General features: G+C 69.8%; 55 protein-coding genes and 1 tRNA gene. 20 read left to right on the top strand and 36 right to left on the bottom strand.

Going from position 1 to position 57109, the window contains the following annotated elements:
• Positions 1-164: 164 nt before the first annotated feature.
• Entirely contained in the window at positions 165-1184 is a 1020-nt protein-coding gene (locus AB0J58_RS26215) for an adenosine deaminase (protein ID WP_364220038.1), read from the top strand.
• On the opposite strand, the gene AB0J58_RS26210 is transcribed toward AB0J58_RS26215, so the two are convergent.
• Genes AB0J58_RS26210 through AB0J58_RS26200 form a run of 3 tightly spaced genes read right to left on the bottom strand, consistent with a single transcriptional unit; the run spans position 1173 to position 4584 of the window.
• Positions 1173-1946, bottom strand: a complete 774-nt coding sequence (locus AB0J58_RS26210) for a hypothetical protein (protein WP_364220035.1) — start codon at positions 1944-1946, stop codon at positions 1173-1175. The two genes, AB0J58_RS26215 and AB0J58_RS26210, sit on opposite strands and share 12 nt — an antisense overlap.
• The gene (locus tag AB0J58_RS26205) at positions 1933-2505 is read right to left on the bottom strand and encodes a sigma-70 family RNA polymerase sigma factor (RefSeq protein WP_343968386.1); all 573 of its coding nucleotides are present in this window, start codon (positions 2503-2505) and stop codon (positions 1933-1935) included. The genes AB0J58_RS26210 and AB0J58_RS26205 overlap by 14 nt, the downstream gene beginning before the upstream one ends.
• Before the next feature lie 42 nt (positions 2506-2547).
• A complete protein-coding gene (locus AB0J58_RS26200) occupies positions 2548-4584 on the bottom strand; it encodes an NB-ARC domain-containing protein (protein ID WP_364220032.1) in 2037 nt (678 codons plus the stop codon).
• 361 nt (positions 4585-4945) lie between these two features.
• On the opposite strand from AB0J58_RS26200, the gene AB0J58_RS26195 reads away from it, so the two are divergent.
• Positions 4946-5677, top strand: coding sequence for a methyltransferase (locus tag AB0J58_RS26195; protein ID WP_364220029.1), 732 nt, complete (start codon positions 4946-4948; stop codon positions 5675-5677).
• 282 nt (positions 5678-5959) lie between these two features.
• On the top strand, positions 5960-6148 hold the full coding sequence (locus tag AB0J58_RS26190; RefSeq protein ID WP_364220026.1) for a hypothetical protein: 189 nt from the start codon (positions 5960-5962) through the stop codon (positions 6146-6148).
• An 82-nt stretch (positions 6149-6230) separates the two neighbouring features.
• Here the strand turns inward: AB0J58_RS26190 and AB0J58_RS26185 are convergent, their stop codons facing one another.
• From AB0J58_RS26185 to AB0J58_RS26175, 3 genes are all read right to left on the bottom strand, one after another.
• Entirely contained in the window at positions 6231-7376 is a 1146-nt protein-coding gene (locus tag AB0J58_RS26185) for an acetyl-CoA C-acetyltransferase (protein ID WP_343968395.1), read from the bottom strand.
• A gap of 160 nt (positions 7377-7536) precedes the next feature.
• Positions 7537-8397 (bottom strand): class F sortase, encoded by an 861-nt coding sequence (locus tag AB0J58_RS26180; RefSeq protein WP_364220023.1) that lies wholly within the window; start codon positions 8395-8397, stop codon positions 7537-7539.
• 13 nt (positions 8398-8410) lie between these two features.
• Positions 8411-9340: a hypothetical protein gene (locus AB0J58_RS26175; RefSeq protein ID WP_364220020.1), complete on the bottom strand. Its 930-nt coding sequence runs from the start codon at positions 9338-9340 to the stop codon at positions 8411-8413.
• Positions 9341-9708: 368 nt separating this feature from the next.
• Here AB0J58_RS26175 and AB0J58_RS26170 point away from each other — a divergent pair, with 368 nt between their 5' ends.
• The 7 genes from AB0J58_RS26170 (at position 9709) to AB0J58_RS26140 (ending at position 18177) form a co-directional block, all read left to right on the top strand.
• A complete protein-coding gene (locus tag AB0J58_RS26170) occupies positions 9709-10377 on the top strand; it encodes a DUF2291 family protein (protein ID WP_364220017.1) in 669 nt (222 codons plus the stop codon).
• The gene (locus AB0J58_RS26165; protein ID WP_364220014.1) at positions 10374-11939 is read left to right on the top strand and encodes a sugar ABC transporter ATP-binding protein; all 1566 of its coding nucleotides are present in this window, start codon (positions 10374-10376) and stop codon (positions 11937-11939) included. The genes AB0J58_RS26170 and AB0J58_RS26165 overlap by 4 nt, the downstream gene beginning before the upstream one ends.
• Positions 11940-11965: 26 nt before the next feature.
• Positions 11966-13048 carry an ABC transporter permease gene (locus AB0J58_RS26160; protein ID WP_364220011.1) on the top strand — a complete coding sequence of 361 codons (1083 nt, stop codon included), beginning with the start codon at positions 11966-11968 and terminating at the stop codon, positions 13046-13048.
• 142 nt (positions 13049-13190) lie between these two features.
• Positions 13191-13751, top strand: coding sequence for a 2Fe-2S iron-sulfur cluster-binding protein (locus tag AB0J58_RS26155; protein WP_364220008.1), 561 nt, complete (start codon positions 13191-13193; stop codon positions 13749-13751).
• Complete coding sequence (locus tag AB0J58_RS26150; protein WP_364220005.1) at positions 13748-14758, top strand: xanthine dehydrogenase family protein subunit M; 1011 nt, start codon at positions 13748-13750, stop codon at positions 14756-14758. The genes AB0J58_RS26155 and AB0J58_RS26150 overlap by 4 nt, the downstream gene beginning before the upstream one ends.
• A complete protein-coding gene (locus AB0J58_RS26145; protein WP_364220002.1) occupies positions 14755-16857 on the top strand; it encodes a xanthine dehydrogenase family protein molybdopterin-binding subunit in 2103 nt (700 codons plus the stop codon). The genes AB0J58_RS26150 and AB0J58_RS26145 overlap by 4 nt, the downstream gene beginning before the upstream one ends.
• A 153-nt stretch (positions 16858-17010) precedes the next feature.
• On the top strand, positions 17011-18177 hold the full coding sequence (locus tag AB0J58_RS26140) for a PQQ-dependent sugar dehydrogenase (protein ID WP_364219999.1): 1167 nt from the start codon (positions 17011-17013) through the stop codon (positions 18175-18177).
• 61 nt (positions 18178-18238) lie between these two features.
• On the opposite strand, the gene AB0J58_RS26135 is transcribed toward AB0J58_RS26140, so the two are convergent.
• The 3 genes from AB0J58_RS26135 to AB0J58_RS26125 all read right to left on the bottom strand — a co-directional run bounded on the left by AB0J58_RS26135 (position 18239) and on the right by AB0J58_RS26125 (position 23222).
• Entirely contained in the window at positions 18239-19462 is a 1224-nt protein-coding gene (locus AB0J58_RS26135) for a glycerophosphodiester phosphodiesterase family protein (RefSeq protein ID WP_364219996.1), read from the bottom strand.
• A gap of 1447 nt (positions 19463-20909) precedes the next feature.
• Positions 20910-21758: a class F sortase gene (locus AB0J58_RS26130; RefSeq protein WP_364219993.1), complete on the bottom strand. Its 849-nt coding sequence runs from the start codon at positions 21756-21758 to the stop codon at positions 20910-20912.
• 12 nt (positions 21759-21770) lie between these two features.
• Positions 21771-23222, bottom strand: coding sequence for a hypothetical protein (locus AB0J58_RS26125; protein WP_364219990.1), 1452 nt, complete (start codon positions 23220-23222; stop codon positions 21771-21773).
• Positions 23223-23463: 241 nt separating this feature from the next.
• Here AB0J58_RS26125 and AB0J58_RS26120 point away from each other — a divergent pair, with 241 nt between their 5' ends.
• On the top strand, positions 23464-24609 hold the full coding sequence (locus AB0J58_RS26120) for an acyl-CoA dehydrogenase family protein (RefSeq protein ID WP_364219987.1): 1146 nt from the start codon (positions 23464-23466) through the stop codon (positions 24607-24609).
• An 83-nt stretch (positions 24610-24692) separates the two neighbouring features.
• Here AB0J58_RS26120 and AB0J58_RS26115 read toward each other — a convergent pair whose 3' ends face one another.
• A complete protein-coding gene (locus AB0J58_RS26115; protein WP_364219984.1) occupies positions 24693-25211 on the bottom strand; it encodes a hypothetical protein in 519 nt (172 codons plus the stop codon).
• Positions 25212-25312: 101 nt separating this feature from the next.
• Here AB0J58_RS26115 and AB0J58_RS26110 point away from each other — a divergent pair, with 101 nt between their 5' ends.
• Positions 25313-25474 carry a hypothetical protein gene (locus AB0J58_RS26110; RefSeq protein ID WP_343968431.1) on the top strand — a complete coding sequence of 54 codons (162 nt, stop codon included), beginning with the start codon at positions 25313-25315 and terminating at the stop codon, positions 25472-25474.
• Here AB0J58_RS26110 and AB0J58_RS26105 read toward each other — a convergent pair.
• The 5 genes from AB0J58_RS26105 to pdxH all read right to left on the bottom strand — a co-directional run bounded on the left by AB0J58_RS26105 (position 25471) and on the right by pdxH (position 31470).
• Positions 25471-26253, bottom strand: a complete 783-nt coding sequence (locus AB0J58_RS26105; protein WP_364219981.1) for an alpha/beta fold hydrolase — start codon at positions 26251-26253, stop codon at positions 25471-25473. The genes AB0J58_RS26110 and AB0J58_RS26105 overlap by 4 nt on opposite strands.
• Positions 26254-26305: 52 nt before the next feature.
• Positions 26306-28531, bottom strand: coding sequence for a SpoIIE family protein phosphatase (locus tag AB0J58_RS26100; protein ID WP_364219978.1), 2226 nt, complete (start codon positions 28529-28531; stop codon positions 26306-26308).
• A gap of 117 nt (positions 28532-28648) precedes the next feature.
• A complete protein-coding gene (locus AB0J58_RS26095) occupies positions 28649-29353 on the bottom strand; it encodes a metal-dependent transcriptional regulator (protein ID WP_343968437.1) in 705 nt (234 codons plus the stop codon).
• A 159-nt stretch (positions 29354-29512) separates the two neighbouring features.
• Positions 29513-30760 carry an MFS transporter gene (locus AB0J58_RS26090; RefSeq protein WP_364219975.1) on the bottom strand — a complete coding sequence of 416 codons (1248 nt, stop codon included), beginning with the start codon at positions 30758-30760 and terminating at the stop codon, positions 29513-29515.
• 56 nt (positions 30761-30816) lie between these two features.
• Complete coding sequence (pdxH, locus tag AB0J58_RS26085; protein WP_364219972.1) at positions 30817-31470, bottom strand: pyridoxamine 5'-phosphate oxidase; 654 nt, start codon at positions 31468-31470, stop codon at positions 30817-30819.
• Positions 31471-31639: 169 nt separating this feature from the next.
• On the opposite strand from pdxH, the gene AB0J58_RS26080 reads away from it, so the two are divergent.
• The gene (locus tag AB0J58_RS26080) at positions 31640-32746 is read left to right on the top strand and encodes a citrate synthase 2 (protein WP_343968445.1); all 1107 of its coding nucleotides are present in this window, start codon (positions 31640-31642) and stop codon (positions 32744-32746) included.
• 222 nt (positions 32747-32968) lie between these two features.
• Positions 32969-34078 (top strand): phosphoserine transaminase, encoded by a 1110-nt coding sequence (serC, locus tag AB0J58_RS26075; RefSeq protein ID WP_343968447.1) that lies wholly within the window; start codon positions 32969-32971, stop codon positions 34076-34078.
• An 80-nt stretch (positions 34079-34158) separates the two neighbouring features.
• Here the strand turns inward: serC and AB0J58_RS26070 are convergent, their stop codons facing one another.
• From AB0J58_RS26070 to AB0J58_RS26015, 12 genes are all read right to left on the bottom strand, one after another.
• Entirely contained in the window at positions 34159-34566 is a 408-nt protein-coding gene (locus tag AB0J58_RS26070; protein ID WP_364219969.1) for a BlaI/MecI/CopY family transcriptional regulator, read from the bottom strand.
• A gap of 393 nt (positions 34567-34959) precedes the next feature.
• Entirely contained in the window at positions 34960-35616 is a 657-nt protein-coding gene (locus AB0J58_RS26065) for a rhomboid family intramembrane serine protease (RefSeq protein ID WP_364219966.1), read from the bottom strand.
• Positions 35617-35771: 155 nt separating this feature from the next.
• The gene (locus AB0J58_RS26060; RefSeq protein WP_343968453.1) at positions 35772-36536 is read right to left on the bottom strand and encodes a crotonase/enoyl-CoA hydratase family protein; all 765 of its coding nucleotides are present in this window, start codon (positions 36534-36536) and stop codon (positions 35772-35774) included.
• A 10-nt stretch (positions 36537-36546) separates the two neighbouring features.
• A complete protein-coding gene (locus AB0J58_RS26055; protein ID WP_364219963.1) occupies positions 36547-37320 on the bottom strand; it encodes an SDR family oxidoreductase in 774 nt (257 codons plus the stop codon).
• A 106-nt stretch (positions 37321-37426) separates the two neighbouring features.
• Positions 37427-37765: an STAS domain-containing protein gene (locus tag AB0J58_RS26050; RefSeq protein ID WP_364219960.1), complete on the bottom strand. Its 339-nt coding sequence runs from the start codon at positions 37763-37765 to the stop codon at positions 37427-37429.
• A gap of 103 nt (positions 37766-37868) precedes the next feature.
• Complete coding sequence (locus tag AB0J58_RS26045) at positions 37869-38606, bottom strand: ABC transporter ATP-binding protein (RefSeq protein WP_364219957.1); 738 nt, start codon at positions 38604-38606, stop codon at positions 37869-37871.
• Entirely contained in the window at positions 38603-39319 is a 717-nt protein-coding gene (gene cbiQ / locus AB0J58_RS26040) for a cobalt ECF transporter T component CbiQ (protein ID WP_343968462.1), read from the bottom strand. Before cbiQ ends, AB0J58_RS26045 begins: the two co-directional genes overlap by 4 nt.
• A gap of 47 nt (positions 39320-39366) precedes the next feature.
• Positions 39367-40416, bottom strand: a complete 1050-nt coding sequence (locus AB0J58_RS26035) for an energy-coupling factor ABC transporter permease (RefSeq protein WP_364219954.1) — start codon at positions 40414-40416, stop codon at positions 39367-39369.
• A gap of 133 nt (positions 40417-40549) precedes the next feature.
• Positions 40550-42457: a glycosyltransferase family 2 protein gene (locus AB0J58_RS26030; protein ID WP_364219951.1), complete on the bottom strand. Its 1908-nt coding sequence runs from the start codon at positions 42455-42457 to the stop codon at positions 40550-40552.
• A gap of 205 nt (positions 42458-42662) precedes the next feature.
• Entirely contained in the window at positions 42663-43616 is a 954-nt protein-coding gene (locus AB0J58_RS26025) for a hypothetical protein (RefSeq protein WP_364219948.1), read from the bottom strand.
• Positions 43617-43737: 121 nt separating this feature from the next.
• The gene (locus AB0J58_RS26020) at positions 43738-44181 is read right to left on the bottom strand and encodes an NUDIX domain-containing protein (protein WP_364220054.1); all 444 of its coding nucleotides are present in this window, start codon (positions 44179-44181) and stop codon (positions 43738-43740) included.
• A 503-nt stretch (positions 44182-44684) separates the two neighbouring features.
• Entirely contained in the window at positions 44685-45185 is a 501-nt protein-coding gene (locus tag AB0J58_RS26015; protein ID WP_364219945.1) for a hypothetical protein, read from the bottom strand.
• A gap of 384 nt (positions 45186-45569) precedes the next feature.
• On the opposite strand from AB0J58_RS26015, the gene AB0J58_RS26010 reads away from it, so the two are divergent.
• Positions 45570-45830: a hypothetical protein gene (locus AB0J58_RS26010; protein ID WP_364219943.1), complete on the top strand. Its 261-nt coding sequence runs from the start codon at positions 45570-45572 to the stop codon at positions 45828-45830.
• 70 nt (positions 45831-45900) lie between these two features.
• On the top strand, positions 45901-46158 hold the full coding sequence (locus AB0J58_RS26005; protein ID WP_364219940.1) for a hypothetical protein: 258 nt from the start codon (positions 45901-45903) through the stop codon (positions 46156-46158).
• Positions 46159-46209: 51 nt separating this feature from the next.
• Here the strand turns inward: AB0J58_RS26005 and AB0J58_RS26000 are convergent.
• From AB0J58_RS26000 to cysS, 3 genes are all read right to left on the bottom strand, one after another.
• Positions 46210-46282, bottom strand: a tRNA-Thr gene (locus AB0J58_RS26000).
• A gap of 72 nt (positions 46283-46354) precedes the next feature.
• Positions 46355-47323, bottom strand: a complete 969-nt coding sequence (gene rlmB / locus AB0J58_RS25995; RefSeq protein WP_343968475.1) for a 23S rRNA (guanosine(2251)-2'-O)-methyltransferase RlmB — start codon at positions 47321-47323, stop codon at positions 46355-46357.
• A 23-nt stretch (positions 47324-47346) separates the two neighbouring features.
• The gene (gene cysS, locus AB0J58_RS25990) at positions 47347-48744 is read right to left on the bottom strand and encodes a cysteine--tRNA ligase (protein WP_343968477.1); all 1398 of its coding nucleotides are present in this window, start codon (positions 48742-48744) and stop codon (positions 47347-47349) included.
• A gap of 193 nt (positions 48745-48937) precedes the next feature.
• Between cysS and AB0J58_RS25985 the strand changes: the two genes are divergently transcribed.
• On the top strand, positions 48938-50239 hold the full coding sequence (locus tag AB0J58_RS25985) for a DUF2637 domain-containing protein (RefSeq protein ID WP_364219937.1): 1302 nt from the start codon (positions 48938-48940) through the stop codon (positions 50237-50239).
• A 61-nt stretch (positions 50240-50300) separates the two neighbouring features.
• Positions 50301-51512, top strand: coding sequence for a fumarylacetoacetate hydrolase family protein (locus AB0J58_RS25980; protein ID WP_364219934.1), 1212 nt, complete (start codon positions 50301-50303; stop codon positions 51510-51512).
• An 11-nt stretch (positions 51513-51523) separates the two neighbouring features.
• On the opposite strand, the gene AB0J58_RS25975 is transcribed toward AB0J58_RS25980, so the two are convergent.
• The 4 genes from AB0J58_RS25975 to AB0J58_RS25960 all read right to left on the bottom strand — a co-directional run bounded on the left by AB0J58_RS25975 (position 51524) and on the right by AB0J58_RS25960 (position 53295).
• Positions 51524-51790 carry a GlsB/YeaQ/YmgE family stress response membrane protein gene (locus AB0J58_RS25975; RefSeq protein ID WP_364219931.1) on the bottom strand — a complete coding sequence of 89 codons (267 nt, stop codon included), beginning with the start codon at positions 51788-51790 and terminating at the stop codon, positions 51524-51526.
• A 92-nt stretch (positions 51791-51882) separates the two neighbouring features.
• Positions 51883-52149, bottom strand: a complete 267-nt coding sequence (locus AB0J58_RS25970) for a GlsB/YeaQ/YmgE family stress response membrane protein (protein WP_364219928.1) — start codon at positions 52147-52149, stop codon at positions 51883-51885.
• A gap of 187 nt (positions 52150-52336) precedes the next feature.
• Entirely contained in the window at positions 52337-52795 is a 459-nt protein-coding gene (gene ispF / locus AB0J58_RS25965; protein WP_364219925.1) for a 2-C-methyl-D-erythritol 2,4-cyclodiphosphate synthase, read from the bottom strand.
• A gap of 17 nt (positions 52796-52812) precedes the next feature.
• The gene (locus AB0J58_RS25960; RefSeq protein ID WP_030924410.1) at positions 52813-53295 is read right to left on the bottom strand and encodes a CarD family transcriptional regulator; all 483 of its coding nucleotides are present in this window, start codon (positions 53293-53295) and stop codon (positions 52813-52815) included.
• A gap of 261 nt (positions 53296-53556) precedes the next feature.
• Here AB0J58_RS25960 and AB0J58_RS25955 point away from each other — a divergent pair, with 261 nt between their 5' ends.
• Positions 53557-54138, top strand: a complete 582-nt coding sequence (locus AB0J58_RS25955) for a copper chaperone PCu(A)C (RefSeq protein ID WP_364219922.1) — start codon at positions 53557-53559, stop codon at positions 54136-54138.
• A gap of 146 nt (positions 54139-54284) precedes the next feature.
• Here AB0J58_RS25955 and AB0J58_RS25950 read toward each other — a convergent pair whose 3' ends face one another.
• Together AB0J58_RS25950 and AB0J58_RS25945 are read right to left on the bottom strand one after the other, a co-directional pair.
• On the bottom strand, positions 54285-54974 hold the full coding sequence (locus AB0J58_RS25950; protein ID WP_343968494.1) for a response regulator transcription factor: 690 nt from the start codon (positions 54972-54974) through the stop codon (positions 54285-54287).
• Positions 54971-56155 (bottom strand): ATP-binding protein, encoded by a 1185-nt coding sequence (locus AB0J58_RS25945; RefSeq protein WP_364220051.1) that lies wholly within the window; start codon positions 56153-56155, stop codon positions 54971-54973. The genes AB0J58_RS25950 and AB0J58_RS25945 overlap by 4 nt, the downstream gene beginning before the upstream one ends.
• Before the next feature lie 158 nt (positions 56156-56313).
• On the opposite strand from AB0J58_RS25945, the gene phoU reads away from it, so the two are divergent.
• Positions 56314-56973: a phosphate signaling complex protein PhoU gene (phoU, locus tag AB0J58_RS25940; protein ID WP_343968496.1), complete on the top strand. Its 660-nt coding sequence runs from the start codon at positions 56314-56316 to the stop codon at positions 56971-56973.
• The last annotated feature ends 136 nt before the right edge of the window (positions 56974-57109 follow it).

Raw genomic sequence — 57109 nt, 5'->3', positions numbered from 1 at the left:
GGCAAGGACGGGCACTTCCGAAAACCGGCCACACCCGCCCCGAAATAACCTCCTCGTCGCCTTCCGCCATACAGGTCCCCTTTCGCCTCCGCAGCGCGCGAGCGGACCGTCAGGTCGGGACCAAAGAACACCGGGGAGCACCGGAGGTACGGCACTCTATTGAAATGCCACGTCCCCTCAGCGAACTGCCCAAGGCGCACCTGCACCTGCACCTCACCGGCTCCATGCGGCACTCGACCCTTGTCGAGCTGGCCCGCGAACACGGCCTGCACCTTCCCGACGCGCTTGAGGAGGACTGGCCACCTCGGCTGCGCGCCACCGACGAGCGGGGCTGGTTCCGGTTCCAGCGGCTGTACGACATCGCGCGCTCCGTCCTGCAGCGGGAGAGCGACGTCTACCGGCTGCTGCGCGAGGCGGCCGAGGACGAGGCGGCCGAGGGATCGGCCTGGCTGGAGATCCAGATCGACCCGTCCGGGTACGCGTCGAGGTTCGGCGGGCTCACCTCGGCCATGGAGCTGATGCTCGACGCGACGCGCAGGGCCGCCGACCACGCGGGAATAGGGATCGCGGTCGTGGTGGCCGCCAACCGCACCCGCCACCCCCTCGACGCCAAGACCCTCGCCCGCCTCGCCACGCACTACATGGACCAGGGCGTGATCGGGTTCGGGCTCTCCAACGACGAGCGGCGCGGCCGGGCCCGTGACTTCGACGGGGCCTTCCGGCTGGCCAAGCGGGCGGGCCTGCTGGCCGTGCCGCACGGCGGGGAGCTGCTGGGCGCCGCCAGCGTGGCCGAGTGCGTCGACGTGCTGGACGCCGACCGGGTCGGGCACGGGGTGAGGGCGGCCGAGTCGCCACAGCTCATGGAACGCCTCGCCGCCCGGGGGATCACCTGTGAGGTCTGCCCGACCTCCAACGTCGGTCTCGGGGTGGCCGAGCGGGCCGAGGACGTACCGCTGCGGCGCCTGTTCGAGGCGGGGGTGCCGATCGCACTGGGCGCCGACGACCCGCTGCTGTTCGGCGCCAGGCTGCTGCCCCAGTACGAGCTCGCCAGGCAGGTGTACGGCTTCTCCGATCCGGAACTGGCCGAGCTGGCCCGCCAGTCGATACGGGCGTCGGCGGCACCGGAGGCGGTGCGCAAGAAGCTCCTCCAGGGGATCGACGACTGGCTGGCCTCAGCGGACTGAGCGGGCGATCTCCAGGGCGCGGCCGATGTCCCCGGGTCCCTCAAGGCGCAGGCCGACCTGCCCTCGCCGCCAGATGAGGGTGGGCCCGGCCGCGCGGGGGCGGGCCTCGGCCGCGCCGCCGCCCCGGGGCAGGTAGGTCAGGCCGTGGTGGGCCGGGATCCACTGGGCCTGCGCGTCACCCACGCGGGTCTCCTGCGGCCAGGGCGGCCCCAGCTCCTTCCGGTAGACGGGCAGGAGGCCACCGTCGTACTCGTCCAGCCTGAGGCCGGGCCAGAGCAGCGAGACCACCCGGCCGCCGTCGCCCACCCTGACCTCGGCGGGCTCGCCGAGCGCGGCGGGGACGGCGATCGGGAACGCCACCTGCCGTCCGGCCTGCTCCAGGGTGACCCGCCGCTCGCCCGGCAGCGGCCGGGGCGCCCAGGACGGCAGGGGCCCGGGGTCGCCGATCCTGAGCTCGACGCCCGCGAAGCGCAGGATCTCCACCACCGCCGCCCTTCCCGCGGGCGTCGCCCCCAGGAACAGCGCGACGAGGATCGCGACGGCGGCGGCCACCGCCCGCCTCCGCGCCCGCCCGCCGGCCCGCGGCGCCCCCCACCCCCGCCGGAGCGCTCCCCGGCCACCCGTGACCGCGGGCGCCTCGGGGACGGGCTCTTCCAGGCGGGCCCGTACGGCCCGCGCGACCTCGGCGGGGGGTGGGGAGGGGACGTCGAGGAACTCGCCGAGGTCGCGGAGCCTGGCCTCGATGTCGTCAGATGAGGTCACGCGCCACCTCCTCGCGCAGACGGGCCAGGCCACGGGAGGTCCGTGACTTGACGGTGCCGACGGGAAGACCGAGCACCTGGGCGGTCTCGGCCTCCGACAGCTGAAGGAGATACCGACAGACGACGGTCTCGCGTTCCCGCTCGGGCAGCGTACGCACCGCGTCGAGGAGCCGCGCCCGCCGGTCGGTGGTGACGGCCGCCTCCTCCGGGGCCTCACCCACCGGCGGGACCGCCTCGGTGAGCCGCGCGGCCAGCCTGTCCCTGCGGCCCCGGGAGCGGGTCAGGTTGTGCGTCTCGTTCGCTACGATCCGCAGCAACCAGGGGCGGAACGGCGCGTCCCGGCGGAAGGACGCCAGGTTGCGGTACGCCTTGACGAACGCCTCCTGGACCACGTCCTCGGCCTCGTCGGCGGCCCCGAGCATGGCCGCGGTGCGGTGCGCGAGCACGCTGTAGCGGGCGACCAGGACCTCGTAGGCGTCCAGGTCGCCTGCCAGCGATCGGGCGATCGCCTCGTCGTCGTCCGTCGGGGGGCTCCTTCGCGGATGTCTGAGAGATTCCACCGCATGCGGGCCGTGTCGCGAAACCCCCTCGGGCGAGTGCGCTCAGTGGAGGGCGTAGGCGACCGCCGCGTCCGGGTCGGTCTCGTACCCCTCGGCGAAGATCGCGTCGTAGGTCTCGTCACCGAGCAGTTGCCTCGCCGTCCGCTCGGCGACGGTTCTCGGCTCGGACATGCCCGCCTGGCCGAGGCCCCGCAACCCGAAGGTGGCCCACAGCCGTACCACCGCCCCCTGGAGCCTGGCCGTGCGGCGGCCGTCGCCCTCGACCGCGGCGATCACCGCGAGCTGGTCGACGGCCAGTGCCACGCCGGTGGCGTCGCGCAGGCGCCACTTGACGTCGAGCGACTGCCGGGCGGCCTCCGCCGCCTCGCTCACCCTGCCGAGCCCCAGCTGGGCGATGGACAGGACGTAGTCGCCGCAGGCGCGGGCCCAGCGCTCGCCGTGCGCGTCACAGAGCCGCTGCACCTCCTTGAGGACCGAGACGGCCCTGTCGAACTCGCCGCGCCAGGTGACCGCCATCGCCATGGTCACCAGGGCGAGGGGTTCGCCGACCGTGTCGGCCTCCGCCCTGCGGAAGTACTCGCGCACGCGCTCGACGCACGGCTCGACCTCGTCGAGGGCGCCGGCGCACAGGGCACGTCTGGCCAGCCGGAGCTGGGCGTGCCCGGCCGCCGCGTAGTCGCCCCAGTCGAGGGCCGCGGACAGCGCCGCCTCGGCCCTGCGGCGCCCCGTCTCCAGCTCACCCCTGGCGATGGCCACGCAGCCGTCGGCCCACAGGAGTCTGGGCAGGTGCGGGTCGGTGACGGAGGCCGATTCGAGTACGCGTGCCATGTGGTGGCGGCCCTCGTTCGATCGGCCCAGGCAGAACCAGAGGATCCAGAGCGTGCCGGCGAGCTCGACGGACACCGGGGAGGCGGGGTCGAGGGCGAGACGCAGGTCGGTCATGGCGAAGGCGAGGCGGGCGGCCCACTCCTCCTGCCCGGGGCCGTACCAGCCGGTCTCGGCCCTGCGCGCCAGGTCGAGGTAGTGGTGGCGGTGCCGCCGCACCAGCCTGGCCTCGTCCCCGAGCAGGGCCAGCCGCTCCCTGCCGTACTCCCTGACCGTGACCGGCTGACGGTACCCGCCGGGAACCCGGACCAGGAGGAACCTCCTCGCCAGGCTTTCCAGCAGGTCCGGTACGTCACCCAGGCGCTCGTCGCCGCACACCCGCTCGGCGTCGGCCGCGTCGAAGTTTCCCGCGAAGACCGAGAGCCTGGCCCAGAGCAGGCGTTCCCCTGGTCCGCAAAGTTCGTGGCTCCACCTGATCGCGGCCCGTACGGTCCGGTGGCGGGGCACCGGTGCCCGGCTGTCGGGCGGGGTCTCGAACCGGCTCTCCAGGTGGTCGGCGAGCCGCTCCACCGGCATGTCCCCCAGCCATCCGGCGGCCAGCTCGACGGCGAGCGGGACGCCGTCCAGCCGTCGGCAGATCCTGGCCGCGGCCGCCAGGCCGGTCTCGGTCGTCTCCAGACCGGGCGCCACGGCGGCGGCCCGGTCGAGGAGGAGGCGGAGCGCGTCGTCCCCCGCCATCCCCTCCTCCTGCGGCCACGGCGCGTCGAAGGGCCCGACGGGCAGCAGCGCCTCCTGCGGCAGCCCGAGCGGCCGGCGGGAGGTCGCGATGATCCGCACCCCCGGCGCCGCCGCCAGGATCCGGGCGACGAGGTCGCGGCAGGCGGGCAGGAGGTGCTCGCAGTTGTCGAGGAGCAGCAGGAGCCTCCTGCCCGCGAGGAACTCGACGAGCGTCTCGTCCTGTGTCCGCGCGGACCGCTCGGTGACGCCGAGGACCGCCGCGACCGTGTGGGCGAGCAGGTCGCCGTCGCGCTCGCCGGACAGCTCCACCAGCCACGTGCCGTCCGGGTGGTGCTCGTGCCGCCGGCGTGCGGCCCTGATCGCGATCCGTGACTTGCCGATGCCGCCGACACCGGTGACCGTGGTCAGCGGTGTGTCGGCCAGCAGCTTCAGCAGCCGCCGCACCTCGCCTTCCCGGCCGATGAAGCCATCCGTCTCCGCGGGCAGGTTCCCCCGCCACCATTGGGCCTGTTCCATCGGTTCGCGCTCCTTCTCCACTTACCGGGAATAGCACTCCTCTCAAATCACGGACCGGCCGACCGGCGATTCCCCAGGGGGGTTTCCTTGTCCCTCGGTGCAAATCTCACCGCCGTATCGAGGTCGAACTTCCCCCGTACGGCGTGAAACGCGGAAATGCAGGTGCTTTATAACTGATTCGGCGGAGCCGGTAATCGGGGGGCGAGCTCACACGGAGGCCGATCCCCTCAGGGGCGGCTCCCGGGGGCACCGCCCGTGGATCGTTTGAGGGGCCGTCCCGAGGGAAGCGCCATTAGACTCTGGCTGTCCCTGGCCGCGGCCTGTCGCCGCGGCCTTTCCTAACCGAGCTGGACGGAACCGCATGTCTGGGTATGACCGCGTAGTGCAACCCGCGGCCGGTGACGAGGCCCTGGAGAACCACCTTGGTGGGGACGAGGCCAGGAATTACCGGCAGTACGAGCTCGACATGGTCGCCCCGCACGTGGGCCGGTCCATGCTGGAGATCGGTTCCGGGCTTGGCCACTTCGCCGAGCAGTTCCTGCCCCGCCTCGACCGGCTGGTGGTCAGCGACTTCGACCCCTACTGCGTGGAGCGGCTCCAGAAGCGCTTCGAGGGCCGCGACGACATCGACGTGCTCCAGTTCGGCCTGCCGACCGAGATCCCCATCGGCGAGAAGGTCGACACCGTCGTGATGATGAACGTCCTGGAGCACATCGAGGAGGACGTCGAGGCCCTGCGGTCGCTCGCCAAGGTCACCCTCCCCGGCGGCCGGATCGTCATCTGGGTCCCGGGCTACATGCAGCTTTACGGAGACTTCGACCGCAAGGTCGGCCACGTCACCCGCTACACCCCGGCCACCCTGCGCAGCACGGTCTCCCGTGCGGGCCTGGACATCGACGTGCTCAAACCGATCAACTTCCTGGGCGGCATCGCCTGGTGGGCCGCGGTCCGCCGCGGCGGTGTCGGCTACCCCGACCCCCGGCTGGTCAAGATCTACGACCGCACCGTGGTGCCCCTCACCCGCCTCATCGAGCGCTTCGTCCGCCCGCCGTTCGGACAGACCGTCTTCTGCGTCGCCCGCGTGCCGAAGTGATCTCCGCCCGCGCCGTCCCCTTCCCCGCGGCCATCGCGATGCCCGGAGCGGCGTGACGGCCGGGGGCGGCCGGATGGCGGCCGGGGCGCGAACAAATCGGTTGCACGCCTCGACAGGGGCGTCGTAGGGTCGTTCACATGTGGATCAACTCCTAAGAGCCGGCGTCGATCAGCCTTCGCTGATCCGCCCGCACTCAGCGTTTCAGCCCCGTTCGTCTGACGCGGCAGCTGAGTCGTCCGACCCGGGATCTCGCCGCGTCGTCACTTTCCTCAAGGAGTCCATATGCGAATTCATGCCGCCCGCAAGCGCACCGGCAAGTCCAAGTCCGCCAAGACCGCCAAGAGCACCGAGACCCACACCCCGCTGCCCGAGCACGTGGTGCCCGCGACGCCCCGGCGGATGCCGATGCCGCCCGCACCGATGAGGCCCACCCGGCAGCCGCGCCGGATTCCCGGCAAGGGCGGTCGCTGACCCACGGAAAAGCCCCGGTCCGCCGACCGGGGCTTTCCCATCTCTCACGGTGCCTCGCGGGTCGAGGCCGCGGGCACCGGCGTCACAGCCGCTCGATGATCGTGACGTTGGCCTGGCCGCCGCCCTCGCACATCGTCTGCAGCCCGTACCGGCCGCCGGTCCGCTCCAGTTCGTGCAGGAGCTTGGTCATCAGGATCGCGCCGGTGCCGCCCAGCGGGTGGCCCAGGGCGATCGCGCCGCCGTTCGGGTTGACCTTGGCCGGGTCGGCGCCGAGGTCGTTGATCCAGGCCAGCGGGACCGGGGCGAACGCCTCGTTGATCTCGGTGACGTCGATGTCCTCGATGGACAGGCCCGCCCTCTTCAGCGCCTTCTGCGTCGCCGGGATCGGTGCGGTCAGCATGTAGACCGGGTCGTCGCCGGTGAGCGCCAGGGTGACGATGCGCGCCCTGGGGGTCAGGTTGTGGTCACGGACCGCCTGCTCGGAGGCGATCAGGATCGCTCCGGAGCCGTCGGAGATCTGCGAGGAGGTGGCCGCCGTGATCTGCCCGCCGTCCCGCAGCGTCTTCAGCGACGCCATCTTCTCCAGCGTGGTGTCCGGGCGCGGGCCCTCGTCGTCCTCGACGCCGTTGAGCGGGGCGATCTGGTCCTTGAAGTAGCCGTTCGCGACGGCCTTGGCCGCCCGCTGGTGGCTCTCGTACGCGAACTGCTCCAGCTGCTCGCGCTTGAGGTTCCACTTCTCGCACATCAGCTCCGCGCCGCGGAACTGGGAGATCTCCTGCTTGCCGTACCGCTCGACCCACTTTTCGCCGAAGGGGAAGGGCATGCCCTTCTCCAGCGCCGCGCTGATACTCGACCCCATGGGCACGATGCTCATGGACTCCACCCCGGCGGCCACGACGAGGTCCTGGGTGCCGGAGAGCACGCCCTGGGCCGCGAAGTGGATCGACTGCTGGGAGGAGCCGCACTGGCGGTCGATGGTCACACCGGCGACGCTCTCCGGGAGACCTGCGGACAGCCACGCGTTGCGTGCGATGTCCATGCTCTGCGGGCCGAACTGCATGACACAGCCCATGATCACGTCTTCGACCGCCGACGGGTCGACACCCGTACGCTCGATGAGCGCTCCGAGGGTGTGCGCGGCCAGATCGGTGGGGTGGACGGTGGACAGACCGCCCTTCTTCTTGCCGACCGGGGTGCGGACCGCCCCGACGATGTACGCCTCTGCCACAGTGCCTCCTGCGTGTGAACCGAGCTGCCTGCGAAACCGAGCATCATTCGGTCAGTAGGAGGTTACAACAGAACTTTCGTCCACGCCCTATCCGGGGTGCCCTCTCCCCCCGGCAGGACACCCCGCCTTTTACGAACCGCGCCGGCCCGGGCGGTGCCGCTCAGGCCATCCTGGTGCTCGTCATGGTCGCGTAGGCGATGACGTTGTCCGTGTAATGACCGGTCGTGCGGTCATAGGTGCCGCCGCAGGTGATCAGGTGCAGCTGCGGGTTCGGCGACTCGCCGTACACCCGCTGCGTCGGGAACACCGACTTGTCCGCCTGCTCCAGCCCGCCGACGGTGTAGACGGCGATGACGCCGTCCTTTCTGTGCACCTCGACGACGTCGCCGTTGCGGATCTCGTCGAGGCGGCTGAAGACCGCGCTTCCCGAACGCGTGTCCTTGTGCCCGAGCATGATCGCGGGACCGGCCTCGCCGGGCGTGGGTCCCGAGCGGTACCAGCCGACCAGGTTCGGGTTGCCGACCGGCGGCACCTCGATCGCGCCCTTGCCGTCGAGCCCGACGGATCTGACCGGCGCGTTGACGCCGAGCCGCGGGATGACCAGGCGGACCGGGCTGGAGGGCTGCATGGCCGGGGCCGCCGGCAGGCTGGGCTGGGGCGGCGGCACGGTCGGGGGCGCCTGGAAGTACGGGTTCACCGGCGCCGCCGCGGCCTGATTTCTGGGTGGCAGCGTGGTGCGCTCGCCCATGCCGTACTCCTCCGGTGCGGCCAGTACGTAGAGCATGCCCACCAGCACCGTGACCACCCCGGCGATCCCGGCCAGGATGAGCACCGACCGCATCACCCGCCCACCGTCGAGATGCTCGCCGGGCTGTCCGCCTCGCGGCCACTCCTCGTACGGCTCCCCGTAGGGCGGGCCGTGCTGCTGCTGGAACGGGTGCGGGTACTGCGGCTGGACCGGGACCGGCCGGTAGTGGGGCACGTGCCCGGGGTGTTGACCGCCCGGCGGAGGGGTGCTCATCCGGCCACCCCGATCAGCCTCGGCCCGCGGTGCGACGTCGCAGCACCATGCCGCCGATCCCGGCGAACGCCACCATCAGCACACCGCTAAGCATGATCATCCGGGCGTCGGGGCCCGCGTCCCCGCCGCCACCCGTGGCGGCCCCTCCGTTGGGGGTCTCGTCGATCTGCCCGTCGGAGGAGGGCTTTTCCGGCTCGGAGGTCTTGGTCCGGGTGACGGTGACCGTCGGCTTGGGAGTGGCGGTCGGACTCGTGGTCGCGCTCGGGCTGGGACTCGTGCTCGTACTCGTACTCGGGCTGGGACTCGTGCTCGTGCTCGTGCTCGGGGAACCCGTCACCACGGTCACCCGCAGCGCGGCGGCGGCGGCCTCGGCCGAGTTGAGCGGAACACCGCAGTCGAGCAGCTCGGCCTCGTTGCCGGTCCCGGTACCGGGGTCCAGGTACAGGGTGAACGGGCCCGGCTGGAAGGCCACCACGCCGGTCGCGCTGGGGGTCACCGTGACGAGCAGGGGAGGTGCGGTGACCGGCTGCCCGGCGGACGGAGGAGCGGCGGTGGCCGCGAGCGAGCGGAGTTCGGAGGGAAGCGCCAGGACCGGCGAGGGGCTGGCGTCGATCTGCACCTCCGCGTCGATGACGACACGCGCGCCCGCCGGGACGGACGCGGTCGGGGTGAGGGTGGGCACCGTGGTGGGCTGGGCGATCTTCCAGGTCGCCACCAGGGGCGCGTTGGTCGCCGCCGCCGTCGGGCCGCTGAGGTCCATCTGGAAGGTGTACGTCGCCGACGGTGACGTCACGCCGCCGAGCGTGCAGGCGTAGCTGACCGGGTTGGGGTCGGCGTACATGGAGGCGACCGCAGGGACCGCGCCGAAAAGAACGCCCGCGCCCACCGCGGCGATCGCGGCTGTCTTGACCGCGACGCGCCGCCGCGTCTTGGACTTCAGCACAGTCTCTCCCCATTCCAGATCCATCGACCGGCTCGCACCGGCTTTGAGGCTTACATGCCTTGGTCAAGGTTCGGCATAGATCCTACGAACAGAGACCAGGGTGCGCGAGCAAGTCGGCGAAACGGACACAAATTCCCATCTATCCCACAGCAAACGACACCGTACATCGGTGAAGTTTCGAACAACAGACGGGATGTGGCATGCGACGCTCACGGTGAGTGGTCGGGCACCGCACGGATCCGGACACCCGCGGGACAGCACACCCGGGGGCTTCCGCAGCTCGGCCGGTTCCCGTTCGGGGCGGGTTCGGTGGAAACCGCGCGAGCGGGTATACGGGTCTTGACATCCTCCCACGCTGGAGGTTTGTGATGAGCACGCCAGCTGCGGTGCACACGCACGGTGGACAGGCACCCCGCCGACGGATCCCGGCGAGATGGGTGGCCGTCGCCCTGGCGGCGGTCCTCCTGGTCGCCATCGGGCTCAGCACCCATTACCGCTCCGCGGGGTCGGTCGCCGCGTCGGACAATCGGTTCGACCCGGCCGCGTTCGGGGCACGGACGTACGAGAGCGAGGTCGTGCCCGCGATCAGGAGGAAGGCCGTCCCGCTGCCCGAGCTGGTGAAGGCCATGACCACCGACCAGGGGGCGGCCAACAGGCGCTACGGCATCCGGCAGGGCAACGGCCCCTACAACTTCGCGGTCAAGGGCACCGGCAGGGCCGGAGTGGCGAAGTCCGGGCTGATGCCCGTGACCGTGCCGGACCTGCCACCGGGCACCCGGGTCTCGTTGCAGGTAGGCCCTGCCGTCAACGGCACGGCGCTGCGGGACGCGGCCGGCATCGGATTCAGGCGGTTCCGCGACCAGGCGGAGTACGCCGCCGCCGCCACCGCGCTGAACAACCAGCTGTGGGGGAGGCTGCTCAAGAACCTGGACCCGGCACGGCTGAACGGCAAGAAGATCTCCTTCGTCGGAGCCTTCGGCTTCCTCACCCCCTCCGTCGTGACCATCACCCCGGTCTCGATCAAGGAGGTTTCGTGAAGACCGCGGCGACCAAGGTGCTGAGTGCCCGCGCCGTCACCAAGGTGTACGGGGGCACGCACGCGCTCAGGGGTGTCGACCTCGACATCGCCGCCGGTCGGGTGACCGCGCTGTTCGGCAAGAACGGGGCCGGCACGTCGACCCTGCTGAAGATCCTCTCCGGGGTCGAGCGGCCCACCACCGGCCATGTCGAGCTCGACGGGAAACCCGTCCGGTTCCTGTCGCCCCGCGACGCCGTCGACCGGGGCATCTCTGTCATCCCCCAGAAGCCCAGCCTCTGTCCCAACCTGAGCATCCAGGACAACCTCTTCCTGGCCCGCGAGATCTGCGGGGGCCCCTGGGTGATCGACCGCTCCGCCCAGCGGGCCACCAGTGCGGCGACCCTCCACAGCCTGGGGGAGGATCTCGATCCCGATCGGCTGGTCGGTGACCTGAGCCCGGCCCGGCAGCAGATCGTCGAGATCGCGCGGGCGCTCGTCCAGGAGGCCCGGGTGCTGCTCATGGACGAGCCCACCTCGATGCTCACCTCCCCGGAGATCGAGGCCCTGTTCCGGGTCATCGGAGCGCTGACCGCGAGCGGGGTCGCCGTCGCCTACGCCTCCCACCGACCGGACAGGGCGCTGAGGATCGCCGATGACGTCGCCGTACTGCGTGACGGGCGGCTGGTCGCCGCGTCGAACGCCAAGGCCCTCGACATCCGGCGGATCACGGAGCAGATGGCCGGCCGCGCCCCGGACTCCCTGTCCCCGCACCACATTCCGCCCGCCGAGAAAGAGCCGCCGCCGCGCGAGGAACTGCTGACCCTGCGCGGCCTCTCGGTGGCCGACCCGGCCGACCCCGGCCACCTCGCGATCGACGACCTCTCCCTGACCGTCGGGAAGGGCGAGATCGTGGGGATCTACGGCCTGATGGACTCGGGCCTGACCGAACTACTGGAGGCACTCGCCGGCCGGATCCCCTCGCAGTCGGGTGACGTCCTGCTCTCGGGCATCCCGTTGGAGAACGCGAGCATCCGCGACCGCGTCGGCCGGGGCCTGGTCCTGGTCCCCCGGGACCGCCGGCGCGACGGCCTCGTCCAGACGATGTCGCTCGGGGAGAACCTCTCCCTGGCCGGACTGGACAGGTTCGTCCGGCGGCTGTTCGTCTCCCGGAAGCGCGAACTGGACGCCGTCGATCGGATGATCTCCGGCATCACTCTCAGCACGGACGACGCCGGAACGCCCGTCGAATCGTTGAGCGGCGGCGACCAGCAGAAGGTGGTCATCGGCCGGGCGCTGCTGACCGATCCCCTGGTACTGCTGGCGGACGAGCCCTCGCGCGGCGTCGACATCGACGCCAAGGGCGACATCTTCCAGCTGCTGGCGGCACGAGCACGACGCGGCCTGGCCGTCCTCTTCACCACGTCGGACGTCGAGGAGGCCCTGCGCGTCCCCGACCGGCTGCTGGTGCTCACCCGCGGGGTCGTCACCGGTGACTTCCGGCGTGGTGCGACAACCCGGGAGGAACTGATGAGCGTGCTGGACGGCGCCGCCATCGGCCATGCCGAGGGCGGTGCGAATTGACGCCTCAGGAGACGACCCCGGTACCGGTGCCGCCTGACCGCCCTCCGCCGGAGAGGATCGCGGCCCGGGCGCGCCGCCTGTCCCTGCTGAACGGCCTGTTCGAGTTCCGGGCGCTCATCGCGCTGGCGGTCCTGATCGTGCTCTTCGGCATGCTGACGGATTCGTTCCTCACGGTGCCGAACCTCATCAGGGCGGCCGAGCAGATCGCGGTCAACGGGGTGGTCGCGCTCGGCATGCTGCTGGTCATCCTCAGGGGCGGCATCGACCTGTCCGTCGGCTCGGTCATCGGGCTCTCCGGGGTCGTCGCCGGCGAGTTGCTCGCAGGTCTCGATCTCAGGTTCGTCGACATGATCGCCTACCCGCCCGTGTGGGGCGTGGTCGTGCTCTGCGTCGCGGTCGGCATGCTCGTCGGCCTGGTGAACGGCGTCCTTGTCACCCGGTTCGAGGTGGCGCCGTTCATCGCGACATTCGGCATGCTGTACGTGGCGCGGGGACTCGCGATGCTGATCTCCGGCGGCTCGACCTACACCGACCTGGACGGCAGCCCCCAACTCGGCAACACCGGCTTCGGCCTCCTCGGCGACGCACGCCCACTCGGCATCCCGATCTCGATCTGGATCATGGTCGCCCTGGCCGTCGCCGTCATGCTGGCGCTCACCAGGACACCGTTCGGCCGGTGGTTGTACGCCGCGGGCGGCAACGAGCGGGCCGCGGAGCTCTCGGGGGTCCCGGTCGACCGCGTCAAGACGGTCGTCTACGTGATCTCCGGCGCCTGTGCCGCGCTCGCGGGTCTCCTCATCGCCTCGGAGCTGACCGTGGCGACACCTCAGGCCGGTGAGACGTTCGAGCTCAACGCGATCGCCGCGGTCATCCTCGGCGGCGCCACGCTGAACGGGGGCCGCGGCACCGTACGGGGCACCCTCGTCGGAGTCCTCGTCGTCGCTCTCCTCGTCAACGGCCTGCTGATCCTGGACGTGTCGCTGTTCTGGCAGATCCTCATCAAGGGAGCCTTGATCATCTTTGTGGTGATGCTGGACCAGGGGTGGCGGCGGCTCCAGCGACACAGGTCCGCGCTCTCGGCGCTGGTCGCCGACGGGCGACCGGACTGACGGGCCGCCTCCCGACACCCGCCCATCCCGGCGTCTCCCCGATCCGCCGGTGATGTTCACGACGATACGGTTGCCGCTTCTTTTGGATTTTCAGATTAATAGGTGATCCAACTCTCATTGGGCAATTGGCAGGATAAACGGCATGGCAGTCGAAGCGTTCAGCAGCGATGTCACGCTGCGCATCAACGGTGCCGACCACTCCGTCTCCCTGGACAACCGGGTGACCCTGCTGGACGCGTTGCGGGAGCATCTCGGCCTGACCGGGGCGAAGAAAGGGTGCGACCACGGGCAGTGCGGGACGTGCACGGTCCTGCTGGACGGCCGGCGGGTGAACAGCTGCCTGACGCTCGCGGTCACCGCCACCGAACAGGAGATCGTCACCATCGAGGGGGTCGCCGGCCTGGCTCGCGCGAACGACCTGCACACCGTTCAGCAGGCGTTCCTCGACCACGAGGGCTTCCAGTGCGGCTATTGCACGCCGGGCCAGATCTGCTCGGCGATCGGCGCGCTCGCCGAGGCGGACGCGGGCTGGCCCAGCCATGTCACCGAGGACGTCGCGGCCGGTGTCGCCTCCCGCGCCGCGCTGGACGCCGAAGAGGTCCGCGAACGGATGAGCGGCAACCTCTGCCGCTGCGGGGCGTACGCCGGGGTCGTCGAGGCGGTCCTCGAAGTCGCCGGGGCGGGGCCCGGAGGCGGACGGTGAGACCTTTCGCCTACGAGCGCGCCGCCGACCCCGGCGCCGCCGCCACCGCCGTGGTGGACGGCACCGACGCGATGTTCCTGGCCGGCGGAACCAATCTGGTGGACCTGATGAAACTCGGCGTGGCCCGGCCGGCGAAGCTGGTGGACGTCACCCGGCTGCCGTACGACCGGATCGAACACCGGGCCGACGGAAGCGTGCTCATCGGCGCGACGGTGCGTAACAGCGACCTGGCCGGCGACCGGGGCATCAGGGAACGCTTCCCGATGCTCACCCGGGCCGTGCTGTCCGGAGCCTCCGGACAGCTCAGGTCGATGGCCACCACCGGCGGAAACCTGCTGCAGCGCACGCGCTGCCCGTACTTCCAGGACGTCACCAAGCCGTGCAACAAGCGTGACCCGGGCGCGGGCTGTTCCGCGATCGGCGGCGGTCACCGCGACCTGGGTGTGATCGGCACCTCCGGCAGCTGCGTGGCCACCCACCCGTCCGACATGGCGGTGGCGATGGCCGCTCTCGACGCCGTGGTACACCTCAGGCTCGCGGGCGGAGAAGAGCGGGCGGTGCCCCTCCACGACCTCTACCTGCTGCCCGGCGACACCCCCGATCGCGAGACGGTACTGGAGCCAGGCGACCTGATCACCGGTGTCGAGCTGCCACCGCCGCCGGACGGCGCGGCCATGCGGTACCGCAAGGTCCGCGACCGCTGGTCCTACGCGTTCGCGGTGGTCTCGGTCGCGGCCCTGGTCACGACGGAGGGCGGCGGGTCGCTGCGGGAGATCCGGCTGGCGCTGGGCGGCGTGGCCCCGCAGCCGTGGCGGGCACACCAGGCCGAGCGGATGCTGGCCGGTCACCGGCCGAACAGGGAACTGCTGCTGGCGGCGGCGGAGGCGGAGTTCGCGTCGGCACGCCCCCTGCCGGAGAACGAGTTCAAGATCGGGCTCGCCGCCGATCTGATCGCGGCGAGCGTACGCGATCTCATGGGGGACCTCGTGGCGGAGGAACGGCGATGACCACGCTGGACAAGGTGGTGGGCGGGGCACCGACCAGGATCGACGGGCGCGAGAAGGTCACCGGCGCGGCCCGCTACGCCTACGAGTACCCGGTGCCGAACGCCGTCTATGTCTGGCCCGTGCAGGCCACCGTCGCCCGCGGCCGGGTGCGCGCCGTCCACGACGGCGCCGCGCTGGCCCTGCCGGGGGTGATCGCCGTACTGAACAGCGGCAACGTCTCCCGGCTGCGCCCCGCCGAGGACGCCGAGCTGGCCGTCCTGCAGTCGGCCGACGTCGCCTACCGCGGGCAGATCGTCGCGGCCGTGGTCGCGAGCACCCTGGAAGGCGCCCGCGAGGCGGCGTCGGCGGTACGGGTGGACTACGACGAGCAGGAACACGACGTCGTGCTGAGCCCGGACAACCCGCGGATCTTCTCACCCCGGAAGGCCAACGCGGGTTTTCCCGGGACCGTCCACTGGGGCGACGCCGAGAGCGCCCTGGCCGCGGCACCGGCCGGCGTCGACGCCACCTACACGACCCCGGCCGAACATGCCAGCCCGCTGGAACCGCACGCCACGATCGCGTTCTGGGAGGGCGAGACCCTGACCCTCTACAACGCCGACCAGGCGCCCTGGATGTCGGCGACCGCGATCGCCGCGCTGTTCGGCCTCGCCGACGGCGCGGTGAGCATCGTCGCCGACCACACCGGCGGCGGTTTCGGGTCGAAGGCGGTACCGCGCCCGCCGACCGTGCTGGCGGCGCTGGCCGCCCGCGCCGTCGGGCGGCCGGTCAAGGTGGCGATGACCAGGCAGCAGATGTTCCCGCTCGTCAGCTACCGGACGCCCACCGTGCAACGGGTGCGTCTGGGGGCCGAGCTGGACGGCCGGCTGACCGCGGTGTGGCACGACGCGCTCCAGCAGAGCTCGAAGCGCGTCGAGTACACCGAGCAGACGGTCGCGGCCAGCCGCATGATGTACGCGACGCCCAACAGCCACACCGCCCACCGGTTGCTACAGCTGGACGTACCGACCCCGTCGTGGATGCGCGCGCCCGGCGAGGCTCCGGGGATGTTCGCGCTCGAATCGGCGATGGACGAGCTGGCGTACGCCCTCGGGATGGACCCCGTCGAGCTGCGAGTCGTCAACGAGCCCGCGCTGGACCCCGAATCGGGCCTCCCGTTCAGCAGCCGCAACCTGGTCGCCTGCCTGCGGGAGGGGGCGGCGCGCTTCGGCTGGGCCGGACGCGACCCCGCGCCGGGCGTCCGCGGACAGGGCCGGTGGCTCGTCGGCACCGGCGTCGCGTCCTCGACCTACCCGGTTCTCACCATGGCTTCCACCGCGACCGTCCGCGCCGAGCCGACGGGCAGGTTCGTGGTCGAGATCGCCGCGGCCGACATCGGGACCGGGGCTCGCACCGCGCTGGCCCAGGTCGCGGCCGACGAACTCGGGGTGCCGATGGACCAGATCACCGCCCTGGTGGGCCGCAGCGTCTTCGGACCCGCGCCGTTCGCCGGCGGGTCCATGGGCACCGCCTCGTGGAGCTGGGCGGTGAGCAAGGCGTGCCGGACACTGGTCAGGGAGCTCGACGAACGGTCCGGAGTGATCCCCCCCGAAGGACTGCTGGCGCGGGCGGACACCACCGAGGACCTCGCCGCCCAGGAGCGGTTCTCCCGCCACTCGTTCGGAGCGCAGTTCGCCGAGGTCAAGGTCGACGTCGACAGCGGGCAGGTCCGTATCGAGCGGCTGCTCGGGGTCTTCGCGGCCGGCCGGATCGTCAACGCCGGGACGGCGCGCTCGCAGTTCCTCGGCGGCATGACGATGGGGATCTCCATGGCCCTGCACGAGTCCCTGCAACTGGACCCCCGCTTCGGTGACTTCACCAACCACGACCTGGCCACCTACCACATCGCGTCGAACGCCGACGTCCGCGGGATCGAGGCGCACTGGATCGACGAGCACGACGACCAGCTCAATCCCGTCGGCGTCAAGGGCATCGGCGAGGTGGGGATCGTCGGCACCGCCGCCGCGATCGCCAATGCCGTCTTCCACGCCACCGGCTCCCGGCAGCGCGACCTGCCGATCACCCTCGATCGGGTGCGGGCCGCCATGCGCACCGGCTGACGGGATCTTCCCCGCCGAATCCGGGAAGATCACCGCGACAGGTGGGGTCGGGCGGGATCTACCGCGAGCATGGGGCAGAGTGGTCGAGTAGACCGGGACTGACCGGCCCAGGACCACCCGTCGCCGGCGCGCTCGGCCGCAGAAGGGGTGACCATGAGGAAGACCGCGAGCCGGATCGTGCCGACCGCCGGCCTGGTGGCCATGCTGATGGCGATGTCGGCAGGCTGCGCCGATGACCCGGCCGCCAAGGGGGTGGCTCCCCCGAGCGCGGCGCCGGCGACCTCGGGGAGCATGAGCGGCACCTCCGGCCCGGCTCCGAGCAGGGTGCCGGACGGGGTGCCGGACCTCCAGGCAGGGAAGGAGGTGGCCCGCGACATCCAGGTGCCCTGGGGTCTGGCGTTCCTGCCGGACGGCGACGCGCTCGTCTCCGAGCGCGACAGCGGCCGGGTGCTCCAGGTCCCGGGGCGCGGCGGGCGGCCACGCGAGGTCTACCGGGTGCCCGGCGTGGTCGCGAGCGGTGAGGGCGGCCTGCTCGGGCTGGCCGTGTCACCCGGCTATGCCAGGGACCGTTACGTGTACGCCTACCTCACCACCTCCTCCGACAACCGGATCGTGCGTTTCCGCCTTGGCGACGCCACCCCCGAGGTGCTGTTCGACGGCATCGCCAAGGCCTCCTTCCACAACGGCGGCCGCATCGCGTTCGGGCCGGACGGCATGCTGTACGCCGGCACCGGAGACGCGGGTCAGCGGGACTCGTCGCAGGATCCACGCCTGCCGAACGGGAAGATCCTCCGGCTGACGCCGGAGGGCAGGCCCGCCCCCGGCAACCCGACGCCGGGCTCGCCGGTCTACAGCCTCGGCCATCGCAACGTCCAGGGGCTGGCCTGGGACGAGCGGGGACGCCTTTTCGCCACCGAGTTCGGGCAGAACACGCTGGACGAGGTCAACCTGATCGAGCCCGGCCGCAACTACGGCTGGCCGGAGGTGGAGGGCAAGGGCGACACGCGCGGCGGTGAGTTCACCAACCCGCTGGTGACGTGGTCCACGAGCGAGGCGTCCCCCTCCGGTGCCGCCATCGCCGGGAACACGTTGTACGTGGCGGCGCTACGCGGGGAGCGGTTGTGGACGGTGCCCCTGCGCGACGGGAGAACCGGCGAACCCCGGGCCGAACTGGTCGGCCGGTACGGCCGCCTGCGCACGGTCGCCGTGGCACCGGACGGGGCGCTCTGGCTGACCACGTCCAACACCGACGGGCGCGGTGAGGTGCGCGAGGGCGACGACCGGATCCTGCGCTACCCGGCCAGGGCCGGGACGGGGTGACGTGCCCCCTCGGCCGCGGCCGGCGCGGCACCGACAGGGCCGACAGGGCCGACGGACGCGGTCAGCCCTCGGTGCGGAACCGGTCCCGTACGGCACGCGCCATGCCGGGGTCGTCGGCGATCACCCCGTCCAGGTTGAGCCGGTACAGGCGCCTCAGCCACTTCCGTACCTCCTCGTCGGCGCGCCCGCCCGAACTGTCGCCCCTGAGGTCCGCCCGGAGCCGCACGGCGAGCTTGCGAACCGTCGTGGCGTGCACCAGGAGCCCTTCTCGCTGGGCGTTCCTGACGAGCGCGGCGGGTGACACCGATCTGCTCTCGAAACCGCCGGGATCCCGGGGGCCGATCCGCTTCGTGACCACGCCGATGCCGTCGGCGTACTTGGCGATCTCCCGTAGGCCCTCCGGAGTGACCATGTCGTCGTAGGTGGTCGGATCGCCGGCCCGCACATGGTCGTACGGGGCGCCGTTCGCTCCGATGAACTGGATGAGCCGGAGCCGGGTGAGGGGGTGCAACCGCTTGAGGTTCCCGGTCTCGAAGGACTGGATGAAGACCGGGTCCCGCTCGTCGTCCCAGCCGTACTTCCGGAAGGTCTCCAGCAGCGGTTCCTCCAGCGGCAGCCCGATCGAGGCGAAGTAGGTGGGGAACTTGGTCTCGGCGTAGACGCCCACGCCGTGATTCTGCGCGAGCTGGACTATCTCATCGAGTGTCGGGATTCGCTCCATCCCGTCGTAGGCGGTGTTGCCTCGACGCTGCGTGGGGAAGCGTTCCCTGGCACGGAGGGTGCGCAGCTCCGCGAGGGTGAAGTCCTCGGTGAACCAGCCCGTGTGCCGGATGCCGTTTATGGTCTTGGAAGTCCTGCGGTCGGCGAACTCCGGATGCCTCGCGACGTCGGTGGTCGCCGAGAGCTCGTTCTCGTGCCGGGCGACCAGCACGTGGTCCTTGGTCGAGACGAGATCTGGCTCGATGTAGTCGGCGCCCATCGAGATGGCGACCGTGTAGGCGAGAAGCGTGTGCTCGGGCCGGAAGGCACTGGCCCCGCGGTGCGCGATGATGATCGGCTCGCCCCCACGGCGTCCGAGTCGCCTGACCTCCGGGCTCGTTCGGTGCTCGGCCGTGAAGTGCGCGGACCGTTCGACCGTGGAACCCGTGAGCCGTTTGGACGCCGAGTCACCGGACCGCTCGGTGAGACTCGCGGATCGCGTACCCGTCGATTCCTCGTGATGGAGGGCGCCGATCGCGGCCATTCCTATGAGTACGGCCAGCACACCGGCCCGCGCCTTGCTCACCTGCGTACACCCCTCACTCTGGGTCAGAGGGGGGACACATTCGCATAAACGCCTATACCCGGACCGGACAGGTGATTAACGATCAGAAGCGATCCACTCGGGAGCATGTTGCACGGCCATCTCCGGAAATAATCTGAAATGTCCCCCGGCGGCCGCGCCGATATCGCGGCAGCCGACATCATCGCCACAACCGGGCTACGACGGCCTCCGCTGGACGTGCGCGAGTGGCGGTGCCCGCTGTGACGCGACCCCGCAGATCCGTTGTTCGACGGAGAAAGAAGAAGTGGCCGACTACCCGGTCCGCGCCTCGACGCCTCCTGGGACGTCACCGCCGGCGTGTCGATTCAGCGCGCGACCGCCCACCGCCTCGGCCTCGGACCCCGTACCGGCTCAGGCCCCTTGCCGATCCCGGGCGGCGGGCCGGCCGCGCACCACAGGCGGTCGCCGCCCCGGTTTCAAACGGCAGGCCAGGCCGCTACCAACCCGCCCGGCCCGGCCGCTGCCCGTGCCGGTGGTGCCCGTGCCGGTGGTGCCCGCCGTGCCTCACCCGCCCATGCCGCCCGTACCAGCGGTCCCTGTGTCGCCGTGCATCCGAACCGCGCCGCCCGAACCCGCGGTCACCGTACCGTCCCGCCTCGAAACCCCGCCGACCGAACCCCCGGTCGCCGTACCCGGCCTCCGGACCCCGCCGCCCGAACCCCCGGTCCTCATACCGCTCGGACCCCAGACCCTCCGAGCGCCCGAACCCCCGGTCGCCGTACCCGGCCTCCGGACCCCGCCGCCCGAACCCCCGGTCCTCATACCGCTCGGGCCTCGAATCCCCCGAGCGCCCGAATCCCCAACCCTCACCGCGCTCGGCGTCTGAATCCAGCCGGCCAGCCCCGTAGTCCCCGTATCGCCCGGAATCCGAATCATCCGACCGCCCGAACCCCCGTCCCCCACCGCGCTCCCCGCCCCGGCCCCGCCACCCGAACCAGCGACCCCCGTGACGCCTCGCCTCATGGCCCCGCCGCCCGAACTCCCGCGCCCTGTGCCGTCCGGCATCCGAACGCCTCGGTCGCCCGAACCCCCAGTTCCCTCCGCGTTCGATGCTCGACTCGGAGCGCGTGGCCGTGTGCCCGTTCCCCGAACGCAGCCGCTTGATCGTCCATCCTCCGGCGTGCTTGCCCCCCGAGCTCGCGGACTTGTGCGCGCCCCAACTCGTGGAGCGCTCGTGCGACGGCTTCGAATGCTGGGCGGCGCCGAGAGCGGCCACCCCTATGAGTACGGCCACGACACCGGCCCGCACGATGCTCACCTGGGCACACCCCCGCCTTCTGATCATTCGGGGGGCCACTTCGTACAAACGACTCCCTACCCGGATTGGCGGGGAGGCTAACGATCGGAGGCGGTCGCCGGAGCGGCCGCGCCCCGCCGATTCAGCGAGCACGGCGGCCGGACCCGGCGGTCAGGTACGACGGGTCTTCGACAGGGTCGCGTAGACGATGATGTTGTCGGTGTAGTGACCGGTCTTCCTGTTGTAGACACCGCCACAGGTGATCAGGCGCAGGGTCGCCTCGCCGGTGTTGCCGTAGACCCGCTTCGACGGGAAGGCCGCCTTGCTGACCTGCTCCACACCGTCGACCGTGAACTCCGCGACGGTCCCGTCCGTCCGGGAGACCTTGATCTTGTCTCCGCGCTTGATCTCCTTCAGCCTGCTGAAGACGGCGGCTCCGTTCCGGGTGTTCACGTGCCCGAGAACCACCGAAGGTCCCTGCTGCCCGGGAGTAGGACCGTACTTGTACCAACCCGCCTGGTTGGGCTTGCTCAGCGGAGGAGTCTGGATCTCCCGCTTGGCGTCGACACCGAGCGCCATCAGCGGGGCCAGCACACCGATCTTCGGGATGGCCAGCCGCCGGGGCTTCACGCCGTCGCTCTTCAACGGCGCCGGAGGCTGGACCACCGGCAGCGGTGGCGGCGCCGTGGGCGCGGCGGCCGTCAGCGGGACGTCCAGCCCGCCCGGTCCCACCGCTGCCGGCAACACCCCCGCGGGCTGCTCGGCGGCCTGCTCACCGGTGCCCGGCTGCGCGCCCGGCTGTTCCTGAAGGGTGCTGACCGCCGCCTGCGGCTCGGACAGCCCGTAGCCCGGATCCTCCGACGCCGGTGAGAGGTACGCGAGCAGCCCCGCCATGATCGCGGCCACCCCGCCGAGCGACCCGGCCACGAGGAGCCCGGCCATCAGCATGTTCCCCTTGGGCTTGGCCGGGCCGCCGCCGGGATAGGGGCCGGGACCGCCCTGCACAGGTCCTTGGTACATCCGGCGCCTCCTTCAGCTGTCCCGCTGGCCGCGCGCGTGTGCCGCCCGCCGCCTCATCAAGGCCACACCGCCCAGCGCGCTACCTGTCACCATCACCGTTCCAGCGCCGAGCAGCCCCAGGCCGGAGCTCCCCTCCGGCGCCTCACCGGTCTGGGCCCCACCGCTGGGCGTGATGATCACCTGTGGCGCGGTCGGCGTGGGCCGGGTGGGGGTGACGGTGGCGGTCACGGTCAGGGTCGGCTTGGGCGTCGAGGTGGTCGTGCTGGTGCTCGTGCTGTTGACCCCGGTCACCGGGGGAGTCGTCGTGCCGGTGTGGGTGGGGGTCGACGTGCCGGTGTGGGTGTTGGTGGGGGTGGCGGTCGGATTCGTCGGCGTGACCGTGGGGCTGACCGTGGGGCTGACCGTGGGGCTCGGCGACCCGGTCCCCGTGCCCGTCGGGTCGGGCGACTGCGACCCGCCCGCCTCGGAGATCGTGACGTCCACCGAGACCGGCGCGCTGACGAGCGAGCACGTGGCCCGGTATTCGTTCGGCGGGTTCTGCAGTTCCCTGGTGATCACCCGGAAGGCGTCGAGCTGCGCCCACTTGCCGTCCTCCAGGTTCTTGACCTCGATGGTGTGCTCGCCGTACTTGAGGCCGTTGAACCTCCACAGCGTGAGCCCACCCTCGTGGGCGGCGTTCGTCGGCGTGCCGTCGCGATTCTTGGAGGCGTCGACGAAGGACGGTGTGGCGTCCTGGCCGTCGATCCTGAACCCGACCTTCCCCGCTTCGTTGCTGCGCCGGGCGACATACTCGATTCCGGTGCCGGTGAACGTGAAGGAGGCCCAGGAGTTCACCTTGTTCGTACGGTGAAGGTCGCGGCCGTAGTCGCCGATACTCAGAGGCTCGCTGCCCAGGTACGCCCAATCGGCCGCCGCATGGTAGCTCACCCGAGGATCGTCGTCGTTGACCATGACCTCGCCGGCCGGCGGTATGAAGTCCACGAACAACTTCCTGGGGCTGACCTTGAGCGTCCCGACCCTGTCGGTGTGGGCGGAATCGGAGATCCCCTCGGGCAGCCGCAGAATGCTGCCCGGCTGGAGCTGGTTGGGCTGGTCCAGGCTTCCCTTCGGCTGCAGGACGCCGACCCAGCTGCCGGAGAGCTGGACGTTCCCGGTGACCAGAACCTTGGCGCCGGGGGCGAAGTAGTCCGGCGAGCCGAACCGGGTCGGGTCCTGCTTGTAGCCGAGCTTCCAGCCGATGTTGAGCGGCTGGCCGACCGTGAGCGTCGTGGGGATCGACACCTTCGTCCGGAGGTTGACCGTGCTGTTGTTCAGCGCGATCCCTCCGGTGCACGCGTAGTCGACCACGAGTTCGGCGATGCCGGCATCGGCCGCTTCGGAGGGCAGCGCGACCAGCGCGCCACCGGCAAGGCACAGGGCCGAAACCGCGAGAGATCTACGGAGCCCAGATCGCCACCGAACCACTACATACTCCGATCACAAAGGCCGCCGTCAACGGGCATGGCCATAGCACACCGAGGGTAGATCGTACGGTTTACACCATCTTCGGCGCAGCGAGATATCGGGTATGTACGGAGACCGTGGCGCACTTGTGATCTGGATGTAAACCCACAAACCACCGCAAGCCATACTTGCGACCCCCGGCCGGGTGTACCCCGAAGTAACAGAATCGTATTCTGTGTCACGGATCCCTAGGAGGCACACAATGCAGCGAGACCTCTTCGAAGAGGAGCACCAGCTCTTCCGAGAGACAGTACGTGAGTTCCTGGCCCGCGAGGTGACGCCCCATCATGCCCAGTGGGAGAAGGACGGCATCGTCCCCCGCGAGGTGTGGAAGAAGGCCGGAGAGGTCGGCATGTTCGGCTTCGGGGTACCCGAGGAGTTCGGCGGGGCGGGGATCACCGACTTCCGCTACAACGCCGTGATCTCCGAGGAGGTCATCTCGACGGGCGCGTCCGGTCTGGGGTTCTCGCTGCACAACGACGTCATGGCGCCGTACTTCGTGGACCTCACCAACGACGAGCAGAAGGCGCGCTGGCTGCCCGGGTTCGCCGGCGGCGAGCTCATCACAGCGGTCGCGATGAGCGAGCCCGGCGCGGGCAGCGACCTGCAGGGCATCAGGACGACCGCCGTGCGCGAGGGCGACCACTACGTGGTCAACGGCCAGAAGACCTTCATCACCAACGGCATCAACTCCGACCTGGTCGTCGCGGTCACGAAGACCGACCCGGAGGCGGGCGCCCGGGGGATCTCGCTGCTGGTCGTCGAACGGGGCATGGAGGGCTTCACCCGGGGCCGCAACCTGGAGAAGATCGGCATGCACGCCCAGGACACGGCGGAGCTGTTCTTCGACAACGTCCGGGTCCCCGCGGCCAACCTGCTGGGGCCGCAGGAGGGGCAGGGCTTCTTCCAGCTCATGGCCAACCTGCCGCAGGAGCGCCTGTCGATCGCGGTGATGGCGGTGGCGGCGGCGGAGACGGTCCTGCGGGCGACCATCGAGTACTGCAAGAGCCGCACGGCCTTCGGCCGCAACATCGGCAGCTTCCAGAACACCAGGTTCGTCCTGGCGGAGCTGGACACCGAGGTGGAGATCGCCCGCCACTACGTGGACAAGTGCATCCGGGCGCTCAACGCCGGGGAACTCACCGCGGTGGACGCCGCCAAGGCGAAGTGGTGGACCACGGAGCTGCAGACCAAGGTCATCGACCGCTGCCTGCAGCTGCACGGCGGCTACGGCTACATGATGGAGTACCCCGTGGCCAAGGCCTGGATCGACAGCCGCGTCCAGACCATCTACGGCGGCACCACAGAGATCATGAAAGAGATCATCGGCCGCTCCTTCGGCTTCTGACCCGGCCCGGCCTCCACCCGGGAGAACCGCCGCCCTCGTGACGGCAGGGCGCAGGTTCTCCCGTGATCAGCCGGCCGGTGCCGTCACCCCTTGGTGATCTCCTGGATCTGGACGGCCAACCCGTCCTTGATCGTCACTTTGGCGAGGAGGACGTCACCCTTGCCGAGAGCCTTCCGCAGCTGCTCCACGGAGCAGCTGTGCGGGGCCTTCCCCTCCGTGCAGATCAGCCCTTGTGCGTCGAGCACGACCGTGTAGGGCGACAGGAGGGCCTTCACTCCCTGGTCACTCGTGGGGGTCACCGTGATCGTGTCCGCTCCCCGCAGGGCGATCTGCCCCCGTACCGTGTCGTCGACGCTTCGGCCTCCCGGCACGCTCACCGACTGCGACGGCGTGGGAGGCGACGCGGAGGGCTCCGTCGGCGAGGCGGAGGAGGAGGGCGACGGAACCTCGGAGACCTCGGGAGACGGAGTGGCGGAGGCGGTCACGGTGACGGTCGCGGTCACCGACGCGCCGGACGTGCCGCCCGAGCCCGAACAAGCGGAGAGCCCTACGGCCAGGGCTGCCATCAGCAGGGCACGCGTTACCTTCGATGTCCTGTTCACGAAATGTAACGATCTCACGGGTTCCGGATCGCGGTTACCCGCCCCGGAAGCGGCTCCGTCGACGCATACTGGTCAACGGAGACTTCCCCGAGGGGGTGACGATGGACAGCGGGCTGATTCTGCTGATCTTCCTGGCGTTCCTGTTCGCCTGGGGCCTGAACCGGGTACGGCGCGCCTTCCGGCTCGGCCCTGTCGCGTACGCCGGTGTCATGGTGGTGTTCGTCATCGCGATGCTGGCCGTCTGGGGACAGTCGTTCCGCTAGCCGTTCTGGGCCGACGCCTCCAGCAGCACCCTCGCGACCAGCTCGGGGTCGTCGGTCATCGGCACATGCCCGCACCCCTTGAGCAGTTTCACCCGCTGCCCCGACCATTTGGCGGCCCTTACCGCCTGCCGGCGCAAAAGCAGCCTGTCGTGCTCGCCCCAGGCGATCGTGACCGGCACCTTCGGCGGTGCGGGAGGCATCAGTCCCGCGAACGAGGCGAGCGTCTCGTCGAACCCCGAGGCGTCCTTGAGCGCCTGGAGGGCGGCGAGTTGCGCCTCAGGGGAGAGCCTGGCGGGGTGCGCGACCAGGAGCCCCAGGGAGAGGCCGCGGATCAGCGGGTCCTCCGCGTGGGCCAGTGCCCGTTCGGGGGAAAGGGAACGCGCGCCGGCCCTGTTGAACCGCAGGACGGCTCGCGCGTACGCGAGCTCGCTACGGTTCCAGAACCCGGCGGGAGAGAGCGCGGTGGCCGAGCGGACCGCGGCGCGCGCGGCCAGTTCGAGGGCGACGTAACCTCCCAGGGAGTTTCCCGCCACATGCGGTTCACGCAGGCCGAGCCGCCCGAAGAAGGACTCGATCGCGTCCGCCAGGCTCTCCGCCGTGTACGGCGTGCCGGACGGCAGCGGCGGTGAGACGCCGAAACCGGGAAAGTCGACGGCGATCACGTCTCGCTCGGCGGCAAGCCGGTCGAGCACCGGCAACCATGCCTGCCAGTGATGCCCGATGCCGTGTAGCAGGACCAGGGGCGAGCCCGTCCCACGCCGTTCGAACGCCAGCTCCATGTCCCGAGTCAACCACCGATCGGATAGTTGTTCCAGCTCTGCCATGTATCGTTCAGCGCGACCTGGTGGGAATCTCGAACCAGACGGCCTTTCCTTCCTTGGTGGGGCGGGAGCCCCAGCGCTTGGCGAGCTGGTCGACGAGATAGAGGCCCCGCCCGCCCTCGTCGTTCTCCCCCGCGCTGCGGATGCGCGGCAGCCGGAGGTCCTGGTCGAAGACCTCGACCCAGACGGACTCTCCGCCCCGGCGCAGCCGGAGGGTGAACTCCTTCTCGTTGACGATCTCGTCTTCGAAGCCGGGGATGTCCCAGGACTCGTCGAACGACAGCGGAGGACCGTCCATTGTCAGCTCCCTGCGCGGGACGCTGGCGCTGGCGGCGTGCAGCACGACGTTGGTGACGACCTCGGAGACCAGCAGGCAGGCGAGCTCGGCGCGCTCCTCGGGGACGTTCCAGCCGACGAACGCCTCCGAGGCCATCCGGCGCGCCTCACCGACCATGATCGGCTGGGCCGGGAAGGTGCGCTCCTCGACGGCCAGGTCCTCGGAGGCGGACCTGAGCACGAGAATGGCCATGTCATCGTCGATCTCGCCGGGCACCGCGACGGTGGCGGCGTCGGCGATGCGCTCGACGGAGGTGTCGCTGATCTCGATGAGCCTCTCGCAGAGCTGCCCCAGCGTCTCCTCGACGTTGGGCGGCCTGCCGCCCGTGTCGCGGATGGGGCGGCGGTCGACGAGCCCGTCGGTGTAGAGGAGCAGCGCGGCCCCGGGGGGCAGTGTCCGCGTCTCCTCCTTGTAGACCAGGTCCGCGTGCATGCCCTTGGCCCGGACTCCCAGCGGCTGGCCAACCTCGCGGATGTCGAGTTCGGTGCAGGTGTCGCCGATGAGCAGCAGCGGGGGGGCGTGACCGGCGTTGGCGAACGACAGCTGCCGCGACCAGGCGTCGTACACCAGATACTGGCAGGTGACGATGGGCGGGACGCTGATGTCGGCGCCGCTCTCGTCCTGCTCGGGGGTGGCGATGATGCGCGTCCACTCGTCGAGTCTGGCGAGGATCTCCGCCGGTGGTTTGTCGTCCTGGGCGAAGGCTCGCAGCGCCGCCCGCAGCTGTCCCATGACCGCCGCGGCCTTGGCGCCCCGGCCCTCGACGTCGCCGATGACGATGCCGACCCGGCCCGCCGAGAGCGGGATGACGTCGTACCAGTCGCCGCCGACCTGGGTCTGGATGCCCTGTCCGTGGCTGGCCAGGGGGGCGGCGGGAAAGTAGCGGACCGCGATCTCCAGCCCGTCGAGCTGCGGCAGCGCGCGGGGAAGAAGGTGCTTCTGGAAGGACTCCGCCGTGTGCCGTTCCTCCTCGAACAGCAGCGCGTTGTCGACGGCGAGGGCGACCCTGGTGGCGATCGCCCCCACGAAGTCACGGTCGAAGGCGTCGTAGTGCGGGCTACGCCGGTCGGTCAGGTTGGACAGTCCCAGGTACATCAGCCCGAGGGTCTCGCCTCGCACGCAGAGCGGCGCCACGATGGCCGAGGTCATGCCGATCTCGGCGGCCAGGCGGGTGTTGGCCTCGCCGGGGCTGGGATAGTTGGTCTGGGAGAAGTCCTCGACCAGGATCGTCTCCTGGCGGCGCAGCGCGATGTCGGCGTAGTGTCCCGCCGGATAGCGGATCTCCGCTCCGATCGGTGCCCAGGTGTTGGGCGGCGGGCTCCACCCCTGGACGTGTGTGGAGACCCTGCGGGTCAGCCGCCCCTCCTCCATCAGCTCGATGAAGCAGTGGTCGGCGAACTGCGGGACGAGCATCTCGGCGACGCGCTTGAGCGTCTCCTCGACGTAGAGCGATCCGGCGAGACGCTCGCCGATCCGCTCCAGCAGGCCGAAGCGGTCCTTCTCCCGCTCGTTGCTGCGCATCGCCTCACGGGCGGTGATGACGATGCCCGTCACCGCTCCCGAGGGATGGCGCAGCGGCACGGCCTGGGCCCGTACGTAGATGATCGTCCCGTCGCCGCGCCTGACGTCGAACGTGCCCTCCCAGACACCACCCTTGAGGACGTGCTTGGAGAGCTCGACGGCCAGCGGGTGGTCCTTCTCCATGATGCCCAGGGAGAGGGACTGATCACGCGGCCCCGACGTGCCCGGGCGCCCGAAAAGCCTTTCCGCGAAAGGGTTCCAGTAGAGCAGGTTGCTGAACCTGTCGGTGACCACCACCGCCATCTCAGCATGATCTAGGACGGAACCGGCCGTAAGGTGATCAGCGGCATCTTGGGAAACATCCCCCCACCGCTTCATCCGGTGACCGCCCCTCGTGGGCGGGTGTGTGCAAAGCGAACCACGGTTGCTCCTGCAGTCTCGGCCTGGGAGCGGAGGGACTCCCGAACGGGATCCAACCGAGCTAAGGGGCCTCGGTCAGCGTGTGGAGACGAAAACGTGCGCGGCAATCTCTCGCGGGAGATCCGCAAGAAAGTTGTCCGCCTCGTCGTCACCTGTCACCCGCACACCGTCGTCGCTCACCGCGAGCGTTACCTCGCGTCCGGGTTGTATCCCAACTTGCTTGAGTTTAAGCATCACAGCCGGATCGCTTTGCACTTGTTCACTAATTCGCCGCACGACAACGGGTATATCTCTGGGTCCGGCCATCGCGGCCATCGACGGCAGCGACTCCGACCGCCCGTCGGGAAGGCCCGAGACGCCGAGTTCCTCCAGGCCGGGGATCGGATTGCCGTGCGGGTCCTCGGTGGGGTTGTTGAGCAGGCTGACCAGCCTCGCCTCCACCGATTCGGACATGACGTGCTCCCAGCGGCACGCCTCGATGTGCACGTCCTCCCAGGGCAGGCCGATGACCTGGGTGAGCAGGCACTCGGCGAGACGGTGCTTGCGCATGACGCGGGTCGCGAGAGTGCGCCCCAGCTCTGTCATGGTCAGGTGCCGGTCGCCCTCGACGCGAACCAGACCGTCGCGCTCCATCCTGGCGACCGTCTGGCTGACTGTGGGACCACTCTGCTGGAGCCGCTCCGCGATGCGCGCGCGGAGGGGGACGATGCCCTCCTCCTCCAGCTCGAAGATCGTACGAAGGTACATCTCCGTGGTGTCGATCAAGCCGTGTGCGGTCAAGGTTCCTCCCGTCCTCTCTCGATGCTACGTCCATCGCGCGGTGTTCCCGGGAGGGCGGCGCGGGACCTTGGAAGTTCGAAGACACGACCCTATTGGGAGAACGGCTCGTGATGGCAAAGGACAGCAACACCGGGGGCCGCCGAATCCTTCCCTAGCTGCTCAAACACTACTCGCCACCGGTTGATATTTTCTGAAGGCCGGGACGGCCAGCCCCACCGCGACCACGGCCACCGCGCAGGCGATCCCACCGCCCACCCAGGCCCCGGTGGCCCCGAACCACGAGGCGGTGGCCCCGGCCCGGAGGTCTCCCAGTCTGGGGCCTCCCGCGACCACCACCATGAAGACACCCTGCATCCTCCCGCGCATGTCGTCTGGCGCGTGGGTCTGCAGGATCGTCTGCCGCCACACCGCGGAGACCAGGTCGGCGGCCCCGCCGAACGCGAGCAGCGCGACCATCAGCCACAACTGGTCCGCGAGTCCGGCCGCGGCGACGGTGAGCCCCCAGGCGGCGATCACGTACGTCAGCGCCATTCCCTGACGCCGGACCCGTCCCACCCAGCCCGACAGCACCCCGCCGAGCACCGAGCCGATGGCGATGCTGGCCGACAGCCAGCCGAAGGCGACCAGCGACCCGCCGAACCTCTCGGCCACGACCTCCGGGAACAGCGCCCTGGGCAGTGCGAACGCCATGGCGATGAGATCGACGACGAACGACATCAGCACCACCGGGTGCCCGCAGACGTAACGCAGGCCGTCCACGACCGACCGCAGTCCTGGGCGCGTCACCTCGCCGACCGGTTCGAGTCTCGGCAGTCTCACCGCGGCGTAGAAGCCCGCGCCGAACAGCAGCGCGTCGATCAGGTAGGCGGCGGCGAAACCGCTCTGGGCGAGCACGACCCCGCCGATCAACGGCCCGATGACGGTGCCGAGGCCGCTCACCAGGAAGTTGAGGGTGTTGGCCGCCGGGATCAGGTCGGCCGGGACCAGCCTGGGGATGATGGCCCCCCTGGTCGGGCCCGTGATGGCGAAACCTGTGGCGTGCAGGGCCACGGTGGCCAGCAACAGCCCGACGCTCGTCGACCCGAGGGCCGCCTGGACCAAAAGGGCGAGCGTCCCCGACCAGGCGATCAGCGCGCCGATGATGAGGAGCCTGCGCCGGTCGACGGCATCGGCGATCGCACCGCCCCAGAGCCCGAAGACGACCAGGGGGATCAGGTTGGCGGGGCCGAGCATGCCGACCCAGAAGGACGACTCCGTGATGTCGTAGATCTGGGCGCTGACGGCCACCGAGGTGAGCTGGAAGCCGATGAACGACACACCCTGACCGGCCCAGAGTCGCCGGTAGGCGGGGATGACGAGCGGGCGTGTGTCGGCCGCGTGCCTGCGGACGAAATTTCCGAACCCCACACCGCTCCCTCTCTACCGGACATATGTGGATATATCAGCAAAGAGGGGGCAGGGTGTCATGGAGCCAGGCGTTCGATGATCCAACCGGTGCCGGAACGCCGGTAACGGAGGCGGTCATGCATACGGTCTGTGCGGCCCTGCCAGAACTCCACCTCGGCCGGCACCACGCGCAGTCCACCCCAGAAGTCCGGGATCGGCGGATCCTCCGGCCAACGCTCCGACAGCTCCTCGTAGCGGGCGTCCAACTCGTCCCTGGAGTGCACGACCGCGGACTGCCGCGACGCCCAGGCGCCGATCTGCGACCCGTAGGGCCGGGACCTGAAGTAGGCGGCCGACTCCTCGCGCGACAGCCGTACCACCGCCCCCTCCACCCGTACCTGGCGGCGGATGGAGTGCCAGGGGAACAGCAGGGCGGCCCTCGGGTTCTCCGCCATGTCACGCCCCTTGCGCGACTCGTAGTTGGTGTAGAAGACGAACCCGTTCTCGTCGTACCCCTTGAGAAGTACGGTCCTGGCCGTCGGCCGGCCACCCGCCGAGGCGGTCGCCAGCACCGTCGCGTTCGGCTCGGGAAGCCCGGCGTCCACGGCGTCGCCGAACCAGGCGGCGAACTGCGACACGGGGTCGGGTGCGAGGTCCTCCTCGAGGAGAGGCAGCCCCTGGTACGTGCGACGAAGTCCCGCCATCGAGGGCGGTCGCGATGCGGCATCCACGGGAAGGTATTCTCCCGTGCCGAGCCGGAAGTCCGCTCAGCGCCCCCCACCTGCGGCGATCCCGCTTTGGAGGGTCCGGCGGCAGGCTGCCCCGGCCCAGGGGGTTGAATATGACCCGCCGGTATCTCGACATCAAGGCTTTGACTTCAAGAAAGGGAGGCGGCCGAAAATGTCCGACTTCAAACCCGGGCTCGAAGGCGTAGTAGCTTTCGAGACTGAGATCGCGGAACCGGACAAAGAAGGGGGCGCCCTCCGCTATCGGGGCGTTGACATCGAAGAGCTGGTCGGTCGCGTCTCCTTCGGGAACGTGTGGGGCCTGCTCGTCGACAACGAGTTCCAGCCGGGTCTGTCCCCGGCCGAGCCCTACCCCATTCCTGTCCACTCCGGTGACATCCGCGTCGACGTGCAGAGCGCACTGGCCATGCTGGCCCCCGCGTACGGTTTCAAGCCGCTGCTCGACATCGACGACAAGGAGGCCCGCGCCAACCTGGCGCAGGCCAGCGTCACGGCCCTGAGCTTCGTCGCCCAGTCCTCGCGCGGCCTCGGGAAGCCGATGGTCCCCCAGAGCGAGGTCGACAAGGGCCAGAGCATCGTCGAGCGGTTCATGATCCGCTGGCAGGGCGACCCCGACCCCAGGCACGTCAAGGCCATCGACGCCTACTGGACGTCCGCCGCCGAGCACGGCATGAACGCCTCCACCTTCACCGCCCGGGTCATCGCCTCCACCGGAGCCGATGTCGCCGCGGCGCTGAGCGGTGCGGTCGGCGCCATGTCCGGCCCGCTCCACGGCGGTGCGCCCGCGCGCGTGCTGCACATGATCGAGGGTGTCGAGCAGGTCGGCGACGCCAAGAAGTACGTGCAGTCGGAGCTCGACAAGGGCCAGCGTCTCATGGGCTTCGGTCATCGCGTCTACCGTGCCGAGGACCCCCGGGCACGGGTGCTCCGCCGCACCGCCAAGGAACTCGACGCACCGCGTTACGAGGTCGCCGCGGCGCTGGAGAAGGCCGCGCTGGAGGAGTTGCACGCCCGCAAGCCCGACCGGGTGCTCGCCACCAACGTCGAGTACTGGGCGGCGGTCATCCTGGACTTCGCCCAGGTTCCGTCATCCATGTTCACCTCCATGTTCACCTGCGCCCGCACCGCGGGCTGGGCCGCGCACATCCTGGAGCAGAAGCGCACGGGCAGGCTTGTCCGCCCCAGCGCCGACTACGTAGGTCCCCCTCAGCGCTCGGTCCACGACGTCCCCGGCGCCGCCGAGGCCGTCGGCTCCTTCTGACCCTGCCGAACTCCCGTCCTGTACGGCTGTCGCGTGGACGTCTCACGCGACAGCCGTTGCCGTTCCCGGCTCTTCGAAGCCCCTCGCGCCCCGCTCTCCCACCGGCCGCCACCCGGTTTCCCATCCCCGCGATCACCTCGCCCGGCCCAAAACCATCCCACGTCTCGTCTCAGAATCCGGACCTTGTCCTGGATCGATCCGCGGGCTCAGTAGGCTGGTCATGTGGCTGACATCGTGATTCCCTCTGACATCAAGCCCGCCGACGGCCGTTTCGGCTGCGGGCCCTCGAAGGTGCGCCCCGAGCAGCTCTCTGCTCTCGCCGCCTCCGGTTCCAGCCTCCTGGGCACCTCTCACCGCCAGAAGCCGGTGAAGTCGCTCGTCGGGCGCGTCCGCGCGGGACTGTCCGAGCTGTTCTCCCTTCCGGAGGGGTACGAGGTCGTCCTGGGCAACGGCGGCACCACCGCGTTCTGGGACATCGCCGCCTTCGGGCTGATCCGCGACAGGTCACAGCACCTGAACTTCGGCGAGTTCTCCTCCAAGTTCGCCTCCGTGGCGGCCAAGGCCCCGTGGCTGGGCGACCCGACCGTGATCAAGTCGGAGGTCGGCAGCCACCCCGAGGCCAGGCTCGAGGAGGGCGTCGACGTCTACGCGCTCACCCACAACGAGACCTCGACCGGCGTCGCGATGCCGATCAGGCGGGTGGGCGAGGAGGGCTCGCTCGTGCTCGTCGACGCCACCTCCGGTGCCGGCGGCCTGCCTGTCGAGGCGAGCGAGTTCGACGTCTACTACTTCGCCCCGCAGAAGAGCTTCGCCTCCGACGGCGGCCTCTGGATCGCCCTGATGTCCCCGGCCGCGCTGGCCAGGGTCGACGAGATCGCGTCGAGCGGGCGCTACGTCCCCGACTTCTTCAGCCTGCCGGTGGCCATCGACAACTCCTCCAAGGACCAGACGTACAACACCCCCGCGGTCGCCACGCTCTTCCTGCTCGCCGAGCAGATCGAGTGGATGAACGGCAACGGCGGCCTGGCCTGGACGACCGCTCGCACCGCCGAGTCGGCCCGGCGTCTCTACACCTGGGCGGAGAAGACCTCCTACACCACCCCGTTCGCGGGTCCGGAGTTCCGCTCCAACGTGGTCGGCACGATCGACTTCTCCGATGAGATCGACGCCTCCGCGATCGCCAAGGTCCTGCGCGCCAACGGCATCGTCGACACCGAGCCCTACCGCAAGCTCGGTCGCAACCAGTTGCGCGTCGCGATGTTCCCGGCCATCGACCCCGACGACATCGAGGCCCTGACCACCTGCGTCGACTACGTGGTCGAGCGCCTGTAGTCCCGCTCCCCGGCGGTGCCGAGCCAGATGGCGGCGGGCACCGCCGGGATTCGTCCGGTGAGACCTCCGTTCCCGCGCGGCTAGGGCAGGGCGCTCGAAGACCCGCCCGCGCCCGGAGTGAACGCCTGCTCCCCCGCGCGCCGGGCCAGCTCGTGTAGCAGGCGCAGGGCGTCGTCCGGATCCACTCCCTCCGCGAACCGCGAGAGCACGGGGGCCCGGTCCGGGCTGCCCGCCAGGGCCGCGAGCATCACCCCCGCCACGTGCTCGTCCCGGGAGCGGCTGGCGGTGTAGCGGAAGGCGTTGCGCACGGGTGCCCTCTCCAGCAGGCCCTTTCTGACGAGACGCTCGGCGACGGTCTGCACCGTGGTGTAGGCCAGGCTCCGTTCCGCGTCCTGGTTCAGCATGTCCTGCACCTGGCGGACCAGCAGTGGTTGCTTGCAGCCCCACAGCACGTCCATGATCGCGCGTTCCAGGGATCCCAGGTTCACCCGCGGCCACCTTTCGAGGGTCGCGCCCGGCAGCGGATGGCCCTGGAGAACATGTACGGGCACGCAGCCAGGCAGGGTCACACATGAAATTTGGTCATATTGTTACTTAAATCCATCGATGCGGCCATAGCTGGTGAATGTCGACCCTCTTAACCGACTGCGCTCCAGATCGCCGCTATTCGCCCCTGGAGCGCGCACACCACCATCCGACCCCCGAATATTCCCGCAGAGCTACAAAGGCCCTACGCGGCCCTTACAGCCCCGCACAGCGCCTATCCCTGGACGAAACTCCAAGAGCCAGCCGGATGGTCACAAACCACGGCGCGAAGAACGGCGTACGGCGGGACCTCGACGGGCAGAGGGGACGGCACCGGGGCGAGGGAGTTCGGAGACTCAGTAGGCGGGAGAGACATCCCGCCGGCGCTTGCGGCGCAGCACCCAGGCCGCGATGACCCCACCGATCAGGCCGAACAGGTGCCCCTGCCAGGAGATGCCCTGCTCTCCGGGGAGCACCCCCCAGATGATCGAGTAATAGGTGATCGCCACGCCGATGCCGATCACGATGTCGAGGGCGCGGCGGTCGAACAGGCCTCGGGCGACGACGAAGCCGAAGTAGCCGAAGACCAGGCCGCTGGCACCGACCGTGAGGACCCTCGGCTCGTTGACGAACCAGATGCCCAGGCCGCTGACCAGGACGATGATCAGGCTGGCGGCCAGGAAGCGGCCGATCCCCCGCAGCGCGGCGAGGAAGCCGAGAATCAGCAGGGGCAGCGAGTTGGCCATCAGGTGGCCGAAGCCGCCGTGCAGGAAGGGGGCGAGGAGGATGCCGCCCAGACTCTCCGGGACCCAGGACTGGATTCCGTAGCCGTCGAGCGCCCCCTCACCGGGCAACACGTAGTCGACGATCTCGACCACCCACATGACGCCGACCAGGAGGACGTTGATGATCGCGGCGCCCAGCGCACCCGCCGCCAGGTTTCCCGCCCTTCGCTTCAGGAGGTCGCCGGAGGATCGGCCGGTGGGGGTCATCCCGGTCGCGTAGTCGTTCATTCACTCTCCTGGCCTTGGAGCGGCGTCGTGGATGTCAAGTGCCCCCGCCGCACTTGCCCACACCTTTACCGTACGCACTCCCGGCCATGAACGCGCCGGGTGTGATCCACCGATCACACCCGGCCCGCGAATCCCCTCCGGAATCCGAAGGGGGTCTACTCACCCTTCCACTGGGGGGCGCGCTTCTCGGCGAAGGCCGCCGCGCCCTCCATGGCGTCCTTGGAACCGAACACCGGGTTGATGATCTCGCCCTGCTTCTTGAACATCTCGTCGAGGCTCCAGTCCGCGGACTCGACGATCACGCGCTTGGTCGCGGCGAGCGCCATCGGGGCGTTGGCCGCGATCCTCCTGGCGAGCTCGACGGCCTTGGCCAGCGCCTCCCCCACCGGTGTGATGTGGTTGACCAGGCCGACCTCGTACAGCCGGGAGGCCGGGAAGTGGTCGCCGGTCAGGGCGATCTCCATGGCGATGTGGTACGGAATGCGGCGCGGCAGCCGCATCACGCCCCCCGCCCCCGCGACCAGACCCCGCTTGGGCTCGGGCAGCCCGAACTTGGCCTCCTCGGAGGCGATGATGATGTCGCAGGCCAGCGCCAGCTCGCAGCCTCCGGCCAGGGCGTAACCCTCGACGGCGGCGATGAGCGGCTTCTTCGGCGGCGTCTCGGCCACCCCGCCGAATCCCCTGCCCTCCACGACCGGGAAGTCTCCGCTCAGGAAACCTTTCAGGTCCATACCCGAGCAGAACGTGCCACCGGCGCCGGTAAGGACGTAGGCGGCAACGTCCTTGCGCTCCTCCAACTCGTCCAGCGCGGCGGCGACGCCCCTGGCGACCGTGCCGTTGATGGCGTTCCTGGCCTTGGGCCGGTTGATCGTGATGACGGCTACGCCGTCGTTCACTTCGACCAGAACCTCGTCAGACACCGGATGACTCCTACTTGGGCTGGAAGCGGATGCCGCCGTCGAAACGGATCGTCTCGGCGTTCATGTAGTCGTTCTCGATCAGCGAGCGGACCAGGTGCGCGAACTCCGAGGCCAGTCCCATGCGCTTGGGGAAGACCACCGGGGCCACGAGCTTGGCCTTGAACTCATCGGCGTTGGGCGAGAAGCCGTAGATCGGGGTGTCGATGATGCCCGGGCAGATGGTGTTGACGCGCACGCCGATGGCGCCGAGGTCGCGCGCGGCCGGGAGGGTCATGCCGACGATGCCACCCTTGGACGCCGAGTAGGCGACCTGGCCGGTCTGCCCCTCCAGCGCCGCCACCGAGGCGGTGTTGATCACCACTCCACGCTGGCCGTCCGCGTCGACCGGCTCCGTCTTCGCGATCGCCGCGGCACCGATGCGCATGAGGTTGAAGGTGCCGATCAGGTTGACCTCGACGACCTTGCGGTAGGAGGCCAGGTCATGGGGCGAGCCGTCGCGACCCACGGTCCGGCTGGCCCAGCCGATGCCCGCGCTGTTCACCACGACACGCAGCGGCTTGCCGGTCGCCACGGCCGCGTCCACGGCCGCCTGCACCTGCGCCTCGTCCGACACGTCGGTCTTGACGAAGACGCCGCCGAGCTCGTCGGCAAGGGGCTTGCCGCGCTCCTCGTTGAGGTCGGCGATGACGACGGTGGCACCGTGCGCGGCGAGGTCGCGGGCCGTGGCCTCGCCGAGGCCGCTGGCACCGCCCGAGATGATTGCTGCTGCTCCGTTCAAGTCCATGAGCGGACTTTAACCCGCGGACCGAATGAAGTTCTACTCGGGGTGGGTTAAATCTCTCCGATGCCAGGTCCTGCCCGCCTGGGCTCCTTGCCCACCCCGATGGAGCCTAGATCTCTCCAACGGCGGTATTCACGTCGGGATAGACCTTGATCCGCCGATCGAGCCCCGTCGTACGGAGGATCCGGGCCACCGGCGCCTGGGGGGCGGCCAGGCAGACCCCGCCGCCACCGCTCGTGGCCAGCCGCCACGCCTCGATCAGCACCGACAACCCGCTGGAGTCCATGAAGGACAGGTCGGTGAGGTCGAGAACCAGTCGCGAACCGTCCAGCTTGATCGCGTCACGGACCTCGTCTCGCAGGAAGGGAGCGGTGAACAGGTCGAGTTCGCCCTCGACAGCCACCACCACGGCGTCGCCGACCGCGCGGCGAGCCAGCCGTAGCTTCATCAGTCCTCCTCGCGCCCAGGGCAGACCCACTTTACTTCGCCGCCACAGCACACGAGGTCGTGCGCGACTCTTCACAGGGAATCGCAGCCTGGACGCTCCGGAGTCACGAGGCCGCGAAACCGTAGGGCAGTTCGAGCCGGTGGGCGGCGAGCAGGTCGGCATCGGCGAGGATCCTACGGGTCGGCCCGTCCGCGGCGATGACGCCCCCGGAGAGAATGAGCGAGCGCTCGCACAGCTCCAGCGCGTAGGGCAGGTCGTGGGTGACCATCAGGACCGTCACGTCGAGACCCCTGAGGATCTCGGCGAGCTCTCGCCTGGAGGCCGGGTCCAGGTTGGACGACGGCTCGTCGAGCACCAGGATCTCCGGCTCCATGGCCAGCACCGTCGCCACCGCGACCCGGCGGCGCTGGCCGAAGGACAGGTGGTGCGGCGGCCGGTCGATCGTCTCCAGCATGCCCACGCGCTCCAGCGCGTCCTTGACCCGGCGCTCCAGCTCTTCGCCCGTGATGCCCAGGTTGGCCGGGCCGAAGGCCACGTCCTCGCGGACGCTCGGCATGAAGAGCTGGTCGTCGGGGTCCTGGAAGACCAGCCCGACCCGCCTGCGGATCTCCTTGAGCGATCTCTTCCCGACCGGCAGCCCCGCCACGGCCACCGTGCCGTGGCCGGCGGTCAGGATGCCGTTGAGGTGCATCACCAGCGTGGTCTTGCCCGCGCCGTTCGGCCCGAGCAGCGCGACCCGCTCACCGCGCTCCACGCGGAAGTCCACGCCGAACAGCGCCTGCGTACCGTCCGGGTAGGCGTACGCCAGGCGGCTCACCTCCAACGAAGGCGGCGCGGTCATGCGATCCCCCAGCTCCCGAGCAGCACGGCAAGCGCCGCACCTGGCAACATACCGGCGACGAGCCACTGCCGCGACGCGACGGACAGGTCCTGGATGACCGGCATCGAGCCGGTGTAGCCCCGGCTGAGCATGGCCAGGTGCACCCGCTCACCCCGCTCGTAGGAGCGGATGAACAGCGCCCCCGCCGATCTGGCGATCACCGGGATGTGCCGCACGTCCCTGGCCACGAACCCGCGTGACTCCCGTGCCACCCGCATCCGGCGCATCTCCCCCAGGATCACGTCCAGGTAGCGGAGCATGAACATGGCGATCTGCACCAGCATCGGCGGCAGCCTCAGACGCTGGGCGCCCAGCAGTATCAGCCGCGGCTCGGTGGTGGCCGCGAGCAGCACGCTCGCGACCACGCCCAGGGTCGCCTTGGCCAGGATGTTCCAGGCGGCCCACAGACCGGCGACGCTGAGCGAGAGTCCCATGAACGTCACCCGCTCGCCGAACCCGATGAACGGAATGGCCAGCGCGAACAGCACGAACGGCACCTCGACCACCATCCGCCGCAGCAGGAACCCCGCCGGAACGCGCGCGGCCGCCGCGACGGCGGCCAGGAGCACGGCGTACAGGCCGAAGGCCCAGAACCACTCGCGCGGGGTCGCGACCACCACCAGGGCGAACCCGGCCACCGCCACCAGCTTGCACTGGGGGGGCAGCCGGTGCACGAGCGTGTCGCCCGGCCGGTGAAGCCGATGGTGGTGCCCCGCCCCCACTAGACGGAGGCCTTCCTGTCGCTGTCCTCGCCGCGCCCGGAGCCCTCGTCACGGCGGCGCACCGTGAAGAACAACCCGCCGCCGACGGCGAGGGTCACCCCGACGCCGATCAGACCGGCCACCCCCACCGGGATGCCGCCCACGTCCCCGTAGTCGGCGAGCGGCTGCTCACCCAGCGAGTGGTCGGCCGCCTGCCCGCTGAAACCCTTGTCCTCGGCGACGCGCTCCAGACCGTCGGGCGAGGAGGAGGCGTAGAAGCTGACCACGCCCGCCAGCAGCGCCGCCACCGCGATACCGGCGGGCAGGAACCAGCCGGGACGGCGCGCGGCGACCGGCGCCGGGGGCGCCGGAGACTCCGAGGTGACTGTCACGTCGCCGCTCGCGCCGCGCAGGACCAGCGGCGCGGCGAGCTCCCTGGCGCCGTACACCAGGTCGGGCCGGATCGCCAGGACGGTGCTGACGGTGACCGCGGTGATCAGGCCCTCCCCGATGCCGATGAGCAGGTGCACGCCGCCCATGGCCGCGGCGACCGTGCCGATCTCGATGGGCGCGGTGCCACCGATCCAGAACAGCAGGGTGAAAGCCAGCGCCGTGGCGGGCACCGAGACCAGCGCCGCGACGAACGAGGCCGCCACCACGGCTCCCCGGCCCCGCACGCTCCGGGTGATCAGGCGGAAGACGCCCCATCCGACCAGTACGGCGACGACGCCCATCAGCGTGATGTTGACGCCCAGCGCGGTCAGGCCGCCGTCGGCGAAGAAGAACCCCTGTACCAGGAGGACCACCGCCACGCACAACACCGCCGTGTACGGGCCGACGAGTATCGCGGCGAGCGCACCGCCAAGGAGGTGGCCGCTCGTGCCCGCGGCGACCGGGAAGTTGAGCATCTGGACGGCGAACACGAAGGCGGCGACCAGGCCCGCCATGGGGGCGGTGCGGTCGTCGAGTTCACGGCGGGCACCGCGCAGGCAGACGGCCACGCCCGCAGCCGCGACCACCCCCGCCGACAACGACACCGCCGCGTTGAAAAAGCCATCGGGTACGTGCACGACAAGCCTCCGAAGTGCGGATTTGACTCCACTTTAGGCCATGGGCTTGTAGTTGCAAGATACTGGCATTAACGCCCGACGAAGGTCTGGTGACTTCCGCATGCCACCGGGCTCGCGGCGGTCCCGGGTGCCGTCAACACACGATGCGTCTGACGAAGGTCCGGGGGCCGAGGGTGCGGACCACGGTGCTGAGCCGCCCCTTGCCCGCCGTGGCGTAGGGCCTGACGCTCCATCGGGTCGCGCCACGCCACCAGGTACGCGGCTGCTCGATCATCTCGGGCACCGCCTCGATCCTGAAGCGCGCGGGAGGCCCGCCCAGGTCCATCTCCAGGTAGGCGTCCCAGGTGCCGGGCCCCAGCCGGCCCATCGCCTGCCAGGCCGTGAACGTGCCGTCCTCCCCGACCGTGACCGGCTCACGCCGCTCCCGGCTCGACTCGCGCTCCCGCCAGACCAGGTAACGCACCGCGTCCGCCGCCGGAGCGGCGGTGCCCACGGTGACCTCACCGTGCAGCACCAGCCGGTGTCCCGCCGCCCAGCGGGCGCGCACCAGCCTCGCGCTGCCCGGCACCGCGACCACGTGGCCGCCGATGTCAAGACTGAGGTTGCCGTAGGGGCGGGTGAAGTACGGCAGGGCGACGACGTCACCGACCACTCGCGGCGCGGGCGGCACCGGAAGCGCGGTCAGTCCGTCCCGGTCGAAGCCCAGACGTGCGAGCCGGGGAACACCCTCGAAGGCGACGGCCACGTGAACGTCCCAGATGCCGGAGGACAGGGCGGTGACGTCGACGACCCCGGTGAACTCCGCACAGTCGCCCGTCGCCGGGACCACGACCTCGTCGCAGGGGCCGGTGCCCGCGTGCCGGCGTCGCAGCACCAGGGCGAGGTCGCCGCCGACGATCTCCGGGCGGTCGTACCGCTCCAGCGTGCTCAGTGCCACCTTGCCGGAGATCGCCAGCCTTCCCTCCCGTTCCCAGCGGAGCGCGGTGAGCTCCCTGCGGACCGAGGCCGACTCGATGTGCGCCAGCCGCACCAGGCGGTCGATGTCCTCCAGCGCGGCGATCCTGCTCCGGTCGATCGCGGGGAGCCGGTCGCGGACCCCGTCGGTCAGCCACCGCTCGCACATGTCGGCCACCTCGGCGGCGATCTCCTTGCGCTCGACCTCTCCGGCGTCCAGGAAGGGCCTGCCGAGGTTGCCGAAGGCGTCCATCCGGAAGTGCCGCCGCAGGAGGTGGTCGCGAAGGTCTCCCGGCCGTACGTGAGCGAGCATCAACTCGATCGGCCGCCTGATCATCCGCAGCCAGGACACCGGGTCGCGGCTCCCCTGCCGCTGCATGATGCTGGTGCCGTCGGGCCGGGCGACCAGGTGGTAGCAGTCGTAGTCGGCGACGACCGAGATCACGTTCGCGTGGCAGTAGGCGTGGGTGGTGAAGACGACGTCCTCGCCGACCAGAAGCGTCTCGTCGAAGCGGATGGCGTGCCGCTCCAGCATCTCCCTGCGGAACAGCTTGAAGCAGCTCAGGCTGTTGTAGACCGCGCTGTCACCGAGCGGCACCCGCTCGGCGTTCTCCCTGAACATCGAGATCGGCACCTTGCGGTCATGACCGACGATCTTCCCGAGCACGATGTCCGAGCCGTTGCGGTCGGCCATCGCGAGCATCCGCTCCAGCGCCTGGGGGCCGAGGTAGTCGTCCGCGTCGCAGAAGAAGACGTACCTGCCGCGCGCGTGGGAGAGGCCGACGTTGCGCGGGCGCCCCGCGCCGCCGGACGCCTCCTGCCGGACGACGCGGATCACCCCGCGGTGACAGGAGGCGTACAGGTCGAGCAGCGCGGCACCGCCGTCGGTGGAACCGTCGTCGACGACCACCACCTCCAGGGCGACCCGCTGGATCAGCAGCGAGGTCAGGCACCTGTCGAGATAGGGCCGACAGTTGTGCAGGGGGACGATCACGGTGACGTCGACGTCGGACCGGATCGCCTCCTCCCTGGTGATATCGCAGCCGCCCCGCCCCGTGCGGACTCGCTGAAGAGTCGTTACCGCCACCGCCGCGCCCCTCGTCGGTTACTTTCCGCTTATCTAGCGTCTCAGTATGTGATGAAGGGCCGCCCGTGCGGAGCAAATCCACAGGGTTGCCTCCCCGACCTACTCCCGGCGAAGGCTGAATTCGGAGAGAAACAATTGGTTCGCCCACCATCGAGAGGAAACCCGCCGCCCGACCGGCCCGTGACACCGGAGACGCACCGCACCCTCAAACCTCGCTCCCGGTCCGGTCGAGGTCGTCTCGATCACGGTCGGCACGCCCGCCCGGGGCCCGGTCCGCCCCGAGCGCCTGAACCCGACGGCGGCGCGGCAGCCAGGCGATGACGTACAGCGCGAGCGCCACCACGATCAGCGCCCCGAAGAGGCGCAGGGGGAGGATGACGAAGGTCGCGCTCCGCCGGGATGTCCCGCCGCTCCCGGAGACCGACACCGTCGCGCGACAGAGGCACATGAACGGCGGATCCGCCCATCTGACGGCGACATCCCTGCTGTCTCCCCTGAGCAGGGTGAAGTCGGGAAACGGCACCTCGTACCCGTTGACCTCCACCTTCAGCGCGCGGGGGCCGAGGAAGTCGCGGTGAACGGTCCCGAGATTGTCGACGGTGGCGGTGAAGTCGACGGGGCCGCCCGCCGAGAAGGCGCCGGAGGTGCGCAGGTCACCAACGCGCACGGACGTGTTGATCGGCCCCGGAACCGTGATGTAGATCGGTGTTCCGATCGCCCGGTTCAGCTTGATGTTGCCCCCACCGGCCCCTGCCGGGGCCACGAAGAGCAGGGCCACCTGGTGCTCGCCGTGCTCGGGCTCCGACGGAGGGTCGATCAGTACGGTGACGCCCCGCTCCGCACCGGGGGCGAGACGGAAGCTCGCCGGCCTGACCTTGAGCCAGCCGGCGGCCGAGCGGGGTGCGTCACGCTCGAAGAACACCTTCCCGGACTCGTCCATGGCGAAGCCCACCCTGTCGACGACCACGTCGACGGGCGCCCGTCCCCCGTTGGCCACCTGGAACGACTGAGGCTCGTCGATCTCCTCCGGGGCGACGACCAGTCGTGGCGGACTCACCGTCAGCGAGAAGTCCGGCTCCGGGACCGCGCCGGACACTCCCGAAGCCCCCGGCCCCACCGTCAACGCCACGCCCCCCACCATCAGGAACACAGCGATCACACGTCGAAGCCTTCCGGTCACCGCCCAGCCCCCTTCACCGGCGAACCGAACATCTCGCCGAGTGTCCAACGGGTGGGCCCGCAGGATGCCGGCGACCGGCACGGAGGCCCTCAAGATCTTTTTACCCAGAGTAGTCACTCGGTGACACAGAGAGCAAGCCTTTGACAGGCCGTGTCTCCGTCGCCCGGCTCCTCCGAACACACATCAGGCCGGCAGCGCACCCAACACGAGCCGACGCAAGGGGATATGCCCGAAGTGCCGCGTAATGCTTGGGCGGCGGCAGGCCGCCGGTATGAGTGCCGTCGTGGTGGCGGATGGCCGGCGCCTGGTGGTGGTGCATGGCGTCCAGGACGCGGATGGCGAATGCCCCGGAGGCGAGTTCCCGGACCTGGTCCGCGGTGACCCAGCGGAACGCGCGGGCCTCGTCGGTCTCGGCGGGGTGGCCGCCGATGACCTTGCAGCGGAAGACCAGGGCGGCGATGCCGTGGGTCATGTTCTTGTAGACGCCGGTCAGGGTGACGGACTCGACGTGCAGGCCGGTCTCCTCGTGGATCTCTCGGAGCAGGCCGGTGGTGATGTCCTCGTCACGTTCCAGGACTCCGCCCGGGTGCTTCCCAGTGGTGGTTGTCTCTGCGCTGGGTGAGGAGAGCGCGGCCCCGATCGTCGATGATCACGCCTGCCACGTGACGGAGTGCCGCGTGTGGTGGTGATCCACCGAATGTCCTCCGAGGCCGCCGATCACTGTTCTCGGACTGCGGTACACGTGTGCACGAAAGACCAAAGGGCCAGGTCGCCGGATACCGGTGACCTGGCCCTTCGCTGCGGGCCGACGAGGGGAATCGAACCCCTGACCTACAGTTCACAAGATCTCGGTACGCGCCCCTCCGACCTGCTGCTTTCCAGGTCAGGGGTGGTCTCGCCGTGTCCGTGAGTCTCCGTGATTTCCCCTTGCTCACCCTCCTGACGGGCACGCAACGGGCACGGCATGACGCTCAACCCAAACCGCATTAGCAGCTCTGATCTGGAACGGGAGTGAACGACGTTGGATTGCAACCAGGGCCCTCCCGGTCAAGGTTCGACGAGGGCCAGCTGCTCGGCGCAAGCGGCTCGGACGACGGCGATCAACTGCGGTTCAGTGCGTCCCCAGCCTTCTCCCCATTCGTCATCCAGCCCGTATAGAGCGCCAAGTGGTGGTGTGAGCATCTCATCGGGATAATTCCAAGTGATCATGAGTCGTTCGATCACCGAGACCAGCCAATGTTCACCACCGTCGCCTGCGAGGCACAACCGCGCCATGTCGACATAAACAGTTTTCACGGCGTCGGACCTGGAAGGTATCGCGGTGTCCGTATCCGCGAGAGCCTCGACCAGCACATCGCGCACCTCGTGCGGATCACGTCCGTCAAGCCCCGCGAGAATGCGCAACGTCTCGCCATCCATGTCCTGGACGAGCCAATGAGCGGCCCACATGGGGACACGCTCGGTAGGCAAGATTTCCAGTTCATACCAGGCAGCGACCAACCGCGGAGACGGAATCAACTGTCCTGCATCGTACGGCCAGTCATGCACAGGAAGCATCGTGTCACAGCTGCCTCGGTGAAACGTCGTCGCGTCGCCATATCCCGCAGCCAGGTTGGAAGATTTCGGTACGCGGTTCCCTGAACCGCTGTGGTGTAGGTGAGAGGCGGTCTTTTCCTGTCCGTGAGCCCCCATGATTCCACCTTGTTCCCCGACCTTACTCGCACGCGAGTGGCACGGCCTGAGAACCCTGTGCGGGCGCACACGCCTCCCCGCCACCTACGAACCCGCTTCTTGCCTCTGTTGATCATCCCGGAGCCGGAGTGCCCCCGCCGGAGGCTTGGTCTTTATCCTTCGGCGGAACCCGTTCGGATAAAAGATCGTTGCCTTCCTTAGCGACCTCGACAGAAGCTCTCATGAAGGAGTCGAACGGTCATGAGCTTTTTTAGATCCAAGAATGAGGAACAGGAAATTCCCGAGACCATTGAGCAGGCTCGACAGGCGTATCAAGAGGGACGCATGGTCTTCGTGTCTCGCCTTCGGATCAAGTACCGCGGTTCGCTGGCCTGTTCAACGCCAGAGGCAGCCGATCTGATCGAGGGCATTGAACGCGAGGGATGGACACTCAGCCACATGTCGGAGAGCGTGTTCGCGGATGCTGTTACGCAGATGGCCTGTATCTTCCACCGCAGATAGCCATAGTGCTCTAGACGGCGGTGCGGCCTCGGCGCGGCGGGTTGGTTGGTTGCGGTGCGCGGGCGGTGCGGTGGGCGGCCCGATTCCGCCGCCGTTCGGGACCGGCGCCCACACCGCACGCCCGGACGGCGGGCGGGTGGAGGGCCGTGCGGCGGCGCGCCGCGCCGCCGCCTTGACGCGGGCGGCGCTGATCTACCAGCACGCCAGCCAGGACCGTGACAAGGCCATCGCGGAGGCTCTGGGCAAGGCACTCAAGGTGGCACGCAAGACGGCCACGAAGAAGGCCAGTGGCACGCGGGTGGCACGAAAAAGCAAAAAGCCCGCTTAACGATCAAAGGGCCAGGTCACCGGATGCCGGTTGACCTGGCCCTCTGTTGCGAGCCGACGAGGGGAATCGAACCCCTGACCTACAGTTTACAAGACTGTCGCTCTGCCGATTGAGCTACGTCGGCATGGTCGCCAGACGATTGTAGTCGGCTCGCGCCTCACACGTCACCGAGGTATGCCGCGACGAGTGCGAACCGTTAGGAACGACGCTTGCGGGCGACCTCGTAAAGGGCGATACCGGCGGCGACACCCGCGTTGAGGGACTCGGCCGCGGCCTGCATCGGGATGCGGACGACCAGGTCGCAGGACTCGCGGACCAGGCGGGACAGACCCTTGCCCTCCGAGCCCACGACGACGACCAGCGGGCCGTCGAGGAGGTTGGCCTCGCCGATGTCGACCTTGCCCTCGCCGTCCAGACCGATCACGAACAGGCCCGCCTCACGGTACTCCCGCAGGGTGGCGGTGAGATTGGCGGCACGGGCGACCGTCAGGGTGGCCAGCGTGCCCGCCGAGGTCTTCCAGGCACCACCGGTGACCCCGGCCGAACGACGGGAGGGGACGACCAGGCCGTGGGCGCCGAAGGCGGTGGCCGAGCGGGCGATGGCCCCCAGGTTGCGAGGGTCGGTGACACCGTCGAGGGCGACGATCAGCGGCACCTCCGCGGCGTCCTGGGCGATGCGGACGAGATCGTCGGGGTGGGCGTAGTCGTACGCCGGGATCTGCAGGGCGATGCCCTGGTGGATCCCCCCCTCGGTGAGTCGGTCCAGCTTCTCCCGCCCGACCTCCAGCATCGCGATGCCACGATCGGCGGCGATGCGGACCGCCTCCTTGACGCGGTCGTCGTTGTCGATGCGCAGGGCCACGTAGAGCGTGCTGGCCGGGACTCCGGCCCGCAGCGCCTCGACCACGGGGTTGCGCCCGCCGATGTGCTCGGGCGCGTCGTCGCTCCGTCTCGGACGAGCCGAGGTGCGCGGGGAGGCGGACCTGCCGGTCTTCTCCTCGCGCTCGATCCGCTCGGCGCGTGCCTTGTCCTTGTGCCAGTGCCGCATGTGCGCCGGCGGGGTGGCCCCCCTGCCCTCCAGGCCTCGGCGGACGTTGCCGCCGGTGCCCTTGGTCGGACTCTTCTTCTTCGCGGGTCGCCCGGACCCTTTACCCCCACCAGCCATGGTCTATAGCGTACGGCCTGGTTTTACCGCGAGAGTTCCCAGCGAGGGCCCTGGGGGGTGTCCTCGACATGGATCCCGGCGCGGGAAAGCTGGTCACGGATGCCGTCGGCCGCCGCGAAGTCCCTGCGTGCCCGCGCCGCCTGCCGTTGCTCCAGGGCGACGGCGACCAGCGCGTCGACGGTCGCCCGCATGCCGGTCTCGCCGCCCGTGGAGCGCCACTGCTCCGAGCGCGGGTCGAGGCCGAGGACGTCGAGCATGTTCTGCGTCTCGGCGAGCAGCCTGGCGACCTGCTCCTTGTTGCCCTGGGCCAGCGCGACGTTGCCCTCGCGGACCACCTCGTGCACCACGGCGAGCGCCTGGGGGGTGCCCAGGTCGTCGTCGAGAGCCTCGGAGAAGGCCACCGGGAGCGGCGCGTGCGCGTCGACGTCATGGATGACCTCGGCCGCGCGGGTGACGAAGCCCTCGATGCGCTGGTAGGCCGTGGCGGCCTCGAAGAGCGCCTCCTCGGAGTATTCGATCGAGGAACGGTAGTGCGGGGCCGCCAGGTAGTAGCGGAGCTCGACCGGGCGGACCTTCTTGGTGACCTCGGGGATCAGCAGGGAGTTACCGAGCGACTTGCTCATCTTCTCCGCGCCGATCTTGAGCATGCCGTTGTGCATCCAGTAGCGGGCGAAGCCGTCACCGGCCGCCTGGGACTGGGTCAGCTCGTTCTCGTGGTGCGGGAAGATCAGGTCGACGCCACCACCGTGGATGTCGAAGGTCGAGCCGAGATACTTCGTCGCCATGGCCGAGCACTCCAGGTGCCAGCCGGGGCGGCCTCGGCCCCACGGGGTCGGCCAGGTCGGCTCGCCGGGCTTCTCGCCCTTCCAGAGCGCGAAGTCGCGCGGGTCGCGCTTGCAGGAGTCGCTCTCGGTGTCACCCGCGGCCCGCATGTTCTGAAGCTTCTGGTTGGAGAGCGACCCGTACCGGTCGGCGTAGGACATGACGTCGAAGTAGACGTCGCCACCGGAGGCATAGGCGTGGCCGGCGGCGATCAGCCGGTCCATCAGCTCGATCATCTCGGGCACATGGCCGGTGGCCCGTGGCTCGACGGTCGGAGGCAGGCAGCCCAGCACCTCGTAGGCCCAGGTGAAGGCCCTCTGGTTACGCTCGGCGACGGCGAACCACGGCACGTTCTCCGCCGCCGCGACTCTGATGATCTTGTCATCGATGTCGGTGACGTTGCGGCAGAAGGTCACCTCGTAGCCCGACCTGATCATCCAGCGGCGGAGCACGTCGAAGTTGACGCCCGAGCGGATGTGCCCGATGTGCGGGGGAGCCTGCACGGTGGCACCACACAGGTAGATCGAGGCCCGGCCGGGTTCGACCGGGACGAATTCGCGGACGGTGCGTACGCTGGTGTCGTATAGCTGCAGGCTCACGAGGGCAAGGCTAATGCCTCACCTCCCCTCACAAGCCAGGTTGCGGGACGTTGAAGACACCCACTAGAGGATTTTCTGACCATTAGTAGCGAATGTCCCCCAGTCGGCCCGTGAAAGAGCACCGGGTGGAAGACATACCCGGAAGCGATACGGACGATCATGCCGAGTGTCGATTCTGTAGGCTCGAAGAGCCATGGACGCCAAATCCCCCGCGGCGGCAGACTCGCTCTCCCGCCCGTCACCGCCCCTGACCGCCGCCGAACCGAGCAGGACAGCCCTCGCCCTGCGCCGTACCGGGATCGCCGTCGCCGGAGTCGGCGTGGCCGCCCTCACCGCCGCGGCCTGCGTGCTCTCCTTCGAGGACCTGCGCGCCCTCGCCCTGGCGGGCAGGGCGCCCGCCGGCCTCGCGTATCTCTATCCCGCCGCCTTCGACGCGCTGCTCGTCGTCGCGATGATCGGCGTGCTGCTGCTGAGGGGCGGCCGGTGGCCGGTACGGCTGCAGGCGGGGGTGGTCCTGACGCTGCTGTTCGCCGGCGCGGCCGCCGCCGAGGTGGCCACCGCCATGCGGATGGCGGTGGACGAGCAACGGGCGGCCGTCGTGGTCGCCGTCGCCCCCTGGGTGATGCTGATCCTGGCCCTCTGGCTCTGGCTCCTGCTGATCAGGCACGCCGCCGCCAGGCGTGCCGCGACCGACGCGACCCTGGCCGGCCGGATCGCCGCCGAGCACGACATCGTGCCGTTCCCCGAGGCGGGCCGGCCGACCTCGGAGTACCCGGGCGCGCCGGACCGCGAGGAGCGCCGGCAGGGGCCTGGCCATCCCGGACAACTGGTGCACCACCCCGCGGCCGAGATCATGCTCGATCCGCACGCCGCCCCTCCGCTGGAGACGGTCCCCTACCACGACCTCCCGACGGGTGAGCCTGTGGTCGGTCCCACCGCGGCTCCGGAGACCCCCGAGGTCACCGACGTCCCGCAGGGTCCCCCGCCGCGGAAGGCCGCGGCCCTCCGGCAGGGAAAGCCGATGCGCTGGGGTGACCTGGTCCGGCCCCGCCAGGGCGATCTGCTCGTCCACCCGCCCCGTCCCGGCCCGCGGACGACCGAGGAGGAGCAGGGAGACGAGGGCAGGGTCAGCGAGCGGGTGGAGACCTGGGACACCGGCGCCGGCCTCCCCCTGGAGCGGGAGGCCCGGACCGGTGAAGCCGATACGGCCGAGGCCGGCCCACCCGGCACGGCTCGGCGCGGCACGGACGAGGTGAGCGAGCGCGACGCCGACACCCAGCCGATCCTCGCCATGCAGGGCCGGGCGGCGAACGTCACGCCCGGCGGGACGGCGAAGGCGGATGCCACGGGCAGGAGAGCGGGCGGCTCGCCCGACCCCGCGCACGGTGCCGAGGCCGCCGAGGCCGGGGAGGAGGCCCAGGCACGCCGGGAAGACGGCGGTGCGGCTCCTCCCTCCGGGCGGATGCGCAGCACACCGGTCCCGCCCGGCGAGTGAGGGGCGAAAGCTTGACCACGCCCGCATGCCCCCCTGACCGGATCCGGGGAACGAAGCCGGCGTGACGAAGTGCTGGGTGAAGGCCTCCGATGACAGCGGCTTCCCGGTGCGGAACCTGCCCTTCGGGGTCTTCTCGCGCCGCGGCGAGTTCCCCCGTGTCGGCGTGGCGATCAGCGACCAGGTACTGGATCTGGGCCTGCTGGCGGAGACCGGGGTGCTGAAGGGCTCGCACTGGTTCGCCTCCGGCACCCTCAACGCGTTTCTGTCCGCGGGACCGCGAATCTGGCAGGAGGTCAGGGAGCGGTTGATCCATCTACTCACCGAGCCGTCATGCCGCCCGGCGGTGATGCCCGCGCTCGTCCCGATGGTCGAGGTGCTGATGCACCTGCCGTTCCACGTGGCGGACCTGATCCGCTTCCAGTCGTCCATCGAGCACGAGACGAACCTGGGCCGGATGTTCCGGCCGCCCGGCGACCCACTGCCGCGCAACTGGCCGCGGATGCCCATCGGGCAGTACGGCAGGGCGTCGAGCGTGGTGGTCTCCGGCACCCCGGTCGTGCGCCCGTCGGGTCAGCTCCGGGGCCTGGGAGGAGCCGACCCGGTATTCGGGCCGTCCACTCAGCTGGATCTCTCCGCTGAGATCGGCTACGTGGTCGGCGTCCCCTCGACCCCGCCGCACGTGCTGGGAACCCAGGCGTTCGAGGACCACGTCTTCGGAGTGGTGGTGGTCAACAGCTGGCGGGCCCAGGACATCATCGCCTGGGAGAGCACACCGCTCGGGCCGTTTCTCGGACGGTTCGCCACCTCGATCTCTCCGTGGGTGGTCCCGCTCACGGCGCTGGAGTCGGCCCGGGTGGTGCCGCCCGCCCAGGACCCGCCTCCGCCGCCCTATCTGCTGGCCAGGCGGCAGTGGGGCCTGAACCTCACCCTGCGGGTCGAGTTGAACGGCCGGCTCCTGTCGGAACCGCCGTTCGCCACCCAGTATTGGACCGGTCCGCAGCTATTCGCTCACACGGGTGTGAGCGGCGCCCCGCTGCGGACCGGCGATCTGCTCACCTCCGGGCCGGTGTCAGGATCGGCCAGAAGCCAGTTCGGCACGCTGCTCGAACTGACCTGGAACGGCCGAGACCCTCTCGGTATGCCGGACGGAACCGAACGGGTCTTCCTGGAGGACGGCGACGTCGTGCGCGTCACCGCGAGCACCTCCGGCCCGGAGGGGGGCCAGCTGAGCCTCGGCGAGGTCACCGGGGTGGTCCGCCCCGCTGTCCGCTAGAGGCTTGTTCGTCAGACCCTGGAGCGCTTGAGACCGGCTACCAGGCCGACACCGACGGCGGCCAGGGCCACCTGCATGACGAGTTCGATCCAGTCGATCCCGTCCGTGGTGGCGACGCCGAGAACCTGGGCGATGGCGGTGCCGATGAGCGCCGCGACAATGCCGACGACGATGGTCAGGATCCATCCGATCGCCTGCCTACCGGGAAGCAGCAGACGACCGATGGCACCGATGACAGCGCCGATGACGATTGCTCCAAGAATGGACTCAATAGTCATTTCAACCTCCCAGTGAGGGTGAGACCTTCACTCTCACAGGGAGGTGGCTACCCCCCGTGTCATGGATATTCCTGCGGACGGCAAAAATTCGGTCAGTGCGACTTCCTCGCCTGCATCTGAACGACGAGGAGCACTCCGATCACGGCGACCGCGAGTTGGATGAGGTGCTCCCACCAATTGATCCCCGGCGTGTTGGTCAGACCGACCGACGCGGCGATGGCGGTGCCGATAAGTGCCGCGATGATGCCGACGATAAGCGTCAGGCCGATGCTCAGGTTCTGGCGCCCTGGAAGGATGAGGCGTGCCAGCGCGCCGATGATGGCGCCGATGATGATTGCGGAGACGATCGATCCGATCATGTCCGGCTCCCCCTGTCACGAGACACAGTCATCAGGGAGTTACCCAGCGCATTCATAGATCATCCCAAAAAGGGGTGGCCCGTACCGCGCCAGGAAACGGGCCACCGCCTCGATATGGATTGACGGGCATTCCGCGCCGCCCGCCGGAACGTTTCGACGTTCCGCATGAGAAGACGCCCGGTAACCGCTAGAGGTTCACCACGATCGCGGTCGCGATGGCCGCGACGCCCTCACCCCGGCCGGTGAGGCCCAGCCCGTCGGTCGTGGTGGCGCTGACGCTCACGGGGGCGCCCACGGCCGCGCTGAGGGCCTTCTCGGCCTCGACGCGGCGGGGTGCCACCTTGGGCCGGTTACCGATCACCTGGACGGCCACATTGCCGATCTCGAAGCCCGCGGCTCGCACCTGGCGAGCGGTCTCCTCCAGCAGGGCGGCACCGGAGGCACCGGCCCAGCGAGGATCGGACGTGCCGAACAGGCCTCCGAGGTCGCCGAGACCGGCTGCTGACAGCAGGGCGTCACAGGCCGCGTGAGCCGCGGCGTCGCCGTCGGAGTGCCCGGCCAGGCCGGTCTCCCCGGGCCAGTGCAGGCCGGCGAGATGGAGCTCGCGACCAGAAGCGAACGGGTGGACGTCGACTCCGACGCCCACCCGTGGAAATGTCCTGTTCAGGAGTTGAGAACCTCGTCCAGTAGGGCCTCTGCCTTGTCCTCGTTGGTCTTTTCCGCGAGCGCGAGCTCGCTGACGAGGATCTGCCTGGCCTTGGCCAGCATTCGCTTCTCTCCCGCGGAAAGCCCGCGTTCCCTGTCTCGTCGCCACAGGTCGCGAACGACCTCGGCGACCTTGTTGACATCACCGGACGCCAACTTCTCAAGGTTCGCCTTGTAGCGGCGGGACCAGTTCGTGGGCTCTTCGGTGTGAGGCATTCGAAGCACGTCGAAAACGCGCTCAAGGCCCTCTTGTCCGACTACGTCGCGAACACCCACGAGTTCGGCGTTGTCAGCCGGCACCTGGACGGTAAGGTCGCCCTTGTCGACCTTAAGAACCAGGTAGGTCCTTTCCTCACCTTTGATGGTCCGGGTCGTGATCGCCTCGATCCGAGCAGCCCCATGGTGGGGGTAGACGACAGTGTCGCCGACCTGGAAAGTCATGTGACAAGTACCCCTTCCGCTGTACTCAAGAGTACCACGTATCCACAGCCTCCCGGAACAGTGAAATCACCATAACTGCAGGTCAAAGCCGCGTCTTATGACTTGACAAGTGCTCAAGTGTGTGAATCAAGGGGGCAAAAAGCACTTATGACCTGCGTTCCCCGCCTCCGAATGATCAGGCGGGGCGAGGCGGAAGCCGGTAAACGTCGCCGATAGGGTTGACCTTGCCCTACCTCATGTGTGACAAGGAGAACTCGCACCGTGACCCGCAACAGCCGTCACCGGGCGATCGCCGCCGCCGCGTTCCTCGCAGCCGCCCTGACTCTGGCCGGCTGTGGCGCCGGATCCGACGCGATCACCAACAAGCCCTACGCTCCGACCGAGGCCCTGTCGGTCAAGACCAAGGGCATCGACATCTCCCAGGCGTTCTTCCTCGGCCCCGACTCCGGCGGGACGCTACCGGTCGGGACGGCCACGCCGCTCTACCTGTCCCTGGTCAACACCAACGCCCCCGACCAGCTCGTCGGTCTCGGCGTCGACCCGGCCCTCGGCACGGCGAAGGTGAGCGCGCCCGTACCGCTCCCCCAGAACCAGCGGGTGAGCGTCGGCAAGCCGACGCCCACGATCCTGATCGAGGGGCTGAAGAAGCCGCTCAGGGGCGGCGAGTCCATCCCGGTGCAGCTGCAGTTCGCCAACGCGGGGGTCGTGCAGATCACCGTCCCGGTCATCACCCGCAGCCGCGAGTTCACCGCCTACCCGCAGGTTCCCGGCGCCTCCGCGGCTCCCACGCCGACCCCCACCCCCTCCGCCTCCGCCTCCGCCGAGGGCGGGCACGGGCACTGACCGCTCCCGGTGACCTCACCGCGACGGGAGGCCACGGCTCCCGGGAGATCCGAACCCCCGGGAGCCGGTCACGCCAAACACGGTCCGGACAGGCGCGCGGGCATGCCGTACGGCCCCTCGGACCGTCCGGAGGCGCGTGCGAGGGGTCAGGCCTCCGCGGGGTCGAACTTGTAGCCCAGGCCCCGGACCGTGAGGATGCAGCGAGGGTTGGACGGGTCGGACTCGACCTTGGCCCGTAGCCGCTTGACGTGCACGTCCAGCGTCTTGGTGTCGCCCACGTAGTCGGCGCCCCAGACCCGGTCGATGAGCTGGCCCCGGGTGAGCACCCGGCCGGCGTTGCGCAGCAGCACCTCCAGCAGCTCGAACTCCTTCAGGGGCAGCTGCACCGGCTCGCCCCGCACGGCGACGATGTGGCGGTCCACGTCCATCCGGACCGGGCCGGCGGCCAGCACCGCCGACTCCAGCTCCTCCACATCGCCCTGGCGGCGCAGCACCGCGCGGATGCGGGCCACCAGCTCCCTGGAGGAGAAGGGCTTGGTGACGTAGTCGTCGGCGCCGAGCTCCAGCCCGACCACCTTGTCGATCTCGCTGTCCTTGGCGGTGAGCATGATGACGGGCACGTTGGAGCGCTGGCGGAGCGAGCGGCAGACCTCCGTTCCCGGCAGGCCGGGGAGCATCAGATCGAGCAGCACCAGGTCGGCGCCGTTCCGGTCGAAGGTCTCCAGCGCCTCCGGCCCTGTGGTGGCCACGGCCACCTCGAAGCCCTCCTTGCGCAGCATGTATGACAGAGCGTCGGAGAACGACTCCTCGTCCTCGACGACAAGCACGCGGGTCACTGCGCGGCCTCCAGGGGGATCGTGGTGGTAGCTGGTACTGCCACCGCCATGCCACCGAAGGCGGGCAGGCGGAGGGTGAAGGTGGAGCCGGAGCCTTCCTTGCTCCACACCGTGACCGCCCCGTTGTGGGCGGCGGCCACGTGCTTGACGATGGCCAGGCCGAGGCCCGTGCCACCGGTCGCGCGCGAGCGGGCCGCGTCGACGCGGAAGAACCGCTCGAAAATTCGTTCCTGGGCGCTCTCGGGGATGCCGATGCCCTGGTCGCTCACGCTGATCTCGACGTATTCGGTGTTGGGACCCGCGCCGCGGGCACTGACCACGACCCGGGTGTGCTCGGGGCTGTAGGCGACCGCGTTGTCGATGAGGTTGCGCAGGGCGGTGACGAGAAGCTCGTCGTCGCCCCATATCCGCAGGCCCTCGACGCCGCCGGAGACCAGGGTGATGTCCTTGGCCGCCGCGGTGGTGTTACAGCGGTCGACGGCCTCGTGCACCGCCTCGTCGATCAGCACCGGGCCCGGGGTGGGGATGGGCTCGGCGCCCTGGATCCGGGAGAGGGTGATCAGGTCCTGGACGAGGTAGGTGAGCCGGGCCGCCTCGTGCTGCATACGCCCGGCGAAGCGGGTGACCGCCTCGGGGTCGTCGGCGGCGTCCTGGATGGTCTCGGCCAGTAGCGACATCGCGCCCACCGGCGTCTTGAGCTCGTGGCTCACGTTGGCCACGAAGTCGCGGCGGACCGCCTCGACGCGGCGGTGCTCGGTCTGGTCCTCGGCGAGGACCAGCACCTGGCCGTAGGAGCCGAGCGGGGCGACCCGCACCGCGAAGTTGGTCGACTCCTGGCCGAACTTGTGGCCGGCCACCTCGATCTCGCTCTCGCGGATCTCGCCGTCCCTGCGCACCTTCCTGGCCAGCGCGAGCAGCTCGGCCGCCATCAGGTGCTCTCCCTTGACCAGACCGAACGCGCGCGCCGCCGAACTGGCGCGCAGCACCCGGTCCTCCTTGTCGAGCACGACCGCCGAGGACGGCAGCACGGCCAGCACCGAGGCGACCCCGTTCGGGAGCGCGCCGGGCTCGACGCCGTCCACCGGTGTCATCCTGTCCCGCCGTCCGTGGCTCTGCTGGCGGACGACCATCACGGCCAGCGCTCCCACGACGAAGCCGGCCAGCGCGGCCAGGCTCGCCATCAGCTCACTCACGTGGTCCTCCCGTAGGCTTCACGTTTTCGATGGTAGGCGGGGGTTTCCGTGTTGGGGACGGCCCGGGGGCGGTGACAGCGGCCTTTCCCGCAAAGTTCACTTTGCGGTCGAAGTTCGTTCACCGACCCCCTCGTACGGTGAGTTCCATGCGCGACGCCTATCACGAAGACCTCGACGCCCTCACCGAACGGCTGGTCGAGATGACCCGGCTCGTGAGGTCGGCGATATCGCGGGCCACCACAGCCCTCCTGGACGCGGACCTTCATCTCGCCGAGAACGTCATCTCCCAGGACGAGGAGGTCGACCGGATCTTCGCGGAGATCGAGGCCACGATCTTCGACCTGATGGCCAGGCAGCAGCCGGTGGCCGTGGATCTCAGAATGATCATCGCGGCGCTGCGGATGGGCACCGACCTGGAGCGGATGGGCGACCTCGCCGAGCATGTGGCCAAGGTCGCCAGACTGCGCCATCCCGACTCCGCGATCCCGCCGGAGATCCGTGCCACCATCCTGGAGATGGGCCAGATCGCCGAGCGCCTCATCACCAAGACCGGCAGCTGCATCGCCTCGCGCGACGTGGAGTCCGCCCTGGAACTGGAGGCCGACGACGACGCGATGGACCGGCTGCACCGCAGGCTGTTCAAGGTCCTGATGGCCCCTGACTGGAAGTACGGCGTCGAGCCGGCCATCGACGTGACGCTGATCGGCCGCTACTACGAGCGCTATGCCGACCACGCGGTCCGTGTCGCGCACGACGTGGTCTATCTGGTGACGGGCTCCAGGCCGCAGGACACCGGCGCCCTCTGACCCCCGATCTCCCCTAGGTCCCTTGGAATGCCGGGAGGGCCCGCCGGATCCGGCGTCGCCCCCGAGGTCACGCTGTGGAGCGACGGGAACGGCCTGCGCGGCGTGCCCCGGACCTCGGTACGGGGGGCGCAGAAGG

The sequence above is a fragment of the Streptosporangium sp. NPDC049644 genome (assembly GCF_040675205.1).
GTDB classification, from domain to species: domain Bacteria; phylum Actinomycetota; class Actinomycetes; order Streptosporangiales; family Streptosporangiaceae; genus Streptosporangium; species Streptosporangium fukuiense.
This window is presented reverse-complemented; position numbering and strand designations above follow the sequence as displayed.

Coding starts and splice junctions, on each gene's coding strand:
- AB0J58_RS26215 (WP_364220038.1), top strand. CDS start 165: ATGCCACGTCCCCTCAGCGAACTGCCCAAGGCGCACCTGCACCTGCAC.
- AB0J58_RS26200 (WP_364220032.1), bottom strand. CDS start 4,584: ATGGAACAGGCCCAATGGTGGCGGGGGAACCTGCCCGCGGAGACGGAT.
- AB0J58_RS26195 (WP_364220029.1), top strand. CDS start 4,946: ATGTCTGGGTATGACCGCGTAGTGCAACCCGCGGCCGGTGACGAGGCC.
- AB0J58_RS26190 (WP_364220026.1), top strand. CDS start 5,960: ATGCGAATTCATGCCGCCCGCAAGCGCACCGGCAAGTCCAAGTCCGCC.
- AB0J58_RS26180 (WP_364220023.1), bottom strand. CDS start 8,397: ATGAGCACCCCTCCGCCGGGCGGTCAACACCCCGGGCACGTGCCCCAC.
- AB0J58_RS26170 (WP_364220017.1), top strand. CDS start 9,709: ATGAGCACGCCAGCTGCGGTGCACACGCACGGTGGACAGGCACCCCGC.
- AB0J58_RS26155 (WP_364220008.1), top strand. CDS start 13,191: ATGGCAGTCGAAGCGTTCAGCAGCGATGTCACGCTGCGCATCAACGGT.
- AB0J58_RS26145 (WP_364220002.1), top strand. CDS start 14,755: ATGACCACGCTGGACAAGGTGGTGGGCGGGGCACCGACCAGGATCGAC.
- AB0J58_RS26140 (WP_364219999.1), top strand. CDS start 17,011: ATGAGGAAGACCGCGAGCCGGATCGTGCCGACCGCCGGCCTGGTGGCC.
- AB0J58_RS26130 (WP_364219993.1), bottom strand. CDS start 21,758: ATGTACCAAGGACCTGTGCAGGGCGGTCCCGGCCCCTATCCCGGCGGC.
- AB0J58_RS26120 (WP_364219987.1), top strand. CDS start 23,464: ATGCAGCGAGACCTCTTCGAAGAGGAGCACCAGCTCTTCCGAGAGACA.
- AB0J58_RS26110 (WP_343968431.1), top strand. CDS start 25,313: ATGGACAGCGGGCTGATTCTGCTGATCTTCCTGGCGTTCCTGTTCGCC.
- AB0J58_RS26105 (WP_364219981.1), bottom strand. CDS start 26,253: ATGGAGCTGGCGTTCGAACGGCGTGGGACGGGCTCGCCCCTGGTCCTG.
- AB0J58_RS26100 (WP_364219978.1), bottom strand. CDS start 28,531: ATGAAGCGGTGGGGGGATGTTTCCCAAGATGCCGCTGATCACCTTACG.
- AB0J58_RS26080 (WP_343968445.1), top strand. CDS start 31,640: ATGTCCGACTTCAAACCCGGGCTCGAAGGCGTAGTAGCTTTCGAGACT.
- AB0J58_RS26065 (WP_364219966.1), bottom strand. CDS start 35,616: ATGAACGACTACGCGACCGGGATGACCCCCACCGGCCGATCCTCCGGC.
- AB0J58_RS26055 (WP_364219963.1), bottom strand. CDS start 37,320: ATGGACTTGAACGGAGCAGCAGCAATCATCTCGGGCGGTGCCAGCGGC.
- AB0J58_RS26050 (WP_364219960.1), bottom strand. CDS start 37,765: ATGAAGCTACGGCTGGCTCGCCGCGCGGTCGGCGACGCCGTGGTGGTG.
- AB0J58_RS26045 (WP_364219957.1), bottom strand. CDS start 38,606: ATGACCGCGCCGCCTTCGTTGGAGGTGAGCCGCCTGGCGTACGCCTAC.
- AB0J58_RS26010 (WP_364219943.1), top strand. CDS start 45,570: ATGAGCTTTTTTAGATCCAAGAATGAGGAACAGGAAATTCCCGAGACC.
- rlmB (WP_343968475.1), bottom strand. CDS start 47,323: ATGGCTGGTGGGGGTAAAGGGTCCGGGCGACCCGCGAAGAAGAAGAGT.
- AB0J58_RS25985 (WP_364219937.1), top strand. CDS start 48,938: ATGGACGCCAAATCCCCCGCGGCGGCAGACTCGCTCTCCCGCCCGTCA.
- AB0J58_RS25975 (WP_364219931.1), bottom strand. CDS start 51,790: ATGACTATTGAGTCCATTCTTGGAGCAATCGTCATCGGCGCTGTCATC.
- AB0J58_RS25970 (WP_364219928.1), bottom strand. CDS start 52,149: ATGATCGGATCGATCGTCTCCGCAATCATCATCGGCGCCATCATCGGC.
- AB0J58_RS25960 (WP_030924410.1), bottom strand. CDS start 53,295: ATGACTTTCCAGGTCGGCGACACTGTCGTCTACCCCCACCATGGGGCT.
- AB0J58_RS25945 (WP_364220051.1), bottom strand. CDS start 56,155: ATGGCGAGCCTGGCCGCGCTGGCCGGCTTCGTCGTGGGAGCGCTGGCC.
- phoU (WP_343968496.1), top strand. CDS start 56,314: ATGCGCGACGCCTATCACGAAGACCTCGACGCCCTCACCGAACGGCTG.